We start from the raw sequence: 53,341 nt of genomic DNA, 5'->3' as shown, positions 1-53,341 counted from the left end.
CGACCATCTGGACCAGCGTGTGGAGCGACGTGCCCAGCATCGACGCCTCCGACCGCAATTCCGGGCGGTTGCAGGCGGCGAGCGCATGATCCTTCAGGCAATGGCCGTCCTCCAGCAGGAGTAGCGTGGTCTCGTCGATCGCGTCCGGCCGGATGCGCGGCGGCGGGTCGATCGCCTGGCCGCCCGGGAAGGCCACGTAGAGCCGGTCGTCGAACAGCTTTACGCTTTCGATGTCGCCGCACTGGTAGGGGAGCGCCAGCAGCACGCAATCGAGGTGGCCGCGGTGCAGCGAATCGCATGCCGCACCGGTCGTTTCCTCCCGCAGGTACAGTTTCAGGTCGGGCCATTCGGCGCGCAGCCGGGGCAGCAGGCGCGGCAGCAGGAAGGGCGCGATGGTAGGGATGACCCCCATGCGCAGATCGCCGGAAAGCGGCTTTCCGGCCGCGCGGGCCATGTCGGCCAGCTCCTCCGCCTCGCGCAGCACGCGGCGCGCCTTGGCCGCGATGCGGTTGCCGAGCGGCGTGAACCGCACGACGCGCCGGGTGCGTTCGACCAGCGTCGTGCCGAGCAGTGATTCGAGTTCGCGCAGGCCGGCCGACAACGTCGATTGCGTCACGAAGCAGGCGTCGGCCGCGCGGCCGAAATGGCCCTGTTCCTCCAGCGCGACCAGATATTGCAACTGTTTCAGGGTCGGCAGGTAGGTCGACATAGATCGTCTCCATCGATCACGCACCGATGGAATAATCGATTTGCTACTCCGTGTGCAAATGATATTGCACTGCAGCAACGGCCCGGACGTAGCGGCCGAGTCTTTTCACAGCACAAGGAACCACAGCATGTTGACCGTTGGTGACAAGCTCCCCGAATTCGTCCTTCCCGTACAGCAGGGCGTGTCCGCCCTGCCCGCGGACGAGACGATCGACCTGTCCAAAAAGGACGGCAAGTGGAAGATCCTGTTCTTCTGGCCGAAGGACTTCACGTTCGTCTGCCCGACCGAGATCGTCGGTTATGCGGACCTGAAGTCGGACTTCGCCGATCGTGACGCCGTGCTGATTGGCGCATCGACCGACACCACGCACGTCCACTTCGCATGGCGCAAGTCGGACGAGCGGCTGGCCGCGGCCGATTTCCCGTGGATCGCCGACAACGGCAAGAAGCTGGCGACCGCGCTCGGCATCGTCCACCCGGAGGAGGGCGTTGCGTATCGTGCGACGTTCATCGTCGATCCGGACAACATCATCCAGCATGTGACGGTCAACGGCCTGAACGTCGGCCGTAACCCGCAGGAGGCGCTGCGCGTGCTCGACGCGTTGCAGACCGACGAACTGTGCCCGTGCAACTGGACGCCCGAGGACGAGGTCCTGCGCCCGGCGGCCTGACCGGTCACGGGCGGACGCGGGCAACCCGGCCTGACGTCCGCACCGACCGGGTTGGCGCCTCACAGGTTCGCCCGATCCGGGGCGCGGGGATGCTGCCCATCTCCGCGCCCCTTTTCATGAGGAAATTCCGATGTCTCTCAAGGCCTTTGCCGATACGCTGCCCGATTATGCCAAGGATATCCGCCTGAATGCGGGTTCGCTGGTCAACGACCAGACGCTGGGCGACCAGCGCAAGTGGGGCCTGCTGCTCGCCTGCGCCCATGGATCGGGTTACCGCCCGCTGGTGGAAGCGGTGGAGGCCGACGCGGTGGCGAAGCTGACCCCGGAAGCCGCCAACGCGGCGCGCGCCGCCGCCGCGGTGATGGCGATGAACAACGTGTATTACCGGTTCGTCCACCTGGCATCGAACGCCGAATATGGCCAGATGCCCGCCAAGCTGCGGATGAACGTGATCGGCAATCCCGGCATCGACAAGGCGGATTTCGAACTGTTCAGCCTGGCCGTGTCCGCGCAGAACGGATGCGGCATGTGCATCGACAGCCACGAAAAGGTGCTGAAGCAGCACGGCGTCAATGCCGACATCATCCAGACCGCCGCGCGCGTCGGGGCGGTGATGACCGCCCTTGCGACCGTGCATGCCACGATGGCGGCCTGAAGGGGTTTGGCTGAACCGACTCGTAAAAGCCGGGGCGGGGCATATATTGCGGAAATGACCGTCCCCGGAGACCGCCGATGCTGACCCGGCTCGCCGACTATCTTCAGTCGATCAAGGCGCGTGACCCGGCGCCGCGATCGCTGTGGGAAATCCTGTTGTACCCGGGCACGCTGGCGATGGGCCTGCACCGGATCGCGCACTGGCTGTATCAGAGCGAAATGTGGTTCACGGCACGGTTCGTGAACCACATCGCCCGCGTGCTGACCGCGATCGACATCCATCCCGGCGCGAAGATCGGCCGTAACCTGTTCATCGATCACGGGTTTGTGGTGATCGGCGAGACGGCCGAGATCGGCGACGACGTCACCATCTATCAGGGTGCGACGCTGGGCGGCACGAACCCGACGAACGGCATGGGCGGCAAGCGCCACCCGACGCTGGAAGACGGCGTGATCGTGAGCCTGGGTGCCGCGATTCTCGGTCCGATCACGGTGGGCGCGAAGGCACGGATCGGCGCGAACGCGGTGGTGACCAAGACGGTCGCGCCGGGTGCGGTGATGGTGGGTATACCCGCCAAGCCGATGCCGATGGACGCCAGCGAGAAGGCGCGCGGGTTCACGCCCTATGGCACGCCGTGCACCGAACAATATGACCAGGCGACGCAGAAGCTGGAGATCATGCGCTGCGAACTGGAGCGGATGCGGGCCTGCGTCGGTGACCTGCTGGCCGAGCGCGATGCGCGGCGGCCGCAGGAGCGCGACGTCGGATGAAGCGCCGGCCAGGGGGCGGAGGTACGCGCTGATGGGAGTCGTGACGCCCTTTCCCGAACGCAAAGCCACGCAGGTCGCGTTCGAACGCGCCGAGATGATGCGCATTCTGGACCTGTACGGCCGGATGGTGTCGGCGGGGAACTGGCGCGATTATGCGATCGAGATGGGGCCGGAGGTGGCGGCGTTCTCTGCCTTCCGACGTGCGGCGGAGCGGCCGGAATATCGCATCGAGAAGCGCCCAGCGTTGCGGGGACGACAGGGCATGTATGCGCTGATCGGCGAGGGCGGTACGGTGCTGAAGCGCGGGCATGAACTCGCGCCCATACTGGCCCCGATCGAACGGAAATTGCTGAAGCTCGTCGCGGAGTAGTGCGCTCGTAATCTACGATACGCGAAGTCCTAGACCGGCGCCGGCCTTCGTCCCGACACCGTGGGCAGGCGGCGGCGGAGATGATTTGGCAACCGGTTGACGATGGCGGCGCGCGCGCTGTGCCAGAAGGCGGACAGCAGCAGCAGCGCGGACCCGATCACGAGCCCGGTGAGCGCCAGATTCAGGCTGATCGCGCCGAATTCGCGAAACAGCGTCGCGAGCGCATAGAGGACGTAGAACAGCGCGGAGACCATCAGCGCGCGACGGTCGACCGCGAGCGCCACGATGCCGAGCAGGACGTAGAGGATGATGACGACCACCGCCTCGCCCGCCGTCGCGCCACCGTCGAGCAGCCCCATCAGCTTGAACACCGGATGGACGATCAGGGGGGCGGCGAGCAGGTGGAGCCAGAAGGCGACATCGGCCCGGCGGGTGATGCGCGCCGTGTCCGACATGTCCCAGCGCATGGCGAGCGCGAACACCGCGAGACCGGCGACCAGCGCGACGACGGCAAGGTAACCCTCAAGCGCGGGGATGAGTGCCAGGGCAACGCCCATCGCGACCCCGACCGCGCCGGCCGCGATGGCCGCGACCGTTATCGGCACGTGGAATCGCCGCCAATGAAGCAGCGCCGCCACTGCCGCGACGATACCGGCCAGCGCGATCGCGACGCCCTGCATCCGCGGGTCGGCATCGGGCAAGGCCCATAGCACGATATCGCCCACCGACTTGGCCAGCCCGCCGACGAACGCCAGCAGCAGCAGGATGCTGGGCAACGCCATGCGGCGACGGCGCGTGAAATATTCCGCGAGGCCCCATGCGGCCGCGGCAACGAAGATGCCGCCAAGCGGGGTGAAGGTACGGATCAGCGGATAGGCGGCATTGTAGGGGTTCGGCAGGACCGCAGTGGCCAGCACGATGCTCGACCCGATCCAGGCGAGCGCGGACAGCAGCAGGATCGTGGCGATCGCGACGAAGATATCGTTGAAGCCGGTGAGCAGTCGGAACTGTTCCTCGTCCGCCACGCCGTCGCCGGTGGTGCGGGCCAGATAGCGGCGGAAGGCGAGCGCCGCCTCGGGGGTCAGCACGCCTGCAACGACGGCGCCGTCCAGGTCCGTATCGGTATACATGGTGATGCAGCCCCCGCCTGTTCGGCGTACGGGGTAGGCCTGCTGTATTGGTTTGGCAATACGGTTGTGAATGCCGGCGGGCGTCGTTTCCAGCCGAAGCCCCCAACCCCCCAACGGGAGGGTTGGGGGGCTGGCCGTGAAGTGACCGCTACGCCACCCGCCGGTTACCCTTGCAGGGACTGCAGGATGGTCATCGACTGGTCGGCACCCGACTTGGGCACGGTTTCGCCGGTGCGGTCCGAGATTTCCGCCCAGTGCGCGGCGACGCCTTCGGGAGTGCGATCCTCCGCGGACAGCATCTTGCCCTTCGTCATGGTGACGTGGGCGGTATGGAAGAAGCCCGCGCCCGCGCCGACGATCTGGTTGGTCGGCGCGTCGTCCGACACGAGGAAGAGTGCCGCGGGTACGACGTTCTCCGGTGCGAACGCCTTGAACGCCTCAGCCGGGAAGATGTCCTCGGTCATGCGCGTGCCGGCGACCGGGGCGATCGTGTTGACCTTGACGTTGTACTTCGCACCTTCGAGGTAGAGCGTCTTGGTCAGTCCGGCGAGGCCCAGCTTGGCGGCCCCGTAATTGGCCTGGCCGAAATTGCCGTACAGCCCGGTCGACGACGCGGTCATCAGGATGCGGCCGTAATTCTGTTCGCGCATCATGTCCCACACCGCCTTGGTTGCGGTCGCGGAGCCGGTAAGGTGGACATCGACCACCAGTTTCCAATCGTCCATCGTCATCTTCGTGAACGACTTGTCGCGCAGGATGCCGGCGTTGTTGATGAGGATGTGGACGCCGCCCCAGGCTTCCTTCGTTTTGGCGACCATTTCGGCCATCTGGTCCATGTCGGTGACGGAGCCGCCGTTCGACATCGCGATGCCACCGGCGCGCCCGATCTCCTCCACCACGGTCAGCGCGGCGTCGCTGTGCCCCGTGCCGTCGCGGGCCGCGCCGAGATCGTTCACCACGACCTTCGCGCCGCGCCGCGCGAGTTCGAGCGCATAGGCGCGCCCGAGGCCGCCGCCGGCACCGGTGACGATCGCCACGCGCCCTTCGAAACTGATGGTCATCCCGGACTCTCCTCGTTGGTTTACGTGCATGTCGGTTTACGTGAACGTCAAGTAGCGGGCACCGGGCGGCTTGGGAAGAGGCGAACCGATGTTTCGGCACCTGCGAACAGCCGGACGAGACTGATCCGTTTCGGACGGAGCCACTTTTCCACCCCCGCGGTCTGCTACGCGGGCCGGCAGGGAGACGATCATGATCGAAGAGCTGACCGCCGATATTGCCAAGGGGCGCGCGACGCGAGGTAGCGTGCGACGGGCGTTCAACCCGATCGACTTGCTGGCGACGCGCGAAACGGCCCAGTCGCGGATCCTCGCCTGGCTGCTCGATCCGCGCGGGACGCATGGTGTCGGAACGGCATTTCTCGATGGTTTCTTGCATTTGCTGGGTGTTGCGTGCGCATCCGTCCAGCGCTTTCGCCCGCAGCTGGAGGCCCCGGTGACGGGCGGGGGACGCGCGGGCCGAGTGGACATCCTGCTGCAGCATCCGGAATGGACGATCGCGATCGAGAACAAGCCGACGGCGGGTTTCCGGGACCGACAGCTCGAGGGCTATGCCGCGGCGATCGCCGGGCTGACGCCGTCGAGCATGGTGGTCGTGCTGCTCGGCGCCGGATGGTCGGAGGCGTTTGCGGCCCGGATCCGTGCGCAGCCGGGCATGCGGTGCCTGCTGCTTGGTGTCGAAGTGCAGCAATGGGTGGTGGAATGCACTGCCATCGCGCCCGCGGGGCCGGTCCGCGATTTCATCGCGGACTTCGGACGATATCTGAAAACGAATTTCGGCGACGGGGTGGATGACGACATGCAGAACGACTTGAACATCATGCTCGCCTCCCGGGAAAGCGTCGCGGCGACCATACGGGTCCTTGAAGCGCAGGACGGATTTGCAGCGGGCGTCTCCCGGCGATTCGAGGCGATCGTTGCAGGACGGTGCATCGGGCATGGCCTTGCCCTGCGACCGGCCCATGATGAGAACCCGCTGTTCAGCCCGCACAAGGGCGGAATGCTCCGAATCGATATCGGCAACCCGGACTATGATTTCAGCTTGAGCGCGGATTATCCGATGTTCGAGGGGGTCTGCTTCGGGCTTTGCATGCGCAAGGTAGCAACACTGAATAGTAGGACGTACAAGGCGCTGATCGCAGGTTTGAACGAGCAGTTACGTTACAGTGAGCCCGCAGGCGAATGGTGGCCATGGTGGCTGCACGTCGAGGAACTGGACACGTCGGGCGCGCGGATCGCAGATGCGGCGTCGCGTTGGGAGTGGGCCATGGATGAGAGCGACGATGGGCTGGCGGCGGTACTGGTCGAACGCGCGCGGCAAGTCAGGGAATTGTTGAAGGTGCCTGCGAATAGCTGATCCGGGCGGGTCCTGGTTCAGGGGGCGGCGCTGCGATAGCCGCACGCTGAACCGGGAGTTTGGCTTATCACATCCGCTGTGTCTTTCGTTTCATCGCGTTCGCGCCTTGCGTCGGCTTGTGGGGGCGGCGTCCTCTAAAAGCAGCACTGCCGGCGGGACGAGCCGTTGCGTTCGACAACGGCGCGCCACGTGCGGTCCGACCTTGCCCCAGGGGTAGACTGCACGGTCGCCTGAATGCCTGCCCGAGGGCGACCCTTACACGACCGGCTCATGGTGGATACCGACGCGCACCGGGCGGACGGTGCTGCGGGTGCGCAGGCCGAGGCTTTCGGCGCGGGTGCTGCACGCCATCTGCGTCCGATCGAGCGCGCGGGCGATGACGGGGAGCAGTTCGCCCGCGTCGATGCGGGCGCGCAGGTCGGCATCCTCGGCATCCGTCCAGCGGCGGCGTACACGCTTGTTCAATACCATTGTCATTCGTCGGTTCCTCCTGATGAGGAAGAACTAGACACTGCCAGCTTAACGAATTTGCAACGTGTTCGTCAGCATTGCGAAAGTATTGACAGGCGCATTCAGCCGGCTGAACTGTGGATTAACGGGTCCGATATTCAGACTGCGCCTTCACTGTCGAGCGCATAACCTGCCGACCGGACGGTGCGGATGATATCGGGCAGGTTTTCACCGTTGATGGCCTTGCGCAGGCGGCGGATGTGGACGTCGACCGTGCGCGGTTCGATGTCGCTTTCGCGACCCCACACGCTGTCGAGCAGCCGTTCGCGCGAGAAGACGCGGCCGGGATGTTCGAGGAAATGCTTGAGCAGCCGGAACTCCGTCGGGCCGAGCGGCACGGTGGCGCCGTCGCGGCGTACCTTGTGGCTGACCGTATCCATCTCGATGTCGGAATAGATCAGCCGTTCGCCCGCCAGCGCCGGCCGCACGCGGCGCAGCACCGCCTGCACGCGCGCGACGAGTTCGCGCGGAGAAAAGGGCTTCGTCACATAGTCGTCCGCGCCGGTTTCCAGCCCGCGAACCCGGTCTTCCTCTTCACCGCGCGCGGTGAGCATGATGATCGGCACGTTGGCGGTGTCGGGCATGCGGCGCAGGCGGCGGCAGACCTCGATCCCGGACAGGCTTTCGAGCATCCAGTCGAGCAGGACGAGATCGGGCGGCGTCTCGCGCGCCAGCAGCAACGCTTCCTCACCGTCCGGGGTGTGTTCGACCTCGAACTCCTCCCGCTTGAAATGCCAGATCAGGAGTTCGGCGAGGGCTGCATCGTCCTCGACCAACAGCAGGCGGGCGCGGGCCATGATCTTACTCCATCACCGGGGTGAGCGTATCGTCGCCCTTCGCCCGTTCGACCATCTGGCGGCCGGTTGCGGCGAAATAGACCATTTCGGCGACGTTGGTGGCATGATCGCCGATCCGTTCGAGGTTCTTGGCGATGAACAGCAGGTGCGTCGCCGAGGTGATCGTGTGCGGATTTTCGAGCATGTAGGTCAGCAGCGTGCGGAACAGGCTGTTGTAGAAATCGTCGACCGCGCGGTCATTTTCGCAGACGACGAGTGCGGCGTCCGGATCGCGCGCGACGAACGCGTCGAGCACGTCATGCACCATTTCGGACACAAGCCGCGCCATCGACGGCAGGATCGACAGCGGTTCGAGCCCGCGCGCATCCTGGAGCAGCGGCACGCGCTTGGCGATGTTCTTGGCATAGTCGCCGATCCGCTCGATCACGCCGCTGATCTTCATCGCGGCCAGGATCTCGCGCAAATCGTCCGCCATCGGCGCCCGCAGCGCGATGAGCCGGACGACCTTGCGCTCCACCTCCGCCTCGATCGCGTCGATCCGGCGATCCTGGTCCACGACGCGTGAGGCGGCGCCCATGTCACGCCGGACCAGCGCCTGGATCGCGTCAGAGATGGCGGCCTCGGCCAGCCCGCCCATTTCGGAGACGAGGGCGCGCAGTTGCCCCAACTCCTCGTCGAACGCCTTGACCGTATGACCCGTGACCATGTCGTCGCTCCTCAGCCGTAGCGGCCGGTGATGTAATCCTTGGTCCGCGTCTGGCGGGGATTTGTGAAGATATCGGACGTGTCGCCATATTCGACGAGCGTTCCGAGATGGAAAAAGGCAGTCTTTTGGCTAACCCGCGCCGCCTGTTGCATATTATGCGTGACGATGACGATCGCATAGCGGCCGCGCAGTTCGTGGATCAGCTCCTCGATCTTGGCGGTGGCGATCGGATCCAGCGCGGAACAGGGTTCGTCCATCAGGATCACTTCCGGGTCGACCGCAATCGCGCGGGCGATGCACAATCGCTGCTGCTGCCCGCCCGACAAGGCCGTGCCGCTGTCGGTCAGCCGATCCTTCACCTCTTCCCACAGACCGGCGCGGCGCAGCGACTTTTCGACGATCGCGTCCATGTCGGGCTTCGCGCTGGCCAGGCCGTGGATGCGCGGGCCGTAGGCGACGTTTTCGTAGATCGACTTGGGGAAGGGGTTCGGTTTCTGGAACACCATGCCAACGCGGGCGCGTAGCTGCACCACGTCCATGTCCGCGCCGTAGATGTCCTTGCCGTCGAGCGTGATGTCGCCGGTCACGCGGGCCGAGGCCACCGTGTCGTTCATCCGGTTCAGCGTGCGCAGGAAGGTGGACTTGCCACATCCCGACGGGCCGATGAAGGCCGTTACATTTTCCTGGGTGACGTCGATCGAGACGTTCTTGATAGCCTGTTTCGAGCCGTAGAACACGTCGACGTCGCGCGCGGTCATCTTCAGCGTTCCGCCCGGGGCGGTCTGCTGATGCGTGGCGCGGTCGTTGAGGGAAGTATCTGTCATCACCAGCGCCGTTCGAACCTGTTGCGGAGATAGATGGCGATCCCGTTCATCGCGAGCAGGAACACCAGAAGAACGATGATCGCCGCCGAGGTCTTCTCGACGAACCCGCGGCTGACTTCGTCCGACCAGAGGAAGATCTGGACGGGGAGGACGGTGGCGGGATCGGCGAGGCCGCCGGGGGGCGACGCGATGAAGGCGCGCATGCCGATCATGAGCAGCGGCGCGGTTTCGCCCAGCGCGCGCGCCATGCCGATGATCGTGCCGGTCAGGATGCCGGGCAGGGCCAGCGGCAGGACGTGGTGGAACACGACCTGGACCTTCGACGCGCCGATGCCGAGCGCGGCGTCGCGGATCGAGGGCGGGACCGACTTGATCGCGTTGCGTCCGGCGATGACGATGACCGGCATCGTCATGAGCGCGAGCGTGAGCCCGCCGACGATCGGCGCGGAGCGGGGAAAGTCGAGGAAGTTCAGGAACACCGCGAGCCCGAGCAGCCCGAAGATGATCGACGGGACCGCGGCCAGATTGTTGATCGATACCTCGATCAGGTCGGTCCAGCGGTTCCGGGCGGCATATTCCTCCAGATACAGCGCCGACAGCACGCCGACCGGGAAGGCCAGGACGAGCGTGACGAACATCGTCAGCAGCGAGCCCTTGAGCGCCCCCCAGATGCCGACCAGCGTGGGGTCGGTCGAGTCGGAGCCGGTGAGGAAGGCGGTGCTGAACGAGGTGCGGACGGCCTTGCGGGCGTCGAGCAGCCGGTAGCCGGCCTCGGCATCCGCATCGGCGTCGCCCTTTGCCGCGAGGTCGATCGCGGTGGAGGTGGGCACCCAGATGTCAATACGGCGGGTGAGGATGTGCGGATCGGCCTGGATGGCGGAGCGGACCGACAGCCACGCGCCGTCGGACAGCAGGCGGTACGCGCCAGCACCATAGGCGCGGTCGGCGGCCTGCGCGGTCGCCGCTTCCAGATCGACGGCGGCCAGTGCGGCGCGGGCGTTCGGACCGGCCAGCGCGGCCTGATCGAGCGCGAGGCGGGCCGCGGGGAAATCCATCGGCAGCCGCAGTTCGGTCTGCGTGAAACCGCGCAGCCCCTGACCGAGCATCGACACGAGCAGGAAGATCAAGAACGCCGTGGACAACAGGACTGCGCCGGCGCCGAGCAGGCGGAAGCGCCGTTCCGCGCGGTAGCGGCGGCGGATGCGGCCCTGCATCGACGTGGTGGTCCAGTCGGTCGGCACGCGCGCCTGCTGCGGCTTGGGCGTGGGCTGCATCACGGGGGCGATCGTGCTCATTCGTAGGCCTCGCGATATTTCTTCACGACCCGCAGCGCCACGATGTTGAGCAGCAGCGTCACGATGAACAGCACGAGGCCGAGCGCGAAGGCGGCCAGCGTCTTGGCACTGTCGAATTCCTGGTCGCCGGTCAGCAGCTGGACGATCTGCGTGGTGACCGTCGTGACGCTGGAGAAGGGATTGGCGGTCAGGTTCGCCGCGAGACCGGCGGCCATCACGACGATCATCGTTTCGCCGATCGCCCGGCTGACCGCGAGCAGGACGCCGCCCACGACACCGGGCAGGGCAGCCGGAACGAGGACCTTGCGGATCGTTTCGGACGTGGTGGCCCCCATGGCGAGCGATCCGTCACGCATCGATTGCGGCACCGCGGCGATGCTGTCGTCCGCCATCGAGGAGACGAACGGGATGATCATGACGCCCATGACGAGGCCGGCGGCCAGCGCGCTTTCCGACGAAGCGCCGGGGATGCCGACGAATGCCGCGAAATCGCGGATCGCGGGCGCCACGGTGAGCGCGGCGAAGTAGCCGTAGACGACGGTGGGGACGCCCGCGAGCACCTCCAGGATCGGTTTCATCCAGCGGCGGGTGGCGGGCTTGGCATATTGCGTCAGGTAGATCGCGCTCATCAGGCCCAGCGGAATCGCGACGATCATGGCGATGATCGCGCCTATGAAGATGGTACCCCAGAACAGTGGCACCGCGCCGAACGTGCCGCTGTCCCCGGTCTGCGGCGACCAGAGCGTGCCGAACAGGAATTCGATGGGCGACACGCGGGCGAAGAAGCGCATCGATTCGAACAGCAGCGACAGCACGATACCGAGCGTGGTGAGCACCGCGATCAGCGATGCACCGAGCAGCGCGGCCATGACGAGCCGTTCGACGCGGGTGCGGGCGCGGAAGTCCGGCTTGACGCGGGTGAAGGCGAACGCGCCGCCGGCAAAGGCGAGCAGCAGCGCCACGACGCCGCCGATGACGTCATAATGCGTCTGCACCCGCTGGAATACGGGAATGAGCGGCACGACCTCCGGATGGAAGGCGGTGGTGAGCGCACCGGTGCCGAGCGCGCGGACCTCCGCCGTCAGATCGGCCGGATCGAGCCGGATCGCGGCGGATTGCGGCGTGGCGGTGACCGCGCCGTCGACCAGACCGGGCGACACGAAGGCCCAGACCGCCAGGAACAGCAGGGCGGGGGCCAGCGCCCAGAGCGCCACGTACCAGCCATGATAGGAGGGCAGGCTGTGCGGCCGGTTGGCGCCGGTGCCGGTGAAACGGGCGGCGCGCGCGCGGCCGGTGAGCCAGCCGATGAAAGCAAGCCCGGCGACGAGCAGGAGGAAGAGCGCAGGCGACATCGGTTATTTCACCGTGGCCGGATCGAGCGGCGTGAAGTTGAGCGCGATTTGGCGGTTGCGTTCCGACACGTCGGCGGGGGCGACGATCAGCCCGCGTCGAGCCAGATAGCCGCCGCGGCCCCAGTCGTTGGCATATTCGGCGACCAATTCGCGCAGGCCTGGCACGACGTTCAGATGCTGCCCCTTCACATAGATGTAGAGCGGGCGGGAGCCGGGATAGCTGTAGTCGGCGATCGTCTCGTAGGTCGGCACGATGCCGTTCATCGGGATGCCGCGGACGCGGTCGGCATTCTCTTCGAGGAAGCTGTAGCCGAAGACGCCGACCGCATCGGGATTGGCCGACAGTTTCTGGACGATCAGATTGTCGTTTTCGCCGGATTCGACATAGGCGCCGTCCTCGCGGACCTTGGTGCAGATCGCGGTGTGGCGCTTGGCATCGGCCTTTTTCAGTGCGTCCATCGCTGGGTTCGCGTCGCAACCCTTCTGCAGGATCAGTTCGGCGAACGCATCGCGCGTGCCGGACGTGGGTGGCGGGCCGTAGACGACGATCGGGATGGCGGGCAGCGCGGGGTTCACGTCGCGCCAGAGCTTTGCGGTCTGCGGCTTGCCGTAGGGATCGGCGGCAAGTGCGCGGTAGACGTCGGCCGGGGTCAGGCGCATCGCTTCGCCCCGCAGGCTTTCGGCCATGACGATGCCGTCGATGCCGATCTGGATCTCCACGATGTCGCGCACGCCGTTCTTGGTGCAATCGTCCATTTCGGATTTCTTGATGGCACGCGATGCGTTTTCGATATCGGGGAAGCGCGCGCCGACGCCGGCGCAGAACAGTTTCATGCCCGCGCCGGTGCCGGTCGATTCGACGATGGGCGCCTTGAACTGCGTCTGGCGGCGGGCGAACTGTTCGGTGACGGCGGTGGTGAACGGATAGACGGTGGACGAGCCGACGGCGCGGATCTGATCGCGGGAGGCGTTGCCGCCGCCGTTCGAGCAGGCCGACAGCGCCAGCGCCGCCGCAAGGGCTGCCCCCGGGGCCGCCCACGCCATACCCATGGTCCTGCTGATCATCGATGGCTCCATGGGAGGCTCAAGCGGCGTCCCGAGAGGCCGCGCTAGGTCGTTTCGGCTCTTCCCCTGTGACGCTTTCATGACGCTTTGATGACACCTGCTCCTCCAAACCGGCCGGTTCGACGACGACGGCGACCGGCAGCAGCATGGTGACGGTGGTGCCGGTACCGACGACGCTGTCGATCGACAGCCGGCCACGATGCCGTTCGACGATATGCTTGACGATGGCGAGGCCGAGCCCGGTGCCGCCGAGCGCACGGCTGCGGCCCGGATCGACGCGGTAGAAGCGTTCCGTGATGCGCGGCAGATGTTCGGGCGGGATGCCATCGCCGCGGTCCGCCACGGTCAGCCGGATCATGCCGGGGGTGGACGCCAGATCGACCGTCACGGGCGTGCCGGGCCGGCCATATTTCAGCGCGTTGCCGATGACGTTGTGGAGCAGTTGCGACAGTTGTGCCCGGTCGCCCGCCACGGCGCAGGGCGTGCCGTCCTGCGTCACCACGATCCGGTCCTCGGTCAGTTCCAGCCCGGCGATCAGCGCGCGGCGGACATCGGCCAGCAATTTGTCGAGCGGGACCGCATCCTGCGGCAGGCTGTATTTGTCGGCCTCGATCCGGCTGAGCGACATGAGATCGTCGACCAGCCGCTGCATGCGTTTTGCTTCGCCGAACATGATCTTCAGGAACCGTGCGCGGGTGGGGCCGTCCTCGGCCGCGTTGCGATCCTCCAGCGTTTCGATGAAGCCCAGCAGCGTGGCGAGCGGGGTGCGCAGTTCGTGGCTGGCGTTGGCGACGAAATCGACGCGCGACCGCTCGGCCGCATGGATCGCGGTGCGATCGACCAGCCGGGCCAGCCGCGCGTCGGCGGTGAGCGGGTGGACGGTCAGCGCGAACCGGCGGGCATGATCGCCCAGCCCGACCAGTTCGACGGGGCTTTCGTCGCCCGTCCGGCGGCCGGCCAGCCGATCGGCGGCGGCGGGGTGGCGGATGGCGAGGCGGACGTCCTCCCCCACGATATGATCGCCCAGCAGCGCGCGGGCGGCGCGATTGGCGTGGCGGACATGCTGCCGTTCGATGACCAGCAGCGGATCGCGGATCGCATCCAGCACCGGATCGATGCCGAGCGCCGGCACCGGCGGATCATCCACGACGGCAACCCGCATCGCCGTGGGCCAGGGGGCGGACGCCACGAAGGCGAGCGCCGCGACGATGCCGCCGCAGAACAGCAACGCGGCCAGCGGGCTGCCGAGCAGCCAGGCGACGACACCGGCGGCGACACCGGACAGCAGGGCGAGAGTGATGCGCATCGGCCCCACATTAGGGCCGGTTTTGTGACAATCCTATGATCCTCCTACAATCGTCCTTAACGGTGGCGGCGGCATCTCGCTTTCACCCGCGTTCGCGGTTAGGAATCGGCATGATAGCGTGGAGGGCCGGCGGTGAGCGAAGACAGGATCGACGGTCCCGCGCATGACGCGGATGTTGCTGGCCCGGCGACCGCGGACGTGCCCGCCGGTGCGTCGCGGCGGCGCGCGCTGATGCTGGGTGCGGCCGGCGCGTCGATGGTGGTGACGATCCGCCCCGCGCTGGCGCAGACCGCGACATCGGTGCTGACCTGCGAGATCCCCGTTCCGCAGCCGCGGCAGTCGGGCGGCTGGCTGTTGCGCGACGGCACCGTCGTGCCACCGTACACGCGTGGTGCGGTGCGCCCGCCCTATCAGCCGTTGAAGGGCCAGGAAATCCGCGACGCGTTGATGAACGGCCGACTTTACCCCGGCACGACGCGCGAGCAGACGCAGGCCTACACCAACTACATGCTGCGCCTGCAGAACGGGCAGAGCGGTTTCACCTGTTTCGTTTCGATCAGGGCGAAGTAGCGGCGCGCCGATGGATGCGGCCCGCCATATCGCCGACGCGGTGATGCCGTCGGTGATGATCGAGGGGTTCGCGGTCGTGTTCCATGCGCCGTCGGGCATGACGCATCTGCTGGCGCCGCCGCTGCCGGAAATCCTGGCCGAGATCGCTCCCGACGCCGATGGCAGGGGCGGCGGCGCGACGGCTGAGGAGATCGTGGCGCGGTTGCGTGCGACCTATGAGCTGGACGGCGATGTCGCTGCGGTGGTCGCAGCGCGGCTGGCCGAACTGCACGCGGCCGGGCTGGTCCGCGCGGCGTGAGGCATGCGATCGGTCTGAAGATCGGGCCGGTCGCGTTCCGGGTGGGGTCGGACTGGGCGGGGCCGATCGCGGCGCTCGCGGACCTGTACCGCGACTATCCGCCACCCACGGGCGTTCCCGACTATACCGTTCGACTGGAAGCAGCGCGGCCGTGGCGGCGCTGGATACGGCCGTCGGTGACGGTGCGTGGCGACCATATGCTGCCCGATGCCCTGCCGCTGGACCTGGCGCACGGCGTGCTGGCGGCGGAAATCGGGATGAACCTGCAACTGGCGCTGGGGGAGCGGCGCTGGCTGTTGCTGCATGCGTCGAGCGTGGAGCGCGACGGGCGCGCGCTCATCATGTCGGGTGAGTCGGGGTCGGGCAAGTCGACGCTGGCGGCGGTGCTGGCGACGCGCGGCTGGCGGCTGATGGGCGACGAATTCGCGCTGATCGACTTGGCGACGGGGGCGGCGCGCGCGTTTCCGCGCGCGACGAGCCTGAAGAACGGGGCGATCGACGAGATGCTGCGCCATGTGCCGGATGCCCGGTTCGGCGCGGCGCTGACCGGTACACCGAAGGGCCGGTTGCGGCATTTACGGCCCGATGCCCAAGCGATCGCGCGGATGGACGCGCCGGCCATCCCCGCGCTGATCCTGTTCCCGCAGTTCGGCCGGCCGGAGGCGGCGGAGGCGATGGGGCCGGCGGAGACGTTCGTCCGGCTGACGCAGGCATCGACCAACTATGTGCCGCTGGGGCGGGCGGGCTATGACGCGCTGACCCGCCTGGTGACGGCAGTGCCGACGGTGGCGGTCGATTATCCCGACACCGACACGGCGGTGGGGATGGTCGAGCAGCTGTGGGCAGCACTGCCATGAACGCGGCGCGCGACCTGGTGGCGGTGCTGGCGGATCCGGCGCAGGCCGCGGCGTTCGACGACCCGCGCTGGACGGGAATGCTGTGCGCGGCGGTGGCGGAACGGCTGGCGGGTACGCTGGCGGAACGGCTGGCGGGGGTCGCGGTGCCCGATACGGTCGCGGCGTGGCGTGACAATGCCGCGGTGCAGGCGGCGCAGGAGCGACGGTCGGCGTTGTGGGAGGCCGAGATGGCTCGGCGGGCGCTGGCACCGCTCGGTGTGCCGGTCGTCCTGCTGAAAGGCACGGCCTATGTTGCGGGCGGACTGGCGGCGGGGCGGGGGCGGTCGATCGGCGACCTGGACATATTGGTGCCGCGGGCCAAGCTGGATGCGGTCGAGGCGGCACTGCTGGCAGCGGGGTGGGAATGGGTGAAGCCCGACCCGTATGACGACGCCTATTATCGGCAGTGGATGCACGAGCTGCCGCCGCTGATCCATGCGTCACGCGACCGGATGATCGACGTGCATCACACCATCCTGCCGCCGACGGCGCGGCCGACGCCCGATGCGGACCTGCTGATCGCGGACAGCGTGCCGTTGCCGGACGGGTTGCGGATGTTGTGCGCGGACGACCGGATCGTCCATGCGGCCGCGCATCTGCTGGCCGACGGCGACATGGCGGGCGGGTTGCGGAACCTCTGGGATATCCATTGCCTGATCGGGGAGGCCGGTACGGACAAGCTGGCGGCGCGGGCGGCGCGGCACGGGCTGGGGCCGGCGGTGGCGCGGGCGGGGCGGCTGGCGCATGCGCTGTACGGGACGGACGTGCCGGTGACGTGGCGGCGGCTGACGGTGGCGGACCGGCTGTTCCGGCGGCGGATGCTGGCGGTGGACGGCTGGGGGCGCGACGTGCGGCGCGGGACGCGGTTCGCCTTCTATGTGCGGTCGCACTGGCTGCGCATGCCGCCGTTGATGCTGGCGCGGCATCTCTGGGTGAAGTGGCGGCGGGGCAAACAATAGCCATCGCTGCCTTCTCTCCCGCAAGCGGGAGACGGGTTCAGGGCTTTAAGGTTTCGAGCGTCGGGATCAGCTGGTCGTAATGGTCGATCAGGGCGGTCGCCCCCAGCTCTTCCGCCGCGCGGTCGCGGAAGCCGAAGGTGACCGCGATGCAGGGCAGGCCGGCGGCGCGGGCGGTGTCGGTATCGGTGATCGAGTCGCCGACGAACGCCGCGGGGCCGCCGCCGGCGCGGGCGATGGAGGCGAAGAGCGGGGCGGGGTCCGGCTTGCGGACGGGGAGCGTGTCGCTGCCGACGATCGCGGCGAAGCGGCCGTGCCAGCCGAGCGCATCGACCAAGCGGACCGCCAGCGACTCCAGCTTGTTGGTGCAGATCGCGGTCCGGACACCGCGCGCCTCCAGCTGGTCGAGCGCGGCGACGACCCCCGGATAGGGCTGGCTGTGATCGGCGATATGCGCGGTATAATGATCGAGGAAGATCGGAAAACCGCGGTCGATCAGCGCTTCGTCGCAGGCGCCGGTCGCCTGCAACCCTTGGCGCAGCAGGGCGCGGGCGCCGTGGCCGACCATGTGGCGGACGGACCGGGGATCGATCGGCGGGCGGCCGAGCCGGTCCAGCGCATGGTTGAGCGCGGCGGTGAGATCTGGGGCGGTGTCGACCAGCGTGCCGTCGAGATCGAAGGCGACGACGTTGAAGGGAAAGCGGGGCATTTGCATGTCGCCGCTGTCGCCCGACCGTTATGGAATATGCAAGCCTAACATGGCAAAGCGGCGGGCATGTCGACCGATCAGACCGCTCCGCCCGTTCCGTCCGCCCCGCCTGCCGGCACCCGTCCGCTCGCGGCCGTGATCCTGGCCGCCGGGCGTGGCACCCGGATGAAGTCCGACCTGCACAAGGTGCTGCACCCGATTGCCGGGCGGCCGATGCTGGCGCACCTGCTGGCGACGGTCGCCGGGATCGGCGCGCGCGTGCGCGTGGTCGTGGTCGGGTCCGGGCGGGATCAGGTGGAGGCGGCGGTCGCCGGGCAGGGCGTGTCGGTGGCGGTGCAGGAACCGCAGCTGGGCACCGGCCATGCGGTGCAGCAGGCGGCGGCCGCGCTGGCCGGTTTCGACGGCGACGTGCTGATCCTGTACGGTGACGTGCCGCTGGTGTCGGGCGACACGATGCGCGCGATGATCGCGCGGTTGCAGGCGGCGGATGCGCCCGCGGTCGTCGTGCTGGGGTTCCGGCCGGACGATGCGTTGCACTATGGCCGGGTGATCGCGGCGGACGGGATCGTCGACCGAATCGTCGAATATAAGGATGCGGACGCCGCCGAGCGGGCGGTGGGCCTGTGCAACAGCGGGCTGATGGCGGTGCGGTCAGACGCGTTGTGGGACCTGCTTGCCCGGGTCGGGCACGACAATGCGGCCGGCGAATATTATCTGACCGATATCGTCGCGCTGTCCGGCCATGCCGCGGTGGTGGAGACCGCGGCGGACGAGGTGGCGGGCATCAACAGCCGGGCCGAGCTGGCGGCGGTCGAGGCCGGGTGGCAGGCGCGGCGGCGGGGGCAGGCGATGGCGGACGGTGCGTCGCTGGTCGCGCCCGATACGGTGTGGTTCGCGCACGACACGGTCGTGGGCCGCGACGTGACGATCGAACCGAACGTCGTGTTCGGCCCGGGTGCGACCGTGGCGGACGGCGTGACGATCCGTGCGTTCAGCCACATTTCGGGGGCGACGATCGGCGCGGGGGCGGAGGTCGGCCCCTATGCCCGGCTGCGGCCAGGTGCGGTGATCGGCGCGGGCGCGAAGGTCGGCAATTTCGTGGAGATCAAGAAGGCCGTGCTGGGCGCGGGGGCGAAGGTCAGCCATTTGTCCTATATCGGCGATGCGGATGTCGGGACGCAGGCCAATATCGGCGCGGGGACGATCACCTGCAACTATGACGGGTACAACAAGGCGCGGACCGTGATCGGCGCGGGGGCGTTCGTCGGATCGAACAGCGCGCTGGTGGCGCCGGTGACGATCGGCGACGGGGCGATCGTGGGCGCGGGATCGGTGGTGACGCGCGACGTGGCGGCCGATGCGCTGGTGGTGGCGCGCGGACGGCAGGAGGCACATCCGGGCTGGGCGGCGCGGTTCCGTGCGCGGATGGCGAAGCGGTAAGGTAGTGAACCGTCCCTAAACTCCGTTCGGTTCGAGCTTGTCGAGAACTGCGCAGGGTTCTCGACAGGCTCGAACCGAACGGGTTTGGTAGGCCGCAACAACGATGTGTGACCCCTCAGCACGTGCGAGGGGTCGGAAAAGGACGAGATCATGTGCGGCATCATCGGGATCGTGGGCGCGGGGCCGGAGGCGGGGGGGGTGACGGGACGGCTGGTCGAGGGGCTGAGGCGGCTGGAATATCGCGGCTATGATTCCGCCGGGGTCTGCACGATCCATGACGGACGGCTCGATCGGCGGCGGGCGGAAGGGAAGCTCGACAATCTGGTACGCGTGCTGGATGCGGAACCGCTGGCGGGCGCGATCGGCATCGCGCACACGCGGTGGGCGACGCATGGCGGGCCGACGACGAGCAACGCCCATCCGCATGCGACCGAACGGGTGGCGATCGTCCACAACGGAATCATCGAGAATTTCAAGGCGTTGCGCGACGAGCTGGTCGGCCGCGGTCGTACGTTCGAAAGCCAGACCGACAGCGAGGTGGTGGCGCACCTGATTTCCGAGCGGGTGGAAGCGGGCGATACGCCCGAGGTGGCGACCGCCGGCGTGTTGAAGCGGCTGCATGGCGCGTTCGCGCTGGCGATCCTGTTCCGCGACCGGCCGGACATGCTGATCGGCGCGCGGCTCGGATCGCCGCTGGTGGTGGGATATGGCGACGGCGAGACGTATCTCGGGTCCGACGCGCTGGCGCTGGCGCCGCTGACGCAGCGGATCGCCTATCTGGAGGAGGGCGACTGGGTCGTCGTGACGCGCGAGGGGGCCGCGATCCACGACCGCGACGGCAATCCGGTCGAGCGCGAGATCACGCTGTCGGGCGTGTCCGGCGCGCAAATCGACAAGGGCAACCACCGCCATTTCATGCTTAAGGAGATTTACGAGCAGCCGATCGTGGTGGCGCAGACGCTGCGCAGCTACTTGCGGCCGCTCGAGGGACAGGTCGCGCTGCCGATCCCGGACTTCGACTTCGCCGACATCCGCCGCGTGACGGTGGTGGCGTGCGGGACGAGCTATTATGCCGGGATGGTCGCGAAATACTGGTTCGAGCGGTTCGCACGGCTGCCGGTCGAGATCGATGTCGCGTCCGAATATCGTTACCGGGACCCGGTGATGGAGGAGGGCGGGCTGGCGCTGTTCATCAGCCAGTCGGGCGAGACGGCGGACACGCTCGCGGCGCTGCGCCATGCGCGCGCCGGGGGGCAGAAGATCGCCGTGGTCGTCAACGTGCCGACCAGCACCATGGCGCGCGAGGCGGACCTGCTGCTGCCGACGCATGCCGGGCCGGAGATCGGCGTCGCATCGACCAAGGCGTTCACGTGCCAGCTGGCGGTGCTGGCGGCGCTGGCGGCGAACCTGGCGCGGGCGCGCGGCAAGCTGAGCCCGAAGGAGGAGCGCGAAATCGTGCGCCACCTGGAGGAGGCGCCGGCGTCGATCAATGCGGCGCTGGCCTATGACGCGGCGATCGCGCAGGTCGCGACGCAGATCGCGGGGGCGCGCGACGTGCTGTATCTGGGCCGCGGGCCGGACTATCCGCTGGCGCTGGAGGGCGCGTTGAAGCTGAAGGAGATCAGCTATATCCACGCCGAGGGCTATGCCGCGGGGGAGATGAAGCATGGCCCGATCGCGCTGATCGACGATCATGTGCCGGTGATCGTCCTGGCGCCGTCCGGTCCGCTGTTCGAGAAGACGATGTCGAACATGCAGGAGGTACAGGCGCGCGGCGGCAAGGTGGTGCTGATTTCCGACTATGACGGGATCCAGGCGGCGGGCGAGGATTGCCTGGCGACGATCACGATGCCGAAGGTCCACCCGTTGATCGCGCCGATCGTCTATGCGATTCCGGTGCAGCTTCTGGCGTACCATGTCGCGGTGCTGAAGGGCACCGACGTCGACCAGCCGCGCAACCTGGCGAAGTCGGTCACGGTGGAGTGAACGCGCCGGCCGTCGCGGCGAGCGCGGTGCTGACGTTCATGGCGCTGACCTGGTTTCTCCGATCGCGGCCCGGCCGGAAACGCAGGAACACGGCCGATGGCGATGGCGGCGGCTGGGACTGGTGGTGGGGCGACGGGGCGACGCCGTGTCGGACGGTGGTTCGGACAATGGTTCGGATGGTGGCGGCGACGGGGGCGGGGACTGAACGCCGCTGTCGCCGACGTGTAGAAAAGCGAGGAGGCGGGCATGATGGTCGAGGGTGGATGCCATTGCGGGCTGGTGCGGTTCGAGGTTTCGGTGCCGCAGGCGGTCGAGGTGCTCGACTGCAACTGTTCGATCTGCGCGATGACGGGGTATCTGCACCTGATCGTGACAGAGGCGAAGTTCCGGCTGGTCGAGGGGCAGCGCGACACGACGACGTACCGGTTCGGTTCGGGCAAGGCGCGCCACATCTTCTGCACGCAATGCGGGATCAAGAGCTTCTACCGCCCGCGGTCGCACCCGGACGCGATCAGCGTGAACCTGCGCTGCCTGGACGAGGATCACGGCCTGACGGTGACGATGGTGCCGTTCGACGGCCGCGACTGGGACAAGGCGCGCGCGGCGTTGACGTAGGCGAGGCCCCTTTTCGAGTGGTTTACGAACCAATCGGTCAACGACCGCCAGCGACCGCGATATGACATTCGCGATCAACGAAGCGGACGCCGAATAGCGGACAGTCTTTAAACGCCCAATAGCGGGTCTCGGGCATATCACGTAGGCTCTGTGCAACTGGGGGATGGGACGGAGGACCGAGTGTTCGTATTTTGGTGGACAGGGAAGGGATTTTTCACCCCGCTCATCCTGTTTGGCGTTCTTGTTATATTCGGCTTGATACTCCAAGCAGCACGGCCCGTTCTACAAGACGGACCTTGGTTCTGGGGATTGGCGTTCATCGCAGCAGGTGCAATCAATTGGGTTGTGGGGCGCAGACAAAACAGCCGCAAGATCGCCGCCGTTCGAACGAACCGTTTCCGAGACACTCTGATCTATCGAGCGCGGAATAAGTTCATGTCATTGCCGTTTGAGGTTTGGTCGATCCCGTTCATTGCTGGCGGGCTGATCGCAATTGCCTACAGCCTGACCAATTTGGGCTAACGTCCGCTTTCCACCACTTCCGGACATACGGGGCCAGTGAAGCCGGACGCCTAAAAGTGGTCGGTGCATAAACACCCACTAGTGGACGTTTGGATGGGGCTGTCAGAGACCGCCGGAATGACCGGAAAGCCAGTCGGGCCATTCCGCTTTCAAGTGGTTCACTGTCTCCCACGAGGTCGGAAACAGGTCGAAGCCGCCATCGTAAGGCGCGAACACCGCGCCGTCTTCGCATCTCATCCAGATTGCACGCCGTGGCTGATCTTCGGCAATCGAAATCAACTCTGCATCGTACGTCTCCGCCCGCCACCTCTCGCGACGGGCATGAAAGCTCCATACGGGTTCGTCGGGATCGTCGGTCGCGGCCCCTGACAGCGCTGCCTCGCGCGGTGCAGAAGAAATCACCGGTCTCGGCCTCAACGACCCAACAGCACTGGTCCACGCCGAGCAGCCGGTCGTCAAGAGCATATGCGCGGGAAAGAATGACGTCCCGTTGCGCTTGATCGTCCGCGTATCGCTTGGAACCGGGGAGAGCGTGAAATCGAACCCATGGTGAGCCTGTGCGGCCGCGGAGCATCCATCCGAGCGGGAAACAGGCCGGATGAAAGCGCGCCCAATCGCGTCGGAACTCTGCGGCAACGGCGTCGTCTCGGGTCATCGCCGCTGTCTACAAGGGACGCCCGCAGTCCACCAAATTCGGACATGGCCGCTGGCCGAGCGAGATGCGTGCCGGTTTCCAGCCGGTCTGCAATTCCCTTGCCCATCGCCCGTTCGCGCCGCTATCAGCGGGTCGAATGACGGTGCAGGCAATCGGTGTGGCGGGGATCGCCTTTCTGGCTTCGGTCGGGCGGGTGCTGATCGCGCTGCTGGCCGGGGTGGGCCGCGTTGCCCGGTTCGGGTTCCAGACGATCGTGCGCGGGCTGTCGCCGCCATATTATCCGGGACGACTGCTGGAACAGTTGCTTCATATCGGCTGGTTCTCCTTGCCGGTCGTCGGGCTGACCGCGATCTTCACCGGGGCGGCGCTGGCGCAGCAGATCTATACGGCCGGATCGCGGTTCAGCGCGCAGTCGACCGTGCCGGCGGTCGTCGTGATCGGGATCGTGCGCGAACTGGGGCCGGTGCTGGTCGGGTTGATGGTCGCGGGGCGGGTGTCGTCCTCAATGGCCGCGGAACTGGGCACGATGCGCGTCACCGAACAGATGGACGCGATGACGACGCTGCGGACCGATCCGTACCGCTATCTGCTGGCGCCGCGGCTGTTCGCGGCGGTGATCGCGCTGCCGCTGCTCGTGCTAGTCGCCAACGCGATCGGCATCATGGGCGGATATCTGCTGGCGGTGCACAAGCTGGGGTTCAATGCCGCGAACTACCTGACGATGACACGCAAGTTCATCAGCGCGGACGATTTCGAAATGGCGCTGGCCAAGGCGGCGGTGTTCGGGTTCTTCATCGCGCTGATGGGCTGCTACCACGGATATCGGACGGAGGGCGGCGCGGCGGGCGTGGGGCGCGCAACGACCGATGCGGTGGTGTCCGCATTCATCCTGATCCTGTCGTCCAACCTCATCATCACCGTGATCGCATTCGGATGAGCGGCGGTCCGAAGATCGTCCTGTCCGGCGTGACCAAGCGGTTCGGAGAACGGGTGATCCTGGACGGGGTGGACCTGTCGATCGAACCGGGCGAGTCGCTGGCGATCATCGGCCAGTCGGGCAGCGGCAAGTCGGTAACGCTGAAATGCATCCTCGGGTTGATTCGGCCCGATGCCGGGTCGATCCTGGTCGACGGTGAATCCGTCGTGGGCCTGCACGGCAAGGACCAGGAGCGGGTGCGGGCCAAATTCGGCATGCTGTTCCAGGGATCGGCGCTGTTCGATTCGCTGCCGGTCTGGCGCAACGTCACGTTCGGGCTGACGCAGGGGCGGTCGCGCGACACGGCGCAGATGAAGAAGGTTGCCGAGGAAAATCTGGAACGTGTCGGGCTGGACGGCAAGATCCTGAACCTGCGGCCGAACGAGTTGTCGGGCGGCATGCAGAAGCGCGTCGCACTGGCCCGCGCCATTGCGCCACGGCCGGAGATCATCTTCTTCGACGAACCGACCACCGGGCTGGACCCGATCCGGGCCGACGTGATCAACAACCTGATCGTCAGCCTGGTCGAGGATCTGGGCGTGACGGCGCTGACCATCACGCACGACATGGCATCGGCCCGCAAGATCGCGCACCGCGTGGCCATGCTGTATCAGGGGCGGATCATCTGGGAAGGGTCGCGCGACAGGCTGTACGACTCGGACAATCCCTACGTCGATCAGTTCGTGCGGGGCGATGCGGACGGGCCGATCCGGTAACGATCGACACCATATTCGCGCTAATCCAGGTGAATCCGGCGGAACATGCGCGGGTGCCAGCCGCTTCAGCATCCGATAATCGACGATGGGATGATGAAAATGGCCTCCAGATCACTGGTGGACGCGGCACCGCGCGCGTCGCAATTTCTGACCGACAGTTTCCAGCGCGGGCTGGCGCACTGGAACCGCGAGCGGCTGGAACCCGCGCTGCCGGGCGGCGACTGGCAGGCGACGCTTGACCGCGATACGCGGATGCTGCGGCTGGAAGGCGGGTTCATCGAGGAATTGCGTGCCGAAGTAATGGCGGAAGCGGCGGCGGTGCCGACCGACGTCGAAGGCTTCATCGCCTGGTTCGAAGGACTGGAAGCAACCGGTCCGGGTCAGCATGATCCGTTGTTCGACTGGCTGGCCGAGACGGCGACGCGCGACGAACTGCGGTGGTTCTTCGAACAGGAGGCTGCGGGCGAAGCAGGGTTCGACGATCTGGTCGCCCACACGCAGGTGAAGCTGCCGGCGCAGGCCAAGCTGGAACTGGCCCGCAATTATTGGGACGAGATGGGCCGCGGCAACGCCAAGGGCATGCACGGTCCGATGTTGGACGCGCTGGTCGAAACGCTGGCGGTGAACCCGGTGATCGAGACGACGGTCTGGGAAAGTCTGGCCCTGGCCAATGCGATGACCGCGATGGCGACGACCCGGCGTTATGCGTGGCATAGTGTGGGCGCTCTGGGCGCGATCGAACTGACGGCACCTGCGCGTTCCGGGCTGGTCGCGCAGGGACTGCGCCGCATCGGATTGAACGACCGCGAGCGGCGCTACTTCGATCTGCATGCGGTGCTGGACATCAAGCACAGCGCGGACTGGAACCGCGAGGCGGTACGTCCACTGGTCAGCGAAGATCCGCGCCGCGCGACCGCAATGGCGGAAGGTGCATTGATGCGCCTGCGGTGTGGCGAGCGGTGTTTCGCGCGCTATCGGGCGATGTTGTGGGGGTAATTGCCAGGGCGAGTTAGACGCGTAGCGAACGAGGCGAACTCGCCAGTATCGGGCTGCTGAGGCGGTTCCAGTCAGAACATTGCCGTTGGCGTCCGGCCGCGGATGCCTTGATGGTACGGCGCCTTTTCCAACGCGGTTCTACCTGGCTAGCATGGTGCGTTGCCTTAGCATCCTGGTCAGGCTTGACGCCACACCGATCCCCGCCGTGCTGATGGATCAGTCCGGTCAGCGACCGATATCGGACCTCGCTAGGCACATCAGCCGATATCAAGTACAGCATAAAAAAGGGCGGCGGACATGATGTCCGCCGCCCTAGTCGTGTCAGCGTGCTGCGCCCTAGAAGCGCAGGCGCGCGCCGGCATAGAAACGGCGACCGAAGACGTCGTAGACGCCAGCTGCGGTGTCCGTACCGGTGTTGTTGAACGAGGTGCCGGTCAACAGGTTGGGCGCGTTGTTGTCGAGCATGTTGTCGACACCGACATACAGTTCATAGTGATCCGACGCCTTGAACCGCGCCTGCGCGTCGAGATAGAACTCGGGAGCAACGCTGATGTCCTTGGGGCCGAGGTCATAGGCGGCAAGCAACTGATCGTCTTCGTACGAGCGGCCATAATAGGTGCCGGTGAAGTTCACGTCGACCTTGTTGCTGCTGTAGCCGAGACTGGTGGTGAACCGGTCGCGCGCCGCACCGACTTCGTTCTTGAAGTTGTCACGCGTCGGGTCGCCGGGGACCGGCACCGTGTAGGCCTTCAGAAGGCGGGTGTACGTACCGCGGAAGTTGACCGCCCCCGGGAGACCGATCGTCTCGGCGAGCGGCAGCGAGTAGTTCACCGTGAAGTCGATACCCTCCGACGCCAACGCGCCACCGTTGACGGCCGCCTGATCGATGAACTCCAGCGAGCCGGCACTGTTCAGCGCAGTCGCCTGAGCCCGCCGACGAATGAACTGGCAGAAGGACTGATCACCTTCCTGATAGCATTTGTTCAGGATGAACTGGCGCGGGACCCCGACGATCGCATCGTTGATCTTGATGTTGTAGTAATCGACACGCAGCGTAAGATTGCGCAGCGCTTCAATCGACCGAGGGTTGAGGATTGCGCCGATCGTGTAGCTGTCCGACTTTTCCTCGGCCAGGTTGGGGTTGCCGCGGTTGAAGCCGCTGATCCCCTGACGATCGGACTGTGTCGCCGCAAAAGCGCCGTTCGCGCCGATGTTGGCATTCACGCCGCCCGCAGCACGGCAGATCTCGCCAAGCGTGCCGGCGCTGGTGGCCGTGACACCGATGCAGGGATCGACCAGGCCGGTCGGGAACGTCTGCGCCGGACCCTGGAACAGTTCACCGACGTTCGGTGCGCGGACGGCCCGTGCGTACGTACCGGTCAGGCGGAGGTCGTCGACGATCGTCCATTCGGCACCGGCCGAGTAGCTGTAGACCGTACCGACCGTAGAATAGTCGGAAATACGACCGGCACCGCGCAGGTTGAACTGCTTAATGAACGGGGTGTCATGGATTAGCGGAATGTTGATTTCGCCATACACTTCCTTGACGTTGAACGACCCGGCCGTGTCGGGCAGTGCGTTGCCGCCGTTCAGCCCCTGGTTGGTCAGCGAGTCGTTGTTGTCCGCGCTCTTTTCCTTGCGATACTCCGCGCCGATCGCGACGCCGAGCGGGCCTGCCGGCAGATCGAACAGCGAGCCGGAAACGTTCGCCTGGACGACCTGCTGCTGGATGCGCGTCCGCAGCGTCTGGCCGGCCTGGATGAAGTTTACGGCAGCCGGGTCGATCGTGCCGTTGCCGAACACGTTGACGGGGACGCAGCCATTCGCCCGGGCGTTCGCATCGGCGCACTGCGGACCGATCGTTCCGGCAATGGTTCCGGCCGGCACGACCGCGAGGGCATTGCGGAAGTTCAGGATGTTGACCTGACCGCTGCTTTCCTGCGCTTCGCTGGTACGACCATAGTTGTACGACATGTCCCAGTGGAACTTGTCATCGAGGAAATCGCCTTCGAGGCCGGCCACGATACGGAAGGTATCGCGATCGGTCGAACCACTGCGCGGACCAAATTCGGTAAGGCGGCGGCTGAAGGCAATGTCGCGAAGACCGTCATTGTCGCCATCCACCGAGGCGTTGAAAATCCCGGCCGGGACGAAGGGGTTGTTGACAATCGTGGTGGTGCCGTCCGCGTTGCGGACGCGCGTCTGGATCGGCATCAGGCCGCCGGCGGGGTAGATGCCCGTCGTGCCCGAGGTCGAGATACCGAATGGTTCGATCTGGCGCGCCGAGCTGGTGCGGCTGTAGGTACCCTCCGCAAAGAACTTCACGTCGTCGGTGATGTCGTACTTGGCGCGGGTGGCCAGCAGGTAGCGCCGGACCGGAACGGCGATGGTCCGGAATGCCTGGCGGTTGAAGCCGCGCGCCGGCAGCGCCGTACCGGCGGGAACGCCGCATGCATTTGCCGAAGCCGCCGAGATGTTGCCGCCGTTGGCACTGAAGCCGCGTTCGAGCAGGTTCGTCGGGCTGAACGTGAACGCGCAGCCGCCCGAGGTGAAGACGCCCTGCGGTGGCAGGCCGGAAAGCGTACCTTCGTTGGGAATGCCGAAGTCGGCAGGATCGCCGGTCAGCGAGAAACGATCGGTGTCGTCCAGGCGCGTGTTGCTGCGCTGGCTGGAGAGCAGCTGCCCTTCGCGGGTGTAGCCGAAGTGGACCATGATGTTGCCACGGTCTTCGGCAAAGTTGCCGCCGGCAGTGATGTTGGCCTGGTAACCCGGCGTGTCGCCGCGCTGGGTAATGTTGTACTGCGCGTTGGCGTCGAGCCCTTCGAAATTATCCTTGTAGATCATGTTCACGACGCCGGCGACCGCGTCCGACCCATAGAGCGACGAAGCGCCGCCGGTCAGGATATCGACACGCTGCAGGAACTGCGCGGGGATCATGTTGAGATCGACGGTTGCCGAACCGGGCAGACCCGCGACGACGCGACGGCCGTTGATGAGGACGAGCGTACGATCCGTCCCGAGGTTGCGCAGGTCGACGGTGGCGGCACCCGTGCCCGACGTCAGGAACGCTGTGTTGGTACGCGCCAGCGTCGGGGAACCGAAGGCAGGATTTTCGAGCAGGATTTCCTGGACGTTTGTGACGCCTGCCTGCTGGATCGCCTGTGCGCCGATCACCTGGACCGGCGATACGGAGGTGGCGAGCGGCGACTGGATGCGCGACCCGGTGACGATGATCGAGTCATCGCCGGCAGTGACCTGACCGGCGGGGGCGCAGTTGGCGCCCGTGCTCGGGTCGCAGTCGCCGCCCGGCGTCGTGGCGGTTGAGCGACCGGCAGCGGCCTGCACGTCGGGCGGGGTCGCCTGACTGTAGGCGGCCGAGGACATCATGGCGAATGCCAGCGCGATCGTGGCGGTGCCGCTGCGCACGGCAAGATTTCGAGAGTTAGAAGTCACTGCGAAAACACCCCTTTTGAACAGGAGTCGGATACGGGGCAGCCCTTTTTTCCAGGTGCCTGCCGATCTTTCCCATATCCGAGAATGGGCAAGCAATTCAGCTTCTGTAAAGGGTAGTGCCCCGCTGTAAGATTTTTGACGTTATCCTGTGTTGCTTTCGCAACACTACCGCCCCGGCCGGTCTTCGTTCAGTGTGGCCGCAGCCGGAAGAGGGGGATTGCGAATGAGACGCTTGCAGATCGTGGGGATTGCCGTGGCGTTCGGGGTGGCCGGCGGTCCGGTAAATGCGGCGGATCCGGTCGCGACCGCGCCCGCAATCCGGGAGATGGAGAAATGCCGGGCGGTCCCGGACGTCGCGACTCGCGCGACCTGTTACGACAAGGCGTTCGATGGGTTGCAGGCGTCGCTCGGACGCCGGGAGGTCGTGCTGATGAACCGGGGCGACGTGGTGAAGGCGCGGCGTTCGCTGTTCGGGCTGACCCTGCCGAAACTGGACATCTTCTCACGAGGCGCCAGCGCGGCCGAAGAGGCGGAGTTCCAGACGCTGGAAACGCGGATCGTCCAGGCGTCGCAGACCGCGAACGGCCGGTGGTCCTTCCTGCTCGAGGATCAGGCCCGCTGGGTACAGAACGACGACGAGCCGCTCGCCGTTCCGCCCAGGCCCAACGACACCATCCGCATTCGCAAGGGGCTGGTGGGCAGTTTCCTGGCCAATGTCGGCGGGCAACGTGCCATCCGCGTCCGACGGATCAACTGACGCGCAGCGGGGTCGCCGCTGCGCGTCAGTAGCGGCGTCAGCGTTCCACGCACACCGCGATGCCCATGCCGCCGCCGATGCAGAGCGTGGCAAGGCCCTTCCGGGCGTCGCGGCGGCCCATTTCATGGAGGAGGGTGGTGAGGACGCGGGCGCCGGAAGCGCCGATCGGGTGGCCGAGCGCGATCGCGCCGCCGTTGACGTTGACGCGTTCCGGATCCCAACCGAGTTCGCGGCCGACCGCCAGCGCCTGTGCCGCGAACGCCTCGTTGGCTTCGATCAGGTCGAGGTCGCCAACCTGCCAGCCCGCCTTTTCCAGCGCGCGGCGCGTGGCCGGGACGGGGCCGATACCCATGATCGACGGATCGACCCCGGCCGATGCCCAGCTGGCGACGCGCGCGAGGATCGGCGCGCCGCGCCGTTCGGCTTCCTCGCGCGACATCAGGACGAGGGCGGCGGCACCGTCGTTCAGGCCGGAGGCGTTGGCGGCGGTGACGGTACCGTCCTTGCGGAAGGCGGGGCGCAGGCCGGCAATGCCCTCGATCGTGGCACCGGCGCGGATATATTCGTCCTGGTCGACGACGGTATCGCCCTTGCGGCCCTTGATCGTGACGGGCGCGATCTCGTCTGCGAAACGGCCGGCACTGCGGGCGGCTTCGGCCAGGTTCTGCGAGCGGACGGCGAACCGGTCCTGCTCCTCGCGGCCCAACTGATACTGCTCGGCCAGATTCTCCGCGGTGATGCCCATGTGATAGTGGTTGAACGCGTCGGTCAGACCGTCCTTTATCATGGTGTCGACCAGTTCGACCGCGCCCATCTTGGTGCCGGCACGCAGCGCCTGCGCGTGGTTGGCGAGCGACATGCTTTCCTGGCCGCCCGCGACGACGATGCGGCTGTCACCGCAGGCGATTGCCTGCGCCGCGAGCGCCACCGCGCGCAGGCCCGAGCCGCAGACCTGGTTGACGCCCCAGGCGGGCACTTCCTTCGGACAGCCCGCGGCCATCGATGCCTGGCGGGCAGGGTTCTGGCCCTGCGCGGCGGTGAGGACTTGGCCGAGGATCACCTCCGACACCTCGTCCGGCGCGACGCCGGCGGAGGCGAGCGCCGCCTGGATCGCGGTGCGGCCGAGTTCGTGCGCGGGGACCGTGGCGAACGCGCCAAGGAAACTGCCGACGGCAGTGCGGCGGGCAGCGGTGATCACGATATCGGGCATGGCTCTCTCCATTCGGATTCTTGGGTCCACCGTCTATCAGCCGGCGGCGGTGTGTAAAAGCCAGTCGCGCAACGGCCGCCAGAGCCGGTCCGGACCGTGCCGGCCGACGACCATGCCGACATGGCCGAGATCGAGCGACAGCCGCGTCGCATGATGCAGCGTGCCGGGCCGATTCAGCGTGCCGGAAAGCGCGGAGGCGGCCGGGACGATCCGATCGGTGGTCGAGAGGATGTCGAGGACGGGACAGGCGAGGCGGGTCGCATCGATCGATCGGCCCGCGACGGTCCATGCGCCGCGACCGGGACGATCGGCGGCGAAGAACTCCTCGAACAGCTCCCGCCCGGCGGCGAGCGCGATCGGGGGGCCGTCATTGGCCCAATCCTCCAGCCCGACATGCGCCGCGATATCGGCGCGGGTCGCGAAATCTTCGAATCGGGCGACCGTGCGGACCGGATCGAGCGACCAGAAGGCGGCTTGCAGCACCTCCATCGGCAACAGGCCGAGCCGGGCGGCGGCGGGGGCGGCATCCGCCCATAGCCCGGCGATGTCGGCGCGTGCGGAGTCCGGGAAACCGGCGAAGGACCAGGGAGCGGCGATCAGCGCGAGCGCCGCCACCGGGCGCACCGCGGCGGCGGCGATCGCCATCGTGCCGCCCAGGCAGTAGCCGACCAGCGCGGGCGGGCGACCCAGACCGTCCAGACCGTCGAGCAGCGGCAGCAGCATCTGTTCGACATGCGCGGCGACATCCTGTCCAGCGTCGGCGGGGGTCGGCGTGCCCCAATCGACGATCAGGGGGCGGAGGCCCTGCGTCGCCAGCCAGCGGAGCAGCGAGCGATCCGGCGCAAGGTCCAGCACCGACGGGGGGTTGATGAGCGAGGGCACGAACAGCACGGCCGGTGCGGCGGCCGATGCGGCAGTCGGCACGCCGAAATCGCGCAGGACGGCGCGGCCGGCACGCGCCACCACGGGCGCGGGCGGCGGCGGAACGAGGCGTGGCGCCTGCTGGTAGCGCCGCAGTCCGGCCAGCGCGGCGGCGAGCCGATCGGGTGCGCCGGCCGTTTCGCGACGCACCATTTCGAGGAACAGCGGCAGGGGGCGGGGCCTGTGTTGCGACGCCGCATCCATCGGTGCTACCGATGGGTTTTCGGGGGCGAAGGGAACGGGCATGGGCAAGTCGTCGGGTGGTTCGGGCGTCGTCATCATCAAGAAATACGCCAATCGGCGACTCTATGACACCGACTCCTCCAGCTATATCACGCTGGAACATCTGGCGGTGATGACCCGCGCCGGACGCGAGTTCAAGGTGATAGACGCCAAGTCCGAAGAGGATATCACGCACAACGTGCTGACCCAGATCATCATGGAGGAGGAGACCCGCGGCCAGACGATGCTGCCGGTCGGTTTCCTGCGCCAGCTGATCGGGTTGTACGGCGACAACATGCAATCGATGGTGCCGCAATATCTGGAAGCGTCGATGGATGCTTTCAAGCGCAACCAGTTGCAGTTCCGGTCCGCGATGGAGGGCGCGTTTTCGGGTGGCCCGTTCGCGGAGATCGCCAAGCGCAACCTGGAGATGTTCGAAGTGGCGGCCAGCGCCTTCAAGCCGCCGCTGACGCCGGGAGGCGTGGGCGCACCGGGCGATCCGGTGCCGGCCGGCACGGCGGCGGTCGACGAGGAGATATCGGCGCTGAAGGAGCAGGTGGCGGCGTTGCAGGCCCGGATCGACACCCACAAGGGCTGACCTGTCCGAACGCCCCGCCAAAACCGCCCGCGGATTTGGAAGATCGGCGTTGTGCGCCTATATCTTGCCCAGGACGCGAAATGCGTGTCCGGCAGGGCGTTCGGAGGCTCGGTGGAAACGATCATCATTCTGGCATTGGTCTTCTTCTTCGTCGGGTTGCGGCTGTACAGCGTGCTGGGCAAACGGACCGGGCACGAGCAGCCGATCGTGAAGGCGGTCGAGACCAAGCCGGCTGCCGCCGCGTTGCCGCGGACGACGGGGGATGCCAAACCGGAAGCCGGCACTGAACCGGTGATCGAACCACATGCGCGCGACGGCCTGCGGACGCTGGTGGCGGCGGATCCGCAGTTCGATGCCGGGCGGTTCCTGGAAGGTGCGCAGTCCGCCTATCGCATGATCCTGGAAGCCTATTGGGCCGGGGACGAGGACGCGCTGGCGCGGCTGGTCGACGAGGATGTGCGGGCGGCCTTCGTCGAGGCGATCGCGGATCGCCGCGCGGCGGGGCATGTGCTGGACAACCGGCTGGTCTCGATCGAGCGCGCGATGATCGACGCGGTGCGGATGGACGGCCAGACCGCAACGATCGTGGTGCGGTTCGACGCGGATATCGCCGCGGTAACGCGCGATGCCGATGGCGTTGTCATCGCCGGGTCGGTCAGCGATGCGGTCGCCACGCACGATGTCTGGACGTTTGCACGCAACGTGCGTGCCAACGACCCGAACTGGATTCTGATCGAAACAGACGAAGCGGCGTGATCCGCCGGTCTATCGCGGTTGCCGGCGTCGCGCTGGCGATGGCGGGGTGCGCCGGACCGCAGGCGGGAAGCGTGGAAAGCGCTCCCGCTCCGTCCAAGGTTGCACCAAGTGTCGAATCGGAGCGGCTGCCCGCGCCTACCAGTTTGACGCCGGGACCCAGACGGGTGATCCCACGTGCCGTCACGCCGCCGGTGACGCCGCCCTATCTGGCACCGGACGCGGTGAATGCCGCCGGGGCCGGGGTGCGCGCCGGGCCGGCCTTTGCCGCGCTGGGCGCGACGGAGGCGGAGGCGCAGGCGGCGCTGGCGGCGTTTCGGATCAGTTGCCCGTCGCTGGTGCGGCGGACCGATCGCAGCGGGCTGACCCGCCCGGCGGACTGGACGCCGGCCTGTACGGCGGCGGCCGGCTGGGGACGATCGGATGCGCTGGGGTTCTTCGCGCGTTATCTGGAGCCGGTCACGATCGGCAGTGGCCAGGCGTTCGCGACGGGATATTATGAGCCGGAGATTGCCGGGTCCCGGACCCGCCAGCCGGGTTATGCCGTGCCGATCTATGGCCGGCCCGCCGATCTGGTTGATGTGGACCTGGGGCAGTTTGCGGCGGACTTGAAAGGCCGCAAGATCCGTGGACAGGTCAAGGACGGCACGCTGGGGCTGTACCCGGATCGGGCCGCGATCGTCGCCGGGGGGCTGGGCGACCGCGCGCCGGTGGTCGCGTGGGCGAAGGACCCGATCGAGATGTTCTTCCTGCAGGTGCAAGGATCGGGCCTGCTGCGGTTGCCGGATGGGGGCATCATGCGGGTCGGCTACGCCACCCAGAACGGCCGCGACTATACCGGCATCGGCAAATATATGAAGGATCGCGGCCTGTTCGCGACCGGCCAGTCGACGTCGATGCAGGGAATTATCGCGCGGTTGCGACAGGAACCGGACGGCGGGACCGCGATCATGAATGCGAACAAGAGCTTCGTGTTCTTCCGCGAACTGGGCGGTGCGGGGCCGCTGGGTGCGATGGGATATCCAGTGATGGGCCGCACGACCGTGGCGGCCGACCCGGCGTTCACGCCGCTGGGTGCGCCGCTGTTCCTGGCCATGGACCATGGCGAGGCGAGCGGCCTGTGGGTGGCGCAGGACACCGGCGGCGCGATCAAGGGCGCAAACCGGTTCGACACATATTGGGGGTCCGGCGCAGAGGCGCGGACTGTGGCGGGCGGCATGTCGGCGCGGGGGCAGGCGTGGCTGCTGCTGCCGATCGGCACCGCGGCGCGCCTGAGCGGTGGGGCGGTGAACGGTGAGGCGGGCGGTGCGGCGGCGGCTCGGCCCTGACGAACAGGCGCTGTGGCGGCGGGTGACCGCCGATGTGCGCCCGCTGGTGCCGACCGCACCTGCAGCGGAACCGGTGATGATGGACGTTGCGCCATCCGCGCCGGTTTTTTCCAAGCCGGTCAAGCGCATGCCCGTCCGGATGGTGGCCGCTGTGCCGCCGCGCCCGCCCGCGCCGCGACCGCCAGCGGTGCCGGGCGAGACGCTGGACGGCGGGTGGGACCGGCGGCTGCGACGCGGGCTGGCGAGCCCGGACGTCACGATCGACCTGCACGGCTATACTCTGGTGCAGGCGCACGGCGTGCTGGAGACAGGGTTGCAGCGCGCGCTGGCGGACGGGGCGCGGCTGATGTTGCTGGTGACGGGCAAGCCGCCCAAGGTGCGCGGCAACGCGATGGACCGGCCGGGGCGCGGCGCGATCCGCGCGGTGATCGGCGACTGGCTGATGGGATCGTCCCACGCCGCACGGATCGCATCGGTCCGCAACGCCCATCCGCGGCACGGCGGGGCCGGCGCGCTGTATGTGATCCTGCGGCGGGTGCGGGAGTAGGGTCGGTCGACCGTCGGTTGGACCGAAGCGCTAGCCGGCAGCGATGAGCCTCCAGCCAGGACTGACCGGATCTCCCGGCAGTGCCTGGTTTGGCGGCAGGTGATTCTGTGAGGCCGTTTTCGGCAGCTATGGATTGCAGGGACGGGGCGACCGTTGCGTGAGGGGCGGTGAATAACGCCTATTGCAGTCCCAGCCAGATTTGCGCCTCGACCGGTGTTCTGGCGGGGCTCTTCGCGCAATCCTTCGCAGGCGCGTCGACCAGCAGAATCTTTTCCAGGCTTACGCCGCGGAGCGTGCGCCCCGCCTTGGCAAGCGCGGCGGACACGGACGGGGCCAATATATCGGCCCGTAGTGCGTCGCGTAGCGGCGCACCGGCAGTGTTGCTGTCGATCGATGCGGTCCAGCGCGGATCATCGGCAAGGCGGGCCATGACGGTACAGCGATCGAACACCCCGACCGGACCGAATGGCGTACGCCCGAGTGCGATCTCCCCGGCGGACCTGAGCGCATCCGCTCCGCGCGTGATCGCGGCCGCCACCGCCTTCGCATCGCGCGCGCAGTCACCCGCCAGCACCGCTGTGCCGTCCGGCGACGTGGCGGGATCAAGCGTGCAGCTGTTCGCGGTGGTCCTGGCCGTGCCGCTGTCGTCGCAGGACACCACCGCCAGACTGAACAGCGCAAGGGCAAGTCTGAGCGGTTTCATCGTGGCATTTCCCAGAACCAGACCGACGCCGCACGATCCATATAGCCGTGCGAGCCATAGCTATATTGGATCGAGCGCGACCAGACATAGCCAAACAGGCCATGTTCGCTGACGGTGCCGTCGATCAGGTCGATATGTCCCCCGTCGCGTCCGCCGACATTATAGCCGGAAATTCCGAAGAAACTGGCCACGCCGTCGCGGCCGTTGATCCGCTGTTCCGCCTCCCTGGCAGCCACCTTCAGCGGCGGCCCCCAATGCTGTTCGAGGTAGCGTGAAATGGTATCCTGGCGAACCTCGATCGGCAGACCTTTCAGGGGGCCGGAAAGCACCTTCATCCCCTGGCTGCTTCTTACCGGCTGGCCCGACGCGGCAAGGCAGATGCTCATGCGGATCGCGCAGGTATTTTCGTAGTTCGGATTGCCGATCAGATCATCCCAGCCAATGCCGCGGAGCACATTTTCGGGTGAGCCGCGCGGGTAGTTCGACCATAAACGGCGGAAGCTGGGTTTTGCCATGTCCTACTCCGAATGGGATACCATTCCGATCCGAGTGCCTGAGTTTCGACCGAAACGGGACGCCGGGCAAGGGCCGATATTCAGCCGGGCCGAGACGATGGTCTCCTGCCGCGTAACAGGGAGTTACGGCAAGACCGTACGCAGGATTTCGGCGTAGATTTCGGTCAAGGCCAGCAGATCGGGGATCGCGACGGCTTCGTCCTGCTTGTGCATGGTCGCGTTCACGAGGCCGAATTCAACCACCGGGCAAAGCCGGGAGAGGAACCGAGCGTCCGACGTGCCGCCGCCGGTGGACAGCACCGGATCGATGCCCGCGACGGTACGGATCGCCGCAGCGACAGTGTCGGACAGCGCACCGGGTTCGGTCAGGAACGCTTCGCCCGAGACCTTTGCCGTAAGCGTGCCGCCATGGGCGTGAACGATGTCCCGTACCCGGGCGACCAGTGCGTCGCCGCGGTGGAGGTCGTTGAAGCGGATGTTGAGCCGTGCGGTCGCCTGGGCCGGGATGACGTTGGCGGCGGGGTTGCCGACCGCGATGTCGGTGACCTCCAGATTGGATGGCTGGAACCAGTCGGTGCCCGCGTCGAGGACGAGGCCGTGGACGGCGGTCAGGATCGCGGTGAGACGCGGGATCGGATTGTCGGCGAAGTGGGGGTAGGCGACATGGCCCTGCGTGCCGGCGACGGTGATCCACATGTTCACGGAGCCGCGCCGGCCGATCTTGATCGTATCGCCCAGCCGCGCGTCCGACGTCGGTTCACCAACCAGGCAAAGGTCCGGGCGGATCCCGCGTGGCGCCATCCAGTCCATGAGGGCGACGGTGCCGTGGGTGGCGGGACCTTCCTCGTCCCCGGTGACGATCAGGCTGACGGTGCCGCGATGGTCGGGCACGCGCGACGCGGCGGCCACGAAGGCGGCGATCGCGCCCTTCATGTCCACCGCCCCGCGGCCGTGGAGCATATCCCCCCGCACGGTGGGGACGAACGCGTCCGGCCCGGCGGGTACGACGTCGGTATGGCCGGCAAAGGCGAAATGCGGCCTGCCGGTGCCGCGCGTGGCGAACAGGTTGCGGACCGGGCCATCGGGCGCGTCGCCGGACCAGAAGGTTTCGACCGTGAAGCCGATCGATTCGAGCGCGGCGGTGAGGATGTCGAGCGCACCGGCATCGCGCGGCGTGACGCTGGGGCAGGCGATCAGGTCTGCGGTGAGGGGGACGGGGTCGAGCATTTCGGGTTCCTGGTGGCGCACGCCGGTGGAGCGGTTGCGGCTAGGCCCCGGCCTTCGCCGGGGCACTTGGGCATCAGCGTTCGTAGCGGTCGAGGACCCAGGGTTCGGCGTGGGCCGCGGCGATCCATTCGGCGACGTGGGGGTGGGCGAGCAGCGCGTCGACATAGCGGTCGGCGATGGCGGGCAGCGGGACCGCGTAGGTCCGGAAACGGGTGGCGACGGGCGCGAACATCAGGTCGGCCGCGCCATAATCGCCGAACAGATAGTCGCCGCCGGTCCCGAAACGGGTCCGGGCTTCGGTCCAGAGCGCGACGACGCGGTCAACGTCCCCCTGTGTGGCGGGGGCGAGCGGGGAGGGGGCGTAGCGGCGGCGGACGTTCATGCCGCAATCACGGCGCAGGTCGGGATAGCCGCTGTGCATTTCGGCGGCGATCGAGCGCGCGCGCGCGCGGGCGGCGGGATCGGCCGGCCAGAACCGGTCACGGCCGGTGTGTTCGGCAAGATGCTCGACGATCGCCAGGCTGTCCCAGAGCGTCACGTCGCCGTCGATCAGCGTCGGAACCTTGCCCGACAATGCCAGCGGGCCGGTGGCGCGCGCCGCGTCCCATTCGGGCGACCACATCGGCAGGAGCGTTTCGGTGAACGGCAGGCCGGACAGCCGGACCGCGAGCCAGCCGCGCATCGACCAGCTGCTGTAGGCGCGGTTGCCGATGACGATGTTCAGCATGTGGCGGGTCCCTCTGTTCCGTGGCGGCTTCTGCCGTGCCGCCGGGTTCGGGGCAAGACCTTGCCCCCGTCGTCATGGCGCGGGTTCAGCCGATCGCTTCGAGTACGGCGGCGCGCAGTTCGGGAATGCCGAGACCGGTCTCGCTGGACGTGACCAGGATTTCGGGGTGGGCGGCAACATGCTTGCGCGCTTCCGCAATCGTGGCGGTGGTGACGGCGGCGAGGTCGCTCGCCTTGATCTTGTCGGCCTTGGTCAGGACCAGGCGGTAGGAGACCGCCGCCTTGTCGAGCATCGTCATGATCTCGCGATCGACGTCCTTTGCGCCGTGGCGACTGTCGATCAGGACGAGCGCGCGTTTCAGGACGACGCGACCGCGCAGATAGTCGTTCACCAGGAAGCGCCATTTGCGGACCATGTCCTTGGGCGCCTTGGCAAAGCCGTAGCCGGGCATGTCGACGAGCCGGAAGACGAGCGGATCGCCCACGTCGAAGAAATTGAGTTCCTGCGTCCGGCCCGGCGTGTTCGACGTGCGGGCGAGCGCGTTGCGGCCGGCCAGCGCGTTCAGGAGCGACGACTTGCCGACGTTGGAACGGCCGGCAAAGGTCACCTCCGGCACGTCGGGACTGGGCAGATGTTCGAGCCCGGGCGCGGATTTGAGGAAGCCGATCGGCCCGGCGAACAATTTACGCGCGGGTTCGATCAGATGTTCGGCGGGATTGAATTCTTCGTCGGTCATGGCGCGTCCTGGCAGGTCTGTGGCGGGTTCTCGACAAGCTCGAACCGGTCGGACGAGGGGGAACTGCCATGTCCGTCATCCCGGCATATCGCCGAAATGACGGGGTTGCGTTACTTCTTCGGTGTCCGGGCCTGCTTGATCGGGACGATCGGAGCGGGCGCGGGGGCCGCCATCGCGGCCTTCATGCCGGGATAGCGGCTGTAGAACCAGGTCTGCTGCGCGATCCCGATCAGGTTCTGCGTGATCCAGTAGAGCAGCAGGCCGACCGCATAGGGCGCCATGATGAACATGAACACCCAGGGCATGATCGCGAAGATCTGCGCCTGCGTCGGATCGGCGGGGGCGGGGTTCAGCTTGAACTGGAAATATTGCGTGATGCCGAGCAGGATCGGGATGATGCCGATAGCGATGAGGTGCGGCGGGGTGAAGTCGAGCAGCCCGAACAGGTTGACCGGGGTCAGCGGATCGGGCGCGGCGAGATCCTTGATCCAGAGCGTGAACGGCTGGTGCCGCATCTCGATCGTCAGCATCAGGACCTTGTACAACGCGTAGCCGATCGGGATCTGGATCAGGATCGGCAAGCAACCCGAAAGCGGGCTGACCTTTTCCGCCTTGTACAGTTCCAGCATTTCGGACTGGAGCTTTGCCTTGTCGTCCTTGTGGCGTTCCTGCAGCAGTTTGATCTTCGGCTGGAGGACGCGCATGCCGGCCATCGACTTGAACTGTTTCTGCGCGATCGGGAACATCAGCGTCTTGACCAGCACGGTCAGCAGGATGATCGCGACGCCGAAGTTGCCGACCGCCTCGAACAGCCAGTGCAGGACGTGGAATACGGGTTTCTCCAGGACTTCGAACCAGCCCCAATCAATCGCGCGACCGAAGTTGGGAAGGCCGAGCGAAGCCTGATACCCGTCGAGCGTCGCGACTTCCTTGGCACCCGCGAAGAAATGCTGGACGACGCTGGTCTGCATGGCCGGGGCCACGATACGCGAGCGGTTGGTGAGCTGCGCCTGGTAGCGGCCGGACGCCGCACGGAAGGCCGCGTCGATCGGCGCGGTCTGTTCCGGCGCGAGCGCGGTCAGCCAGTATTTATCGCCGAAGCCGAGCCAGCCGCCGGTCGACTGGTAGCTGAGGCCGGCGGCCCCCGCCTCGTCCAGTTCCTTGAAGTTCGGGCCGTAGTTGGTGGTGCCGTTGAGGGTCGAGATCGGGCCGGTGTGCATCGTCCAGCCGTCCGGGTCCTTCGACACGCCGGTGCGGCTGACGAGCGCGTAGGGCTGCACCGCGATCGGGCCCGTGCCGGCATTGCCGACGGTCTGCGTCACGGTGAACATATAGTTGGCATCGACCGCGAAGCGCAGCCGGTAAAGCTGGCCCTGGCCGTTCGCCCAGCGCAGCGTGACCGGCCGGCCGGGGGCGAGCAGCGCGCCGTCCGCGGTCCAGACCGTATCGGCCGTCGGGATGGCAGCCCCCTCGCCCGTCCACCCGAAGCCGGCGAAATAGGCGTCCGCCGTGCCGCCGGGCGACAGCAGCCGGACCGGGGGGGCGTTCTTCGCGATCGTTTCGCCGTAGGCGGTAAGCGTGAGGTCATCGATCCGCGCGCCGCGCAGGTTGATCGATCCGGCCAGCTTGGGCGTCGCGATGCGGATGCGCGGGCTTTCACCCAGCACCACGGCACGGTCGCGCAGCGCGGCGGGGCTGTCGATCGCGGCCTCGGGCTTGGGCAAGACGACCTGCTTGCCATCGACGATCTGGGTAGACGGCGGCGCGGCGGTGGGCAGGAAGCGGTTCGACACCGCGCTCCACCCGAACAGCACCAGTGCGGACAACACGATCGCCAGGATCAGGTTGCGATTATCGCTGTTCAACGGAAATCACCCCAAAATCTCATGGAACCGGATCGGCACCGCACCCACCCCAGGGATGGCAACGCAGCAGACGACGGGCGGCCAACCAGCCGCCCTTTGCCGCCCCATAGCGCGACAATGCCTCGATCGCATAGGACGAACAGCTTGGCGCATAGCGGCAGGTGGGCGGAATGAGGCGGGAGGGGCCGATCTGCCACAGCCGGGCGATCAGAATCAGCCCGCGCGCGATCATTTCGGGCCGCTATGGGGCGATGCGGCGCGCGCGACCTTGGTCAGCGCCTTGTCGAGATCGCGCACCATGTCGGCAAAGGACCGCTCGATCCCGCCGCCACGCCCGATCAGGACATGATCGGCACCTGTCACACCCGAAACCGGGAGGGCGGCACGCGCCAAGGCACGCAGCCGCCGCTTCATCCGGTTGCGGACGACGGCATTGCCGACCTTCTTGGTCACCGTATAGCCTGCGCGGATCGCGGGATCGCCGTCACCGCGTTGCCGCATCTGCAGGATGAAGCCGGGCATCGGTGCCCGGACCCCACCATTGGCCGCGAGGAAATCCGCGCGGCGGGTCAGCGTCGTTAGGCCGACAGGACCTTGCGACCGCGGGCGCGGCGCGCCGCCAGGATCTTGCGGCCGCCCGGCGTCGCCGACCGCGTGCGGAAGCCGTGACGGCGGGCACGGACGAGGTTCGACGGCTGGAAAGTGCGCTTCATCGGTCATTCCTTGGGCATCAACGTCAAAAGGCCGCACGACGGGCGTGCGGCCGGAATGGCGGTGCGGATAGGGAAAAGGGGGCCGCGAGTCAATGCCGGCGGGCGGCGGGCGGCGGAGCGCGACGGGTGCGCCGAGCGGCAGAGGGGGGCGCCATGCGGCGAGCGCGTCATGCACCGGTCCGACGATGGGATCGCGATCGAAGGTTTCCGCTACGTAATCCTTCGGTGGAGTTCAGCAACGAACGGGACACAATGGGTTGCTAGATGCTGGAGCATGCCGACACAGAACATGCCCATCGCCGACACCAACCGCCCACCGGCCCGCACCGCGCCGTTCTTCTGGCTCGACGTCGGGCTGCGACTGCTGGCCTTTGCGATGATCGTCGCGGCCGGCCTGTGGTGGGACGATGCGTCCGACATGAGCGGTTCGTCGGGGATCGGCGACGCGGTGGCCTATCTCGCACGGCTTGTCGGCGGGCCGCACGGGCTCGTCCCGACGGCGTGAGGCCGCGGCTCGCGTCGGCGGGCAGCAGGCGCCTTTTCGACGGAAGATCGCGGCCGTCGCAGGGATGACGGACCGGGCACCGCAAATCCGCTCGACTTCCGGCCGGCCCGCCGCGATACCCCGCGCCGGGGGAGAAGTGCATGGTCGCGCATGTTTCGACGGTGGCGTATCTCGGGCTGGAGGCGCGCGCGGTCGAGGTGCAGGTGCAGCTGGCACCGGGCGTGCCCGCCTTCGCCGTGGTGGGGCTGGCCGACAAGGCGGTGGCCGAGAGCCGCGAGCGGGTGCGCGCCGCGCTGACCGCGATCGGGCTGGCGTTGCCGCCCAAGCGGATCACGGTGAACCTGTCGCCGGCCGACCTGCCCAAGGAAGGATCACATTACGACCTGCCGATCGCGCTCGGCCTGCTGGGCGCGATGGGGGTGATCGATGCGGAGACGCTGGCCTCCTATGTGGTGGTCGGCGAACTGGGGCTGGACGGGCGGGTGTCGGGGACGCCGGGCGTGCTGCTGGCGGCGCTGCATGCGTCGGAACGTGGGCTGGGGCTGGTCTGCCCCGCGTCGCAGGGGCCGGAGGCGGCCTGGGCCGGGTCGATCGAGGTGATCGGCGCGCCGGGATTGCTGGCGCTGCTGAACCATTTCAAGGGCACCGCGCCGTTGCCGGCCCCGCTGCCGGGTGCGGTGGAGAGCGGGCATGACGGCCCCGACCTGAAACAGGTGAAGGGCCAGGAAGTCGCCAAGCGCGCGCTGGAGATCGCGGCGGCCGGCGGACACAACATGATCATGGCGGGTCCCCCGGGGGCGGGAAAATCGCTGATGGCGGCGTGCCTGCCGGGCATCCTGCCGGACCTGACACCGTCGGAGGCGCTGGAGGTGTCGATGGTCGCGTCGGTCGCCGGGCTGTTGCAGGACGGGCGGCTGATCCGGCGGCGGCCGTACCGCGCGCCGCACCACAGTGCGTCGATGGCGGCGCTGGTCGGCGGCGGGTTGAAGGTGCGGCCGGGGGAGGTGTCGCTCGCCCATCTGGGCGTGCTGTTCCTGGACGAACTGCCGGAGTTCCAGCGCGGGGTACTCGATTCGCTGCGCCAGCCGCTGGAGACGGGTCGGGTGTCCGTGGCGCGGGCGAACGCGCATGTGACCTTTCCGGCGCGGGTGCAGCTGATCGCCGCGATGAACCCGTGTCGGTGCGGGCATCTGGGCGATCCGGCGCTGGCCTGCGCGCGGGCACCGCGTTGTGCCGCGGACTATCAGGGAAAGTTGAGCGGGCCGTTGCTCGACCGGATCGACCTGCATGTCGACGTGGGCGCGGTGACGGCGGCGGACCTTGTGCTGCCCCCGCCGGCCGAGGGTTCGGCACAGGTCGCGGCGCGCGTGGCGGCGGCGCGCGACGTGCAGACGGCGCGCTATGCCAGCGAGGGCGTGCGGACCAATGCGGAGGCGGACGGCGCGCTGCTCGACCGCGTGGCGACGCCGGACGAGGCGGGTCGGCAGCTGCTGGCCAAGGCGGCGGAGGCGATGCGGCTGTCGGCGCGGGGATATTACCGCGTGCTGCGCGTCGCCCGCACGATCGCGGACCTCGGCGGGCATGAGGGTATCGGGCGTGTGCATGTGGCGGAGGCGCTGAGCTATCGCCGGCGGACACCGACGAATTGAGGCGGGCGAATCCGAGACGGGTCTGGATTGCACGGGTTGCCACGCTGGTCGGCTGCGGAACGGACGGACGATGGTAGAAGGCAGCAGTGCCGTTCCCCATGCCGAACCGCCTGGAAAGGCGGGGCGTTCCATGACGCGTGCCGGCATCCTGACGCTGACCGAACGGGAGAAGGAGACGCTACGGCTGCTGATCGCCGGACATGACGCCAAGTCGATAGCCCGCCATTTCGGTTTGTCGGTTCATACGATCAACGAACGGTTGCGCGACGCACGGAGGAAGCTGGACGTTTCGAGCAGTCGGGAAGCGGCAAGGTTCCTGGCCGAATCGGAGCAAGCTCTCCCCGATTCTTTGGTGGACAGGGCTTTGGGGGTGGCGGACGGCGCGCGCCCCATGCGTCCGCTTCCGGACGCAGGCCACCCGCAAGCCGGGGGTTATCGGCTTGTCTGGTTCGGTGGAGGAATGCTCATCATGTCGCTTCTGATTGCGGTCGTCGCCCTCTCGTCGGCGTTTTACGGAAACTTCACCTCGGGCCGGGAAGGCTCTCCCCCGGTCGCAGCACCCGCCAACATGTCGCGATCAGCCGGGCTGGGGGCGGCCCGCACATGGCTGTCGATGCTCGATCGGCAGGACTGGAACGGCAGCTGGCGCGCGGCTGCTTCGCTCTTCAAGACCCAGATCACGGCGGCGCAATGGGGGGCGACAATCCAATCCGTCCGGGCGCCGCTTGGACCGGTTTCGTCCCGGACCTTCCAGACCGTGACGAAAGCCGGCACGCTGCCCGGCGCGCCGGCCGGGGACTATGAAGTCCTCCAGTTCCGGACGGACTTCGCGAGCAAGCCCGGCGCCGTCGAAACCGTCACGCTCGCCCGCGACCGTTCCGCCTGGAAGGTGGTGGGGTATTTCATCCGGTAGAAGCCTGCACGCCAAAGCGCAGGTCGGGCGAACGGGACGGTTGTGATCGACGGGCAGCTTTGTTAGGTGGCGCTTGCGTGCCCCTGTGGTGAAATTGGTAGACGCGCTCGACTCAAAATCGAGTTCCGCAAGGAGTGCTGGTTCGACCCCGGCCAGGGGCACCAATTTTCAGAACATTCCCGGCCGGCCAAGCCAGACTAGGCCGTGGGGTCGATCAACGGCTGCCGTGGTTCGACGGATCCTTGTCGCGGAACGCGTCGGGGGCGACCTTCTGTTCCAGGTTCAGGCTGCCATTGACGCTGTCGTCGTCATAATCGCGCGGCATGTGGACCTCCCCGGTGACGGACGGACCGCCGGTTGCGCCCTTGGTGCCGGGTTCTTTGACGGGATCCGGGGTCGGTTCGGCTGGCGTGGACGTCATCGCAGGTCTCCTGATGGTGCGGTGGAAACGCGGGGCGCGGCGGTTCGGGTCCGCGACGGTTCCGGCCTGGAGCCGGGGCGGCGCGCGGGTGGACGAACGGTTCGGCGCATGGGTGGTGACAGGCGGCACCGCGTCCGCATAGGAGCGGGGCGGGGCGCAGTCGGCGGAGACAAGTGCGCATGAAGACATGGCAGCTGGTGGCGGACCGGACGGCAGTGCTGTTCGTCGGTGTGGCGGCGGGCGCCGCGATCGGGTTCGCCTTTGCCGGCGGGCGCGATCCCGTCGTGCCGCCGGCGCTGGTGCCGCAGGACGTTGCACCGCCGCCGCCGGTAGGGGCTTCAGATCAGGGTGGCGTGGCCGGTATCACGCCGCCGGCCGCTGCGCCCGGGGTGCCGGCAGCGCCCCCGTTGCCGCCCGTCCAGCCGGGCGTGCCGCCGGCGGTGGCATCCGTGCCCGATACCGCGGTGGCGGTAACGCCGTCGCTGGTGCGGACATTGGCGGAGGGGCGACCGGTCCGGATCGGTGTGTATGGCGACAGTTTCGGCGACGGGGTCTGGTCCGGTCTGAACCGCGAGCTGCCGGGCAAGCGCGGCTATGTCGTGACCAAGTACAGCCGGCAGGCGACGGGCTTCACCCGGTACAAGAGCCTGGACCTGGAGGCCCATACGCGGCAGCAGATCGCCGAGGCCCCGGTCGATATCGCGGTCGTGAGTTATGGCGCGAACGACACGCAGGGCGTGATCGCCGACGGGCATCTGGCCAATTACATGACGCCGGCGTGGCAGGCGCTGGTGGCCAGGCGCGCGGCCGGGCTGGTGCGCGCGCTGCGGGGTGGCGGGGCAACGGTGTACTGGGTCGGCCTGCCACGGATGCGCAAGGCGACGTTCGATGCCGACATCAGCGCGATGAACGCCTTCTATGCGCGGCTGATGGCGGATCTGGGCGTCCCGTTCATCGATACGCGCCCGATGTCGAGCGGGCCGGACGGATTCGCGGCCTACCTGCCCGATTCGAGCGGCAAGCCGGTGCTGATGCGCGCGGACGACGGGATCCATATGTCGATGAACGGCTATGTCCGCATCACGCGCGGGCTGGCGCAGCGGATCGAGGCGCATGTCGCCGCGGCGCGGATGCAGGCGGGATTGCCACCCGCGCCCGCGCCCTCGCCGGCGGGTGCCGGCGTGCCGCCGCGGCCGGCGCAGGCGGTGCGGTTCGACATGGGGGCGACACGGTGAAGCGTCGTCTGCTGCTGGTGTTGGCGGTGCTGGCGGCGGCGGCCGGGCCGGTGTGGGCGGCACCGTGCGTGGGCACGCTGTGCAACGCGGACGAACTGAGCCCCGTCTTCGCCAAGCTGGCCAAGGCGCGGACCGACCGGGGCGCGCGGCCGGTGCATATCCTGCAGATCGGCGACAGCCATACCGCGGGCGATGCGATCACCGGTGCGTGGCGGGACCTGTTGCAGGCGCGCTATGGCGGCGGTGGGCGCGGCGTGCTGGCGGCGGGGCGGCCCTATGCCGGATATCTGACGCGCGGCGTGACCGCGGCGATGTCGCCCGGATGGCGGGTGAACGCATCGTTCGGCGCGGGATCGGCGCCGCTGCGGCCGGCGATCGGCGTGGCGGGGTTCAGCCTGACCAGCACCACGCCGGGCGCGTCGATGTCGCTGACGTCCGACGGCGCGCAGAGTTTCGACCGGTTCGTGCTGTGCGCGATCGCGCGGCCGTCGGCGGGGGCGCTGACCGTGCGGATCGGGCTGGCGGAAAGCCGGTTCGACCTGGATTCCAATACCGAGCGGCCGCAATGCCGGACGTTCGCGCTCGACCGACCCAACGCCGCGGTGACGGTGACCGCGAGCGAACGGCCCGTGACGATCACGTCCTGGGCGACGTTCCGTGACGATGGCGGCGTCGTGCTGTCCAACGTGGGGGTCGTCGGGTCGCAGCTCGTCCATTTCGGGCGGACGGACGATGCGGTGCTGGCGGAGGAGTTCCGGAGTTACCGGCCGGACATGATCGTGCTGGCGTACGGCACCAACGAGGGGTTTTCGCCGAGCGTCAGCCCGTTCGGCTATGAATCCACGCTGCGCAGCGCGGTCGGGCGATTGCGGCGGCTGGCGGGCAACGTGCCGATCCTGCTGCTGGGCGCGCCGGACGCCGCCAGCCGCCAGCCGGCGCTGCTGAACAATGCGCCGGGCAGCGCGATCGCCTGCAGCGTGCCCGCGGTGCGCGTGGCGATGCCCGCCCCGGTGGTGGTGCCGGCGGCGATACAGCCGAAGGTGCAGGACATGGACGCGACGATCGCGGCGCTGGCGGGTGAGGGCGGGGGGGTCGTGCCGGTCGCGGTCCCGGTCGCGGCCCCCGTCGCGATGGTGCGGCCGGCGGTGTCCGGGCTGTTCGTGCCGCCGGGGATGAAGGTGGTGCGCGATATCCAGCGGAAGGTGGCGGGCGAGCTGGGGCTGGCCTTCTGGGACTGGGGCGCGCGGATGGGGGGCGCCTGTTCGGCACCGAAATGGGTACGCGGCACGCCGGCGCGGATGCGCGGGGACTATGTGCATTTCAATTCGGCGGGTGGGCGCGATATCGCCGCGCGGTTGCAGGCGGACCTCGATGCGGCGGGGATGGGGCGTTGAGTCTGGGTCTCGTGGTGGAAGTCGTGTTCGGGCTTGCGGGCGTCACCACCCCTCGGCCCCCTCCTGTGAAGAGGAGGGGGAGTAGGTAAGATGCTGTTTCCGACTCTTACATTCGGATTGTTCTTCCTCGTCACCTTCTGCGTGGTGTGGGGGGCGTCGCGGTCGAACGAGTGGCGCAAGATCCTGCTGCTGGTCGCGAGCTGGATCTTCTACGGCGCGTGGGACTGGCGGTTCGTCGCGCTGCTGATCCTGTCGGCGGTGCTGAACTGGGGCGCGGCGCGGCTGATCGATGACAGCGACGATGCGGTCGTGCGGAAGCGCGTGATGATCGTGGGCGTCGTCCTAAACCTCGCTATCCTCGGTTTCTTCAAATATTACGGGTTCTTCCTGGAACAGGTAGGCGACGTGCTGGCCGCCGCCGGGTTCGCGCGCGACCTGCCGCTGGTGCAGGTGATCCTGCCGGTCGGCGTGTCGTTCTTCACCTTCCAGGGGATGAGTTACCTGGTCGACGTGTACAAGCAGCGCGTGCCGGCGGCGTCGCTGCTCGACATCACGTTCCTCATGTCGTTCTTTCCGCATCTGGTGGCCGGGCCGATCGTGCGCGCGGCGGACCTGGTGCCGCAGTTGCAGGCGACGCCCCGGCTGAACCGCGGGATGGTCGCGTCCGCGCTGCTGCTGATCGTGTGGGGGCTGTTCAAGAAGGCGGTCATCGCGTCCGAACTGGCGACGCAGTTCGTCGATCCGGTGTTCGCCGATATCGCCGGACATTCGCGAATCGACCTGGTGCTGGCGGCCTACGGCTATGCCGTGCAGATCTATTGCGATTTCTCGGCCTATTCCGACATGGCGATCGGCATCGCGGCGCTGTTCGGATACCGGTTCCCGCGCAATTTCGACCAGCCATATCGCGCCGCGTCGTTGCAGGAGTTCTGGCGGCGCTGGCATATCAGCCTGTCGAGCTGGCTGCGCGATTATCTGTATATCGATGCGCTGGGCGGCAACCGCGGCGGGGTCTGGTACATCTGCCGCAACCTGATGGTGACGATGCTGCTGGGCGGCCTGTGGCACGGCGCGAAGTGGACGTTCCTGATCTGGGGCGGGCTGCACGGACTGGTGCTGGCGATGGAACGGCTGTGGCGCGAATATCGGCCAGCCGGGTGGCCGGTTCTGCCGCGCTGGGCCGGCGTGCTGGTGACCTTCCATGTCGTGGTGCTAGGCTGGATTTTCTTCCGTGCGCCGAGTTTCGCCGATGCGACCGCCTATCTGCGCGGGATCGGGGCGAACGGCGCGGGCGGCATGACCGCGACGCCGTTGCAGCTGGTGCTGATCCTGTTCGGGCTGGCGATCCACGCCGCGCCGCCGCGGCTGTTGCAGGGGATCGCCGGGCGCGTGCGGACCTGGCCGGCGCCGATCCTGGGGGTCGCGACCGGCGCGGCCATTCTGCTGGTCGATGCGATGCGGTTCGAAGGGGTGGCGCCCTTCATCTATTACCAGTTCTGATGGGAGCGGCGGGATGACCGACGGGAAAACCGACGTGCGGAACACCATGCGGGCGCACGACGCGTCGCCGGTCGACCTGCCCGACGAGCCGGGGCGCGCGATGGGCGAGGGCAGGCGCGGGCTGGGCTGGACGGGGGCGACGATCCTGATCGCCAGCCTGTTCCTCCTGCTGACCAACGCGCAGGCGCTGAACGGCTGGGCGGCGGAACAGACGCCGAGCGAGACGATGGTGCGGGTGACGGGGGCGACCGAGGGCTGGCTGGCAGCGACAGAGCGGATGCAGGTGGCGACACCGCGGGCCTGGCTGCACGGACTGTGGAAGCGGGCGCAGGCGGCACGGTTCGCCGGGCAGGCGCCGGCTGCGGAGGATTGAGGGTCGTGCCTTAAACGCCGCGCGTGTGATGCTGTTGCCGGCACCCCATCCTTCCCCTGAAGGGGAAGGGCTTAGAGGGACTAGGTCCGCCTCAATCTAGAACGGAAGCGTTCAGCGATAGAAGACGTGATCGCCCAGGGCGGCGACGCGGATGCGGCCCTTGAAGAAGTTCGTCGGTGTGGAATAGGCGGCGCGGAAGAAGAGCGCGCCCGGAACGACGGCCTGCGCCTTGCCCGACAGCGCTTCGAACGCGACGGCGACGGCGGCCTGCCACTGCGCGCTGGCGCGGTTCGGATGGTAGCGGGTCGTGTCGAAATACTGGTTCCGCTGATGCACGACGCCGCAGACGGTGCCGGCGAACCGCCCGGATGCCTTGCGGTTCAGGATGGTCTGCGCGACCGCGAGCTGACCGGCGCGCGACTGGTTGCCGGCTTCGTGATGGACGACCTTTGCCATGCAGAGCGTTTCGTCGTCCAGGCTAGCCTGGTCCGCGGCGACATCGGTGCTGTCGGTGTCCGCATCTGCGCTCGCATCGTCGGCGGCCAGGGTGCGGATCGGTTCGGCGAAGGTATTGGCGGCGATCTGGCGGAAACGGAGGATGTTCAGCTGGGCCTGGGTGGGTGCGGCCGGGCTGAGGAGCGCGGGGGCGGCAGGCAGTGCCCAGGTTGCCGGAGTCTCAGCCGCGGACGTCATCGACGCGGGGACCAGCACGGCGGCGGACATCAGCGCGAGGCTGGAAACCGCAAACACCTGGGATCGACGAACAGAAACCACTCAACACTCCGGCATGTGCGCGAACGCTGCCCCGGACCCGAAAAACACATACGGGGGTCCGGCTGACGTTCACGTCTTGTCGCTGCAAACCGGCGGCGCTGATGCAGCCAACCGGTACGACCGTTCCCCGCCCATTCCCGTTCGAACCCAATTCGTCAAAGCTGGAACGACGAGGCGTTGGAAGGACACGGCGACCGGATGTAAGATTTGTGACAGCATGGAACCTTTTCAGTGGTCGTTTCTTGCGCTGAGACAGTAAGGTTTCGGAGCTTTTCCTGACGGTTGCGGCAGGGTGCGGACGGGCACGCGGACGGGGGAAATGATCGGTGGACGCGAACGACGCAAACGGCCGGAAGCTGGATGATCCGATGGAGTCGGCGGCAGGTGCTGGCCAGATCCTGTCCGAGTCGGTGGCGGACGGGGCCGGCAAGGACGAGACGCCAAACGCCGATGCGGCGGTCGATTTCGTAACGGAGGCGTTCCGCCGCGACCGATTGCTGGCGGCGCTGACGCTGATCGCGGGCGCCGGGTTCGTGCTGGCGGTGCCGTTCGCGTTGATGGCGGGGGCGGAGTTCTTCCTGCCGATCACCGCGGCGCTGGTGATCGCGATCGCGCTGGTGCCCAGTCTGGAATGGCTGGAACGGCGCGGGATGCCATCGTCGGCGGCGGCGCTGACCTGCGTGCTGATGTTCCTGATTACCGCCAATGTGGCGATCGCGGCGATCGTGGTGCCCGCGACAGGGTGGTTCTCGCTGTTGCCGGACCGGATCGGGCGGATCCGCCAGAACCTGCGCCCCGTGATCGAACTGTACGCCAGCCTGGACAAGTTCATCGCGCAGACGATGAAACTGGTGCAGCGCGCGCCCGCAACGGGCGGGTCACGGACCGTTGTGACCCAGTCGGCGCCCAATTCGCTGCTCGACCTGCTGACGTCGTCCGCGCCGCATGCGCTGATCCAGATGTTTTTCGCGATCCTGGTGATCTTCTTCTTCCTGTCGGGCTGGACGAGCCTGCGTCGCCGCACGATCAGCAACCGCGGCAGTTTTTCGAGCGCGATGGCGACGGCGCGCGTGATCCAGGACATGGTCAACGCGACGTCCGCCTATCTGGGCACGATCACGATCATCAACGTGACGCTGGGGGCGGCGGTGTCGGTCGGCCTGGCGTTGATCAGCATGCCGACGCCGCTGATGTGGGGCGGACTCGTCGCGCTGTTGAACTATATCCCGTATCTGGGGCCGATCCTGGCGGCGCTGCTGCTGGCGGTGGGTGGGCTGATGACGTTTTCGGACGCCTGGTATGCGCTGCTGCCGGCGGCGATCTTCGTTGGCATGCACCTGGTGGAAGCGAATGCGATTACGCCGATGCTGGTCGGGCGCAAGCTGACGATCAACCCGCTGCTGATCCTGGTCGCGCTGAGTTTCTGGGGTTGGGTCTGGGGGACGGTGGGCGCATTGCTGGCGGTGCCGCTGCTCATCATCCTGAAGACGATCCTGGATGCGGCGGGCAAGCCGGACATTGCGGGTTTCCTGTTCGAGGAGGGGACGCTGACCGGCACCGCGCCCGAGGAAGTGCTCGCGTCGCGATAAGACGAACGCGGTGGTTGCGAATTGCGGTTGACGCATCCCGCGACCGCCGGTAGTTGCCCCCCCACGCTTCAAGCGGGTGTAGCTCAGTTGGTTAGAGTGCCGGCCTGTCACGCCGGAGGTCGCGGGTTCGAGCCCCGTCACTCGCGCCATTTCCCAAAGTGGAAATGGCGCGTTTTCCCTTCCCGGGGTTATGGGTTCCTTTTTTACTGGATAGGTTTGGGCCAGAAGCCTTTGCGCATCTCCGCATGTACTTGTTCTGCGTGGGACCTGCGCGGGGGTTCCCGCTACGGACTTGGGCTTTGGCCGGGCTGTAGTGATAATGGATCCTGACCTTCGTCAGGATGACGGGACCGAGGTCGGGACGGCGGCGGGCGGGTTTCTGCCACTTGGGTGAGTGTCGGTCCGAGACCGAGCTCTGCCCCGTGGCCTGGCCCGGCCTTTGACCTGGGCAGCATTCCTACCCCGACCGTCATCCCGGCGATGGCCGGGATCGCCCTTGGACTGGGGGTGGGTGCTTTACCGGAGGGAGATCCCGGCCTTCGCCGGGATGACGGTTTGGGGCGGACACATTCCTGTTCGCGGCGCTGTCAGCGCCAGCGGGTGGTCTGCATCCAGCGGAGGATGGGCTTGACGGGGGTCAGCCAGATCCAGGCGAGGCCGGCGAGCGCGTAGTAGACCAGCTGCAGCGTCCAGTGCAGCGTGGCGACCGAATCGGAGAAGGTGGCGAACAGCACCGTCCAGAGCAGGACGATGGCCAGGATCAGCAAGGCGCCGACCGGTTTGCGCCAGCTCGGTTCGATCATG

At 67.5% G+C, this 53,341-nt stretch carries 59 protein-coding genes, 2 tRNA genes and 1 pseudogene (2 of these 62 cut by a window edge); 32 read left to right on the top strand and 30 right to left on the bottom strand.

Annotated features, from left to right (window positions below; genetic code table 11):
• Nucleotides 1–709, bottom strand: partial view of a hydrogen peroxide-inducible genes activator gene (locus BKY59_RS10250; RefSeq protein ID WP_076071205.1) — the 5' portion only. It extends 212 nt beyond the left edge of the window; 709 of the gene's 921 nt are visible here — the first part of the coding sequence; the start codon lies at nt 707–709; its stop codon lies beyond the left edge, outside the window.
• Nucleotides 710–836: 127 nt separating this feature from the next.
• On the opposite strand from BKY59_RS10250, the gene BKY59_RS10245 reads away from it, so the two are divergent.
• From BKY59_RS10245 to BKY59_RS10230, 4 genes are all read left to right on the top strand, one after another.
• Nucleotides 837–1,379 (top strand): peroxiredoxin, encoded by a 543-nt coding sequence (locus BKY59_RS10245; RefSeq protein WP_076071203.1) that lies wholly within the window; start codon nt 837–839, stop codon nt 1,377–1,379.
• A gap of 130 nt (nt 1,380–1,509) precedes the next feature.
• On the top strand, nt 1,510–2,034 hold the full coding sequence (gene ahpD, locus BKY59_RS10240; RefSeq protein WP_076071202.1) for an alkylhydroperoxidase, AhpD family: 525 nt from the start codon (nt 1,510–1,512) through the stop codon (nt 2,032–2,034).
• A 77-nt stretch (nt 2,035–2,111) separates the two neighbouring features.
• Complete coding sequence (gene epsC / locus BKY59_RS10235; protein ID WP_076071200.1) at nt 2,112–2,804, top strand: serine O-acetyltransferase EpsC; 693 nt, start codon at nt 2,112–2,114, stop codon at nt 2,802–2,804.
• A gap of 31 nt (nt 2,805–2,835) precedes the next feature.
• Nucleotides 2,836–3,174 carry a DUF2794 domain-containing protein gene (locus tag BKY59_RS10230; RefSeq protein WP_076071198.1) on the top strand — a complete coding sequence of 113 codons (339 nt, stop codon included), beginning with the start codon at nt 2,836–2,838 and terminating at the stop codon, nt 3,172–3,174.
• 29 nt (nt 3,175–3,203) lie between these two features.
• On the opposite strand, the gene BKY59_RS10225 is transcribed toward BKY59_RS10230, so the two are convergent.
• Both BKY59_RS10225 and BKY59_RS10220 read right to left on the bottom strand, forming a co-directional pair.
• Complete coding sequence (locus tag BKY59_RS10225; protein WP_076071196.1) at nt 3,204–4,304, bottom strand: hypothetical protein; 1,101 nt, start codon at nt 4,302–4,304, stop codon at nt 3,204–3,206.
• 164 nt (nt 4,305–4,468) lie between these two features.
• Complete coding sequence (locus BKY59_RS10220) at nt 4,469–5,365, bottom strand: SDR family NAD(P)-dependent oxidoreductase (protein WP_076071194.1); 897 nt, start codon at nt 5,363–5,365, stop codon at nt 4,469–4,471.
• A gap of 190 nt (nt 5,366–5,555) precedes the next feature.
• Between BKY59_RS10220 and BKY59_RS10215 the strand changes: the two genes are divergently transcribed.
• Nucleotides 5,556–6,719, top strand: a complete 1,164-nt coding sequence (locus tag BKY59_RS10215) for a PD-(D/E)XK nuclease family protein (RefSeq protein WP_076071192.1) — start codon at nt 5,556–5,558, stop codon at nt 6,717–6,719.
• Nucleotides 6,720–6,974: 255 nt separating this feature from the next.
• On the opposite strand, the gene BKY59_RS10210 is transcribed toward BKY59_RS10215, so the two are convergent.
• The 8 genes from BKY59_RS10210 to BKY59_RS10175 form a co-directional block, all read right to left on the bottom strand.
• Nucleotides 6,975–7,196, bottom strand: a complete 222-nt coding sequence (locus BKY59_RS10210) for a hypothetical protein (RefSeq protein ID WP_129586342.1) — start codon at nt 7,194–7,196, stop codon at nt 6,975–6,977.
• A 131-nt stretch (nt 7,197–7,327) separates the two neighbouring features.
• Nucleotides 7,328–8,026: a phosphate regulon transcriptional regulator PhoB gene (gene phoB / locus BKY59_RS10205; protein ID WP_076071189.1), complete on the bottom strand. Its 699-nt coding sequence runs from the start codon at nt 8,024–8,026 to the stop codon at nt 7,328–7,330.
• Between the two features lie 4 nt (nt 8,027–8,030).
• Nucleotides 8,031–8,732 (bottom strand): phosphate signaling complex protein PhoU, encoded by a 702-nt coding sequence (phoU, locus tag BKY59_RS10200; RefSeq protein ID WP_076071188.1) that lies wholly within the window; start codon nt 8,730–8,732, stop codon nt 8,031–8,033.
• 11 nt (nt 8,733–8,743) lie between these two features.
• Nucleotides 8,744–9,490, bottom strand: coding sequence for a phosphate ABC transporter ATP-binding protein PstB (pstB, locus tag BKY59_RS10195; protein WP_276205506.1), 747 nt, complete (start codon nt 9,488–9,490; stop codon nt 8,744–8,746).
• A gap of 65 nt (nt 9,491–9,555) precedes the next feature.
• Nucleotides 9,556–10,851: a phosphate ABC transporter permease PstA gene (gene pstA, locus BKY59_RS10190; RefSeq protein ID WP_076071184.1), complete on the bottom strand. Its 1,296-nt coding sequence runs from the start codon at nt 10,849–10,851 to the stop codon at nt 9,556–9,558.
• Nucleotides 10,848–12,203, bottom strand: a complete 1,356-nt coding sequence (pstC, locus tag BKY59_RS10185; protein ID WP_076071182.1) for a phosphate ABC transporter permease subunit PstC — start codon at nt 12,201–12,203, stop codon at nt 10,848–10,850. Before pstC ends, pstA begins: the two co-directional genes overlap by 4 nt.
• Nucleotides 12,204–12,206: 3 nt before the next feature.
• Nucleotides 12,207–13,268, bottom strand: coding sequence for a substrate-binding domain-containing protein (locus BKY59_RS10180; RefSeq protein WP_240500060.1), 1,062 nt, complete (start codon nt 13,266–13,268; stop codon nt 12,207–12,209).
• A 19-nt stretch (nt 13,269–13,287) separates the two neighbouring features.
• Nucleotides 13,288–14,574 carry an ATP-binding protein gene (locus tag BKY59_RS10175; RefSeq protein ID WP_076071178.1) on the bottom strand — a complete coding sequence of 429 codons (1,287 nt, stop codon included), beginning with the start codon at nt 14,572–14,574 and terminating at the stop codon, nt 13,288–13,290.
• A gap of 231 nt (nt 14,575–14,805) precedes the next feature.
• Here BKY59_RS10175 and BKY59_RS10170 point away from each other — a divergent pair, with 231 nt between their 5' ends.
• From BKY59_RS10170 to BKY59_RS10155, 4 genes are read left to right on the top strand one after another with little or no spacing between them, the layout of a single operon-like run.
• Nucleotides 14,806–15,144: a hypothetical protein gene (locus tag BKY59_RS10170; protein WP_083672054.1), complete on the top strand. Its 339-nt coding sequence runs from the start codon at nt 14,806–14,808 to the stop codon at nt 15,142–15,144.
• Nucleotides 15,145–15,154: 10 nt separating this feature from the next.
• Nucleotides 15,155–15,442 (top strand): HPr-rel-A system PqqD family peptide chaperone, encoded by a 288-nt coding sequence (locus BKY59_RS10165; protein ID WP_076071177.1) that lies wholly within the window; start codon nt 15,155–15,157, stop codon nt 15,440–15,442.
• Nucleotides 15,439–16,299 carry an HprK-related kinase A gene (locus tag BKY59_RS10160; protein WP_076071175.1) on the top strand — a complete coding sequence of 287 codons (861 nt, stop codon included), beginning with the start codon at nt 15,439–15,441 and terminating at the stop codon, nt 16,297–16,299. The genes BKY59_RS10165 and BKY59_RS10160 overlap by 4 nt, the downstream gene beginning before the upstream one ends.
• Entirely contained in the window at nt 16,296–17,297 is a 1,002-nt protein-coding gene (locus BKY59_RS10155; RefSeq protein ID WP_076071173.1) for a nucleotidyltransferase domain-containing protein, read from the top strand. The genes BKY59_RS10160 and BKY59_RS10155 overlap by 4 nt, the downstream gene beginning before the upstream one ends.
• A gap of 37 nt (nt 17,298–17,334) precedes the next feature.
• Here BKY59_RS10155 and gph read toward each other — a convergent pair whose 3' ends face one another.
• Nucleotides 17,335–18,003, bottom strand: coding sequence for a phosphoglycolate phosphatase (gene gph / locus BKY59_RS10150; RefSeq protein WP_076071171.1), 669 nt, complete (start codon nt 18,001–18,003; stop codon nt 17,335–17,337).
• Between the two features lie 66 nt (nt 18,004–18,069).
• Between gph and glmU the strand changes: the two genes are divergently transcribed.
• The 4 genes from glmU to BKY59_RS17400 all read left to right on the top strand — a co-directional run bounded on the left by glmU (nt 18,070) and on the right by BKY59_RS17400 (nt 22,566).
• On the top strand, nt 18,070–19,443 hold the full coding sequence (glmU, locus tag BKY59_RS10145) for a bifunctional UDP-N-acetylglucosamine diphosphorylase/glucosamine-1-phosphate N-acetyltransferase GlmU (protein WP_076071170.1): 1,374 nt from the start codon (nt 18,070–18,072) through the stop codon (nt 19,441–19,443).
• Between the two features lie 150 nt (nt 19,444–19,593).
• Complete coding sequence (gene glmS, locus BKY59_RS10140; protein WP_076071168.1) at nt 19,594–21,429, top strand: glutamine--fructose-6-phosphate transaminase (isomerizing); 1,836 nt, start codon at nt 19,594–19,596, stop codon at nt 21,427–21,429.
• 246 nt (nt 21,430–21,675) lie between these two features.
• The gene (locus tag BKY59_RS10135) at nt 21,676–22,044 is read left to right on the top strand and encodes a GFA family protein (RefSeq protein ID WP_076071166.1); all 369 of its coding nucleotides are present in this window, start codon (nt 21,676–21,678) and stop codon (nt 22,042–22,044) included.
• A 180-nt stretch (nt 22,045–22,224) separates the two neighbouring features.
• Complete coding sequence (locus BKY59_RS17400; RefSeq protein WP_129586341.1) at nt 22,225–22,566, top strand: hypothetical protein; 342 nt, start codon at nt 22,225–22,227, stop codon at nt 22,564–22,566.
• Nucleotides 22,567–22,668: 102 nt separating this feature from the next.
• Here the strand turns inward: BKY59_RS17400 and BKY59_RS10130 are convergent, their stop codons facing one another.
• Both BKY59_RS10130 and BKY59_RS18360 read right to left on the bottom strand, forming a co-directional pair.
• Nucleotides 22,669–22,968: a DUF3885 domain-containing protein gene (locus tag BKY59_RS10130; protein ID WP_129586340.1), complete on the bottom strand. Its 300-nt coding sequence runs from the start codon at nt 22,966–22,968 to the stop codon at nt 22,669–22,671.
• Between the two features lie 55 nt (nt 22,969–23,023).
• Nucleotides 23,024–23,140: pseudogene (locus BKY59_RS18360) on the bottom strand (DUF3885 domain-containing protein); the annotation flags it as partial.
• Between the two features lie 217 nt (nt 23,141–23,357).
• Between BKY59_RS18360 and BKY59_RS10125 the strand changes: the two are divergent.
• The 3 genes from BKY59_RS10125 (at nt 23,358) to BKY59_RS10115 (ending at nt 25,909) form a co-directional block, all read left to right on the top strand.
• The gene (locus tag BKY59_RS10125; RefSeq protein WP_076071163.1) at nt 23,358–24,158 is read left to right on the top strand and encodes an MlaE family ABC transporter permease; all 801 of its coding nucleotides are present in this window, start codon (nt 23,358–23,360) and stop codon (nt 24,156–24,158) included.
• Entirely contained in the window at nt 24,155–24,913 is a 759-nt protein-coding gene (locus BKY59_RS10120) for an ABC transporter ATP-binding protein (protein WP_076071161.1), read from the top strand. The genes BKY59_RS10125 and BKY59_RS10120 overlap by 4 nt, the downstream gene beginning before the upstream one ends.
• A 99-nt stretch (nt 24,914–25,012) precedes the next feature.
• Complete coding sequence (locus BKY59_RS10115) at nt 25,013–25,909, top strand: iron-containing redox enzyme family protein (protein ID WP_076071288.1); 897 nt, start codon at nt 25,013–25,015, stop codon at nt 25,907–25,909.
• 336 nt (nt 25,910–26,245) lie between these two features.
• Here the strand turns inward: BKY59_RS10115 and BKY59_RS10110 are convergent, their stop codons facing one another.
• Nucleotides 26,246–29,335: a TonB-dependent receptor plug domain-containing protein gene (locus BKY59_RS10110; RefSeq protein WP_076071159.1), complete on the bottom strand. Its 3,090-nt coding sequence runs from the start codon at nt 29,333–29,335 to the stop codon at nt 26,246–26,248.
• A gap of 250 nt (nt 29,336–29,585) precedes the next feature.
• Here BKY59_RS10110 and BKY59_RS10105 point away from each other — a divergent pair, with 250 nt between their 5' ends.
• Nucleotides 29,586–30,119: a hypothetical protein gene (locus BKY59_RS10105; RefSeq protein WP_076071158.1), complete on the top strand. Its 534-nt coding sequence runs from the start codon at nt 29,586–29,588 to the stop codon at nt 30,117–30,119.
• Between the two features lie 37 nt (nt 30,120–30,156).
• On the opposite strand, the gene BKY59_RS10100 is transcribed toward BKY59_RS10105, so the two are convergent.
• Nucleotides 30,157–31,329, bottom strand: coding sequence for an acetyl-CoA C-acetyltransferase (locus tag BKY59_RS10100; protein WP_076071156.1), 1,173 nt, complete (start codon nt 31,327–31,329; stop codon nt 30,157–30,159).
• A gap of 36 nt (nt 31,330–31,365) precedes the next feature.
• Nucleotides 31,366–32,496 (bottom strand): alpha/beta hydrolase, encoded by a 1,131-nt coding sequence (locus BKY59_RS10095; RefSeq protein WP_083672040.1) that lies wholly within the window; start codon nt 32,494–32,496, stop codon nt 31,366–31,368.
• Between BKY59_RS10095 and phaR the strand changes: the two genes are divergently transcribed.
• The 4 genes from phaR to BKY59_RS10075 all read left to right on the top strand — a co-directional run bounded on the left by phaR (nt 32,495) and on the right by BKY59_RS10075 (nt 35,698).
• Nucleotides 32,495–33,070, top strand: coding sequence for a polyhydroxyalkanoate synthesis repressor PhaR (gene phaR / locus BKY59_RS10090; protein WP_076071152.1), 576 nt, complete (start codon nt 32,495–32,497; stop codon nt 33,068–33,070). The genes BKY59_RS10095 and phaR overlap by 2 nt on opposite strands.
• 111 nt (nt 33,071–33,181) lie before the next feature.
• The gene (locus tag BKY59_RS10085) at nt 33,182–33,826 is read left to right on the top strand and encodes a Tim44/TimA family putative adaptor protein (protein ID WP_076071150.1); all 645 of its coding nucleotides are present in this window, start codon (nt 33,182–33,184) and stop codon (nt 33,824–33,826) included.
• A gap of 38 nt (nt 33,827–33,864) precedes the next feature.
• A complete protein-coding gene (mltA, locus tag BKY59_RS10080) occupies nt 33,865–35,151 on the top strand; it encodes a murein transglycosylase A (RefSeq protein ID WP_076071287.1) in 1,287 nt (428 codons plus the stop codon).
• A complete protein-coding gene (locus BKY59_RS10075) occupies nt 35,117–35,698 on the top strand; it encodes a Smr/MutS family protein (protein ID WP_240500058.1) in 582 nt (193 codons plus the stop codon). Before mltA ends, BKY59_RS10075 begins: the two co-directional genes overlap by 35 nt.
• 178 nt (nt 35,699–35,876) lie before the next feature.
• Here BKY59_RS10075 and BKY59_RS10070 read toward each other — a convergent pair whose 3' ends face one another.
• The 9 genes from BKY59_RS10070 to rpmH form a co-directional block, all read right to left on the bottom strand.
• The gene (locus BKY59_RS10070) at nt 35,877–36,401 is read right to left on the bottom strand and encodes a hypothetical protein (protein ID WP_076071147.1); all 525 of its coding nucleotides are present in this window, start codon (nt 36,399–36,401) and stop codon (nt 35,877–35,879) included.
• Nucleotides 36,398–36,916: a T6SS effector amidase Tae4 family protein gene (locus tag BKY59_RS10065; protein WP_076071146.1), complete on the bottom strand. Its 519-nt coding sequence runs from the start codon at nt 36,914–36,916 to the stop codon at nt 36,398–36,400. The genes BKY59_RS10070 and BKY59_RS10065 overlap by 4 nt, the downstream gene beginning before the upstream one ends.
• Nucleotides 36,917–37,039: 123 nt before the next feature.
• Nucleotides 37,040–38,143 (bottom strand): succinyl-diaminopimelate desuccinylase, encoded by a 1,104-nt coding sequence (gene dapE / locus BKY59_RS10060; protein ID WP_076071144.1) that lies wholly within the window; start codon nt 38,141–38,143, stop codon nt 37,040–37,042.
• 73 nt (nt 38,144–38,216) lie between these two features.
• Entirely contained in the window at nt 38,217–38,870 is a 654-nt protein-coding gene (locus BKY59_RS10055; RefSeq protein ID WP_076071143.1) for a glutathione S-transferase, read from the bottom strand.
• An 85-nt stretch (nt 38,871–38,955) separates the two neighbouring features.
• Nucleotides 38,956–39,606 carry a ribosome biogenesis GTP-binding protein YihA/YsxC gene (gene yihA, locus BKY59_RS10050; RefSeq protein WP_076071141.1) on the bottom strand — a complete coding sequence of 217 codons (651 nt, stop codon included), beginning with the start codon at nt 39,604–39,606 and terminating at the stop codon, nt 38,956–38,958.
• A gap of 110 nt (nt 39,607–39,716) precedes the next feature.
• The gene (gene yidC / locus BKY59_RS10045; RefSeq protein ID WP_076071139.1) at nt 39,717–41,471 is read right to left on the bottom strand and encodes a membrane protein insertase YidC; all 1,755 of its coding nucleotides are present in this window, start codon (nt 41,469–41,471) and stop codon (nt 39,717–39,719) included.
• Nucleotides 41,472–41,490: 19 nt separating this feature from the next.
• Nucleotides 41,491–41,703, bottom strand: a complete 213-nt coding sequence (yidD, locus tag BKY59_RS10040; RefSeq protein WP_076071137.1) for a membrane protein insertion efficiency factor YidD — start codon at nt 41,701–41,703, stop codon at nt 41,491–41,493.
• Nucleotides 41,700–42,044, bottom strand: coding sequence for a ribonuclease P protein component (gene rnpA / locus BKY59_RS10035; protein WP_076071285.1), 345 nt, complete (start codon nt 42,042–42,044; stop codon nt 41,700–41,702). Before rnpA ends, yidD begins: the two co-directional genes overlap by 4 nt.
• Before the next feature lie 5 nt (nt 42,045–42,049).
• Nucleotides 42,050–42,184, bottom strand: a complete 135-nt coding sequence (rpmH, locus tag BKY59_RS10030) for a 50S ribosomal protein L34 (protein WP_076071284.1) — start codon at nt 42,182–42,184, stop codon at nt 42,050–42,052.
• A 274-nt stretch (nt 42,185–42,458) separates the two neighbouring features.
• On the opposite strand from rpmH, the gene BKY59_RS10025 reads away from it, so the two are divergent.
• From BKY59_RS10025 to BKY59_RS10010, 4 genes are all read left to right on the top strand, one after another.
• Nucleotides 42,459–42,689: a hypothetical protein gene (locus tag BKY59_RS10025; protein WP_076071135.1), complete on the top strand. Its 231-nt coding sequence runs from the start codon at nt 42,459–42,461 to the stop codon at nt 42,687–42,689.
• A 140-nt stretch (nt 42,690–42,829) separates the two neighbouring features.
• Nucleotides 42,830–44,338 (top strand): YifB family Mg chelatase-like AAA ATPase, encoded by a 1,509-nt coding sequence (locus BKY59_RS10020; protein WP_076071134.1) that lies wholly within the window; start codon nt 42,830–42,832, stop codon nt 44,336–44,338.
• A gap of 130 nt (nt 44,339–44,468) precedes the next feature.
• Complete coding sequence (locus tag BKY59_RS10015; RefSeq protein ID WP_076071132.1) at nt 44,469–45,251, top strand: helix-turn-helix domain-containing protein; 783 nt, start codon at nt 44,469–44,471, stop codon at nt 45,249–45,251.
• Between the two features lie 79 nt (nt 45,252–45,330).
• A tRNA-Leu gene (locus BKY59_RS10010) sits at nt 45,331–45,415 on the top strand.
• Nucleotides 45,416–45,465: 50 nt separating this feature from the next.
• Here the strand turns inward: BKY59_RS10010 and BKY59_RS10005 are convergent.
• On the bottom strand, nt 45,466–45,672 hold the full coding sequence (locus tag BKY59_RS10005) for a hypothetical protein (RefSeq protein ID WP_076071131.1): 207 nt from the start codon (nt 45,670–45,672) through the stop codon (nt 45,466–45,468).
• Between BKY59_RS10005 and BKY59_RS17710 the strand changes: the two genes are divergently transcribed.
• From BKY59_RS17710 to BKY59_RS09985, 5 genes are all read left to right on the top strand, one after another.
• Nucleotides 45,662–45,814: a hypothetical protein gene (locus BKY59_RS17710; RefSeq protein WP_165374830.1), complete on the top strand. Its 153-nt coding sequence runs from the start codon at nt 45,662–45,664 to the stop codon at nt 45,812–45,814. The genes BKY59_RS10005 and BKY59_RS17710 overlap by 11 nt on opposite strands.
• Nucleotides 45,815–45,851: 37 nt before the next feature.
• Nucleotides 45,852–46,907 (top strand): SGNH/GDSL hydrolase family protein, encoded by a 1,056-nt coding sequence (locus BKY59_RS10000; RefSeq protein WP_083672052.1) that lies wholly within the window; start codon nt 45,852–45,854, stop codon nt 46,905–46,907.
• Nucleotides 46,904–48,301 (top strand): SGNH/GDSL hydrolase family protein, encoded by a 1,398-nt coding sequence (locus BKY59_RS09995; RefSeq protein WP_076071128.1) that lies wholly within the window; start codon nt 46,904–46,906, stop codon nt 48,299–48,301. Before BKY59_RS10000 ends, BKY59_RS09995 begins: the two co-directional genes overlap by 4 nt.
• 90 nt (nt 48,302–48,391) lie before the next feature.
• Complete coding sequence (locus BKY59_RS09990) at nt 48,392–49,801, top strand: MBOAT family O-acyltransferase (protein ID WP_076071126.1); 1,410 nt, start codon at nt 48,392–48,394, stop codon at nt 49,799–49,801.
• Between the two features lie 13 nt (nt 49,802–49,814).
• A complete protein-coding gene (locus tag BKY59_RS09985; RefSeq protein ID WP_129586339.1) occupies nt 49,815–50,174 on the top strand; it encodes a hypothetical protein in 360 nt (119 codons plus the stop codon).
• A 111-nt stretch (nt 50,175–50,285) separates the two neighbouring features.
• Here the strand turns inward: BKY59_RS09985 and BKY59_RS09980 are convergent, their stop codons facing one another.
• Complete coding sequence (locus BKY59_RS09980; RefSeq protein ID WP_076071281.1) at nt 50,286–50,897, bottom strand: cell wall hydrolase; 612 nt, start codon at nt 50,895–50,897, stop codon at nt 50,286–50,288.
• 419 nt (nt 50,898–51,316) lie between these two features.
• On the opposite strand from BKY59_RS09980, the gene BKY59_RS09975 reads away from it, so the two are divergent.
• Together BKY59_RS09975 and BKY59_RS09970 are read left to right on the top strand one after the other, a co-directional pair.
• Complete coding sequence (locus tag BKY59_RS09975; RefSeq protein ID WP_083672051.1) at nt 51,317–52,537, top strand: AI-2E family transporter; 1,221 nt, start codon at nt 51,317–51,319, stop codon at nt 52,535–52,537.
• Nucleotides 52,538–52,609: 72 nt separating this feature from the next.
• Nucleotides 52,610–52,686: transfer RNA gene (locus tag BKY59_RS09970), tRNA-Asp, on the top strand.
• Between the two features lie 438 nt (nt 52,687–53,124).
• Here the strand turns inward: BKY59_RS09970 and BKY59_RS09965 are convergent.
• Both BKY59_RS09965 and BKY59_RS09960 read right to left on the bottom strand, forming a co-directional pair.
• Nucleotides 53,125–53,340: a DUF2842 domain-containing protein gene (locus BKY59_RS09965; protein ID WP_076071122.1), complete on the bottom strand. Its 216-nt coding sequence runs from the start codon at nt 53,338–53,340 to the stop codon at nt 53,125–53,127.
• A protein-coding gene (locus BKY59_RS09960) for a 5-formyltetrahydrofolate cyclo-ligase (protein WP_240500056.1) crosses the window boundary here: on the bottom strand, nt 53,337–53,341 show its 3' portion. Its footprint extends 610 nt past the window's final position; only the last 5 of its 615 coding nucleotides appear in the window; the start codon falls outside the window, past its right edge — the gene reads right to left on this strand; it ends in the stop codon at nt 53,337–53,339. The genes BKY59_RS09965 and BKY59_RS09960 overlap by 4 nt, the downstream gene beginning before the upstream one ends.

This window comes from Sphingomonas montana, assembly GCF_001956315.1.
Lineage (GTDB): Bacteria > Pseudomonadota > Alphaproteobacteria > Sphingomonadales > Sphingomonadaceae > Sphingomonas_R > Sphingomonas_R montana.
This window is presented reverse-complemented; position numbering and strand designations above follow the sequence as displayed.

Excerpts from the sequence above, each read along its gene's own strand:
- BKY59_RS10245 (WP_076071203.1), top strand. The coding sequence starts at position 837 with ATGTTGACCGTTGGTGACAAGCTCCCCGAATTCGTCCTTCCCGTACAG.
- ahpD (WP_076071202.1), top strand. The coding sequence starts at position 1,510 with ATGTCTCTCAAGGCCTTTGCCGATACGCTGCCCGATTATGCCAAGGAT.
- epsC (WP_076071200.1), top strand. The coding sequence starts at position 2,112 with ATGCTGACCCGGCTCGCCGACTATCTTCAGTCGATCAAGGCGCGTGAC.
- BKY59_RS10230 (WP_076071198.1), top strand. The coding sequence starts at position 2,836 with ATGGGAGTCGTGACGCCCTTTCCCGAACGCAAAGCCACGCAGGTCGCG.
- BKY59_RS10225 (WP_076071196.1), bottom strand. The coding sequence starts at position 4,304 with ATGTATACCGATACGGACCTGGACGGCGCCGTCGTTGCAGGCGTGCTG.
- BKY59_RS10220 (WP_076071194.1), bottom strand. The coding sequence starts at position 5,365 with ATGACCATCAGTTTCGAAGGGCGCGTGGCGATCGTCACCGGTGCCGGC.
- BKY59_RS10215 (WP_076071192.1), top strand. The coding sequence starts at position 5,556 with ATGATCGAAGAGCTGACCGCCGATATTGCCAAGGGGCGCGCGACGCGA.
- BKY59_RS10210 (WP_129586342.1), bottom strand. The coding sequence starts at position 7,196 with ATGACAATGGTATTGAACAAGCGTGTACGCCGCCGCTGGACGGATGCC.
- phoB (WP_076071189.1), bottom strand. The coding sequence starts at position 8,026 with ATGGCCCGCGCCCGCCTGCTGTTGGTCGAGGACGATGCAGCCCTCGCC.
- phoU (WP_076071188.1), bottom strand. The coding sequence starts at position 8,732 with ATGGTCACGGGTCATACGGTCAAGGCGTTCGACGAGGAGTTGGGGCAA.
- pstB (WP_276205506.1), bottom strand. The coding sequence starts at position 9,490 with ATGACCGCGCGCGACGTCGACGTGTTCTACGGCTCGAAACAGGCTATC.
- pstA (WP_076071184.1), bottom strand. The coding sequence starts at position 10,851 with ATGAGCACGATCGCCCCCGTGATGCAGCCCACGCCCAAGCCGCAGCAG.
- pstC (WP_076071182.1), bottom strand. The coding sequence starts at position 12,203 with ATGTCGCCTGCGCTCTTCCTCCTGCTCGTCGCCGGGCTTGCTTTCATC.
- BKY59_RS10180 (WP_240500060.1), bottom strand. The coding sequence starts at position 13,268 with ATGATCAGCAGGACCATGGGTATGGCGTGGGCGGCCCCGGGGGCAGCC.
- BKY59_RS10175 (WP_076071178.1), bottom strand. The coding sequence starts at position 14,574 with ATGCGCATCACTCTCGCCCTGCTGTCCGGTGTCGCCGCCGGTGTCGTC.
- BKY59_RS10170 (WP_083672054.1), top strand. The coding sequence starts at position 14,806 with ATGCTGGGTGCGGCCGGCGCGTCGATGGTGGTGACGATCCGCCCCGCG.
- BKY59_RS10165 (WP_076071177.1), top strand. The coding sequence starts at position 15,155 with ATGGATGCGGCCCGCCATATCGCCGACGCGGTGATGCCGTCGGTGATG.
- BKY59_RS10155 (WP_076071173.1), top strand. The coding sequence starts at position 16,296 with ATGAACGCGGCGCGCGACCTGGTGGCGGTGCTGGCGGATCCGGCGCAG.
- gph (WP_076071171.1), bottom strand. The coding sequence starts at position 18,003 with ATGCCCCGCTTTCCCTTCAACGTCGTCGCCTTCGATCTCGACGGCACG.
- glmU (WP_076071170.1), top strand. The coding sequence starts at position 18,070 with ATGTCGACCGATCAGACCGCTCCGCCCGTTCCGTCCGCCCCGCCTGCC.
- glmS (WP_076071168.1), top strand. The coding sequence starts at position 19,594 with ATGTGCGGCATCATCGGGATCGTGGGCGCGGGGCCGGAGGCGGGGGGG.
- BKY59_RS10135 (WP_076071166.1), top strand. The coding sequence starts at position 21,676 with ATGATGGTCGAGGGTGGATGCCATTGCGGGCTGGTGCGGTTCGAGGTT.
- BKY59_RS10125 (WP_076071163.1), top strand. The coding sequence starts at position 23,358 with ATGACGGTGCAGGCAATCGGTGTGGCGGGGATCGCCTTTCTGGCTTCG.
- BKY59_RS10120 (WP_076071161.1), top strand. The coding sequence starts at position 24,155 with ATGAGCGGCGGTCCGAAGATCGTCCTGTCCGGCGTGACCAAGCGGTTC.
- BKY59_RS10115 (WP_076071288.1), top strand. The coding sequence starts at position 25,013 with ATGGCCTCCAGATCACTGGTGGACGCGGCACCGCGCGCGTCGCAATTT.
- BKY59_RS10105 (WP_076071158.1), top strand. The coding sequence starts at position 29,586 with ATGAGACGCTTGCAGATCGTGGGGATTGCCGTGGCGTTCGGGGTGGCC.
- BKY59_RS10100 (WP_076071156.1), bottom strand. The coding sequence starts at position 31,329 with ATGCCCGATATCGTGATCACCGCTGCCCGCCGCACTGCCGTCGGCAGT.
- phaR (WP_076071152.1), top strand. The coding sequence starts at position 32,495 with ATGGGCAAGTCGTCGGGTGGTTCGGGCGTCGTCATCATCAAGAAATAC.
- BKY59_RS10095 (WP_083672040.1), bottom strand. The coding sequence starts at position 32,496 with ATGCCCGTTCCCTTCGCCCCCGAAAACCCATCGGTAGCACCGATGGAT.
- mltA (WP_076071287.1), top strand. The coding sequence starts at position 33,865 with ATGGCGGGGTGCGCCGGACCGCAGGCGGGAAGCGTGGAAAGCGCTCCC.
- BKY59_RS10070 (WP_076071147.1), bottom strand. The coding sequence starts at position 36,401 with ATGAAACCGCTCAGACTTGCCCTTGCGCTGTTCAGTCTGGCGGTGGTG.
- BKY59_RS10065 (WP_076071146.1), bottom strand. The coding sequence starts at position 36,916 with ATGGCAAAACCCAGCTTCCGCCGTTTATGGTCGAACTACCCGCGCGGC.
- dapE (WP_076071144.1), bottom strand. The coding sequence starts at position 38,143 with ATGCTCGACCCCGTCCCCCTCACCGCAGACCTGATCGCCTGCCCCAGC.
- BKY59_RS10055 (WP_076071143.1), bottom strand. The coding sequence starts at position 38,870 with ATGCTGAACATCGTCATCGGCAACCGCGCCTACAGCAGCTGGTCGATG.
- yihA (WP_076071141.1), bottom strand. The coding sequence starts at position 39,606 with ATGACCGACGAAGAATTCAATCCCGCCGAACATCTGATCGAACCCGCG.
- yidD (WP_076071137.1), bottom strand. The coding sequence starts at position 41,703 with ATGATCGCGCGCGGGCTGATTCTGATCGCCCGGCTGTGGCAGATCGGC.
- rpmH (WP_076071284.1), bottom strand. The coding sequence starts at position 42,184 with ATGAAGCGCACTTTCCAGCCGTCGAACCTCGTCCGTGCCCGCCGTCAC.
- BKY59_RS10025 (WP_076071135.1), top strand. The coding sequence starts at position 42,459 with ATGCCGACACAGAACATGCCCATCGCCGACACCAACCGCCCACCGGCC.
- BKY59_RS10020 (WP_076071134.1), top strand. The coding sequence starts at position 42,830 with ATGGTCGCGCATGTTTCGACGGTGGCGTATCTCGGGCTGGAGGCGCGC.
- BKY59_RS10015 (WP_076071132.1), top strand. The coding sequence starts at position 44,469 with ATGACGCGTGCCGGCATCCTGACGCTGACCGAACGGGAGAAGGAGACG.
- BKY59_RS10005 (WP_076071131.1), bottom strand. The coding sequence starts at position 45,672 with ATGACGTCCACGCCAGCCGAACCGACCCCGGATCCCGTCAAAGAACCC.
- BKY59_RS10000 (WP_083672052.1), top strand. The coding sequence starts at position 45,852 with ATGAAGACATGGCAGCTGGTGGCGGACCGGACGGCAGTGCTGTTCGTC.
- BKY59_RS09990 (WP_076071126.1), top strand. The coding sequence starts at position 48,392 with ATGCTGTTTCCGACTCTTACATTCGGATTGTTCTTCCTCGTCACCTTC.
- BKY59_RS09985 (WP_129586339.1), top strand. The coding sequence starts at position 49,815 with ATGACCGACGGGAAAACCGACGTGCGGAACACCATGCGGGCGCACGAC.
- BKY59_RS09980 (WP_076071281.1), bottom strand. The coding sequence starts at position 50,897 with ATGTCCGCCGCCGTGCTGGTCCCCGCGTCGATGACGTCCGCGGCTGAG.
- BKY59_RS09975 (WP_083672051.1), top strand. The coding sequence starts at position 51,317 with ATGGAGTCGGCGGCAGGTGCTGGCCAGATCCTGTCCGAGTCGGTGGCG.
- BKY59_RS09965 (WP_076071122.1), bottom strand. The coding sequence starts at position 53,340 with ATGATCGAACCGAGCTGGCGCAAACCGGTCGGCGCCTTGCTGATCCTG.